Raw genomic sequence first — 54,949 nt, 5'->3', positions numbered from 1 at the left:
AGTTTCTGATTCGTCGCCAACTCGGTTACGCCCGCTTGAGTCAGCTTGCGTCCCTGAGGGGAGAGATAGATGACTTTCGCCCCGTCTCCCGCCGCTTGCTTGGCTGCATGAATCGCGTCACGCAGCGGCTGAACCATCATTAACATGCCGGGCCCACCACCATAAGGACGATCATCGACCGTACGGTGTTTGTCGTGGGTAAAGTCCCGGGGGTTCCAGCACTCAATCTGCAGCAGGCCACTCTTGACGGCCCGACCCGTTACCCCGTGCTCGGTAATGGCTCGGAACATTTCAGGGAAGAGGCTAATCACCCCAATCCACATAAGAAACCTCCGGCACTCGTGTTACCGCGGGAAACTAGAAACCAGGATCCCAATCAACTTCGATTGTTCGAGCAGTCAGATCAATATTCTTGATCACCTGCTCTTCCAGGAACGGAATCAACCGCTCCTTTGCACCAAAGGCATCTTTTACATTGGCCTCAACCACCAACACATCGTTGGAGCCGGTTTCCATCAATTCGGTCACCTTGCCCAGGTCGTATCCCTTGGTGGTCACTACCGAGCAACCAATCAGGTCACGCCAGTAGAACTCGCCCTCGGGCAACGCAGGCAACAGATCGGCGGCTACGCCAATCTCGACATTAGTCAATGCCAGGGCATCCTCGCGCACATCGATACCATCGAGTTTGCAGATCAGACCCTTGTTGTGACGTTTCCAGGATGAAACCCGAATTTCACGCCACGCCCCGTTCTGATTAATCAGCCAGGGGTTGTAATCGAAAATCGCTTCGGCAACATCGGTGAAGGAGTTCACTTTAAGCCACCCCTTGATGCCGTATACGGTACCCAGGGTGCCCAGAACTACAGGTTTTTCCACCTTAACTCCTTACCGTTTGACTGATTAAGCAGCTTTGGCAGCGTCTTTGATCAGCTTGGCAACGCGCTCAGAAACAGCGGCACCAGTAGCAACCCAATGCTCGATACGAGCCAGGTCCAGGTTCAGCTTTTCAGCTTGACCAGCAGCAACCGGGTTGAAGAAACCAACGCGCTCGATGAAACGACCGTCGCGGGCGTTACGGCTGTCAGCAACTACTACCTGGTAGAACGGACGCTTTTTCGCGCCACCACGTTGTAAACGAATGGTTACCATATCGTCCTCATTAACATCTAATGAACAAGGCCCGCAAACACGCGGACCCTAGCTTAAAATAAGCCGCATAATTCTACTTGGATTCGTAATAAATGCAACCAAGCCAGCCATTTTTTGCGCAGAGCAGCAATGAAAAGGGTCTGCCACCGGCAGACCCTCATGCAATACGTCAGCCCGGATAATCAGAACGGGCCGCGACCGCCACCAAATCCCGGTGGCAGCATGTTCTTCATCTGGCTCATCATTTTGCGCATGCCACCCTTGCCGGACATCTTCTTCATCATGCGCTGCATCTCGGTGAACTGCTTGAGCAGCTTGTTCACGTCCTGCACCTGCATGCCGGAGCCTGCGGCGATACGGCGCTTGCGAGAACCTTTGATCAGGTCGGGATGAGCACGTTCCTTCGGCGTCATGGAGCTGATGATGGCCTCCATCCGCACGGTGAGTTTGTCATCCATCTGATCCTTGATGTTGTCCGGCAGACCGGACATGCCGGGCAACTTGTCGAGCATGCCCATCATGCCGCCCATGTTGCGCATCTGGGCCAGCTGCTCGCGGAAATCCTCAAGGTCAAAGCCCTTGCCGCTCTTGACCTTGCTGGCCAGCTTGGCAGCCTTCTCTTTATCGACGTTGCGCTCCACCTCTTCGATCAGAGAGAGCACATCGCCCATGCCGAGGATACGGGAGGCGAGACGATCCGGATGGAACGGCTCCAGCGCGTCGGTCTTTTCACCCATACCGATGAACTTGACCGGCTTGCCGGTGATATGGCGTACCGACAGGGCGGCACCGCCGCGGGCGTCGCCGTCCGCCTTGGTGAGGATCACGCCGGTGAGCGGCAGCGCCTCGTTGAACGCCTTGGCGGTGTTGGCGGCATCCTGACCGGTCATGGCATCGACCACGAACAGGGTCTCGACCGGATTGATGGTGGCGTGCAGATCCTGGATCTCGGCCATCATCTCGCTATCGACGTGCAGACGACCGGCGGTATCGACGATCACCACGTCATAGAATTTCTTGCGCGCCTGATCGATGGCGGCAGTCGCGATGGCGACCGGCTTCTGGCTGGCATCGCTCGGGAAGAAGTCGACGCCGATATCACCCGCCAGGGTCTCCAGCTGCTTGATCGCCGCAGGGCGGTAAACGTCGGCACTGACGACCAGCACCTTCTTCTTGCTGCGCTCTTTGAGCAGCTTGGCCAGTTTGCCGACCGTGGTGGTTTTACCGGCACCCTGCAGACCGGCCATCAGGATGATGGCGGGCGGCTGGGCAGCAAGATTGAGCTGCTCGTTGGCCTCACCCATTACGGTGACCAGTTCGCCGTGCACAATCTTGATGAACGCCTGACCCGGGCTCAGGGATTTGGCCACTTCCTGGCCGACGGCACGCTCTTTGACGCGAGCCACGAAATCACGCACGACCGGCAGGGCGACGTCCGCCTCGAGCAGCGCCATGCGGACTTCGCGCAGGGTTTCCTTGATGTTCTCTTCGGTCAGGCGGCCACGGCCACTGACATTGCGCAAGGTGCGCGAGAGTCGTTCAGTCAAATTCTCAAACATGACGCATTCCGGTTCTTGGCGTTGTAAATGGGGGGCATTATAACCCAGAGCAGCCGCGAGGACGATTATTCGCCGCACTGCCGCTCATCGATGCTTCATACCTATATATGGGCGGATCGGCCATTGCACAACTGGCGAGCATTTCGCGTGCAAGGTATACTGCCCCTCTTACCCTCAAAAGCTTGTGCATCAACGACCTGGTTATGATCGTAATCTCTGTTCTGGCCCTGGCGTTTTATCTGCTGGCCATCATCGCCTCCCTGCATCTGTTACTGAGCGCCAAGCCGGTAGGACAGCGCTCCCTCTTTGCCTGCATCGGACTGGCCCTGATCGCCCACGCTACCGCCCTCGGAACCGAGGTGTTGCAGGGCTCCGGCCAGAACCTGAGCATGCTCAACGTGGCCTCGCTGGTGAGCCTTATCATCAGTACCTTCATGACCTGCATCACCCGCCGCTTCAACGGCTGGATCCTGCTGCCGGTGGTCTACAGCTTCTCGGCGCTGCTGCTGGCGGCCAGTGCCCTCATACCCGGGCGCTATATCACCCATCTTGAGGCCCATCCCCAGCTGTTGCTGCATATCGGTCTGGCACTGATGGCCTACTCGGTATTGATGATCGCCTGCCTTTTTGCCCTTCAGCTCGCCTGTCTGGACAAGCAGCTCAAGTCGAGAAAGATCAGCCAGTTGCCAGCCATGCCCCCCTTGATGACCGTCGAGAAGCGGCTGTTCCAGCTCATCTCCGCCGGCGTGCTGCTGCTGACCCTCTCCATCGCCTCGGGCCTCTTCTTCCTCGAAGACATGTTCGCCCAGGGCAAATCCCACAAGGCCGTGCTCTCCATCATCGCATGGTGCATCTACGTACTGCTCTTGTGGGGCCATCACACCTATGGCTGGCGTGGCCGCAAGGTGGTCACCCTGAGCCTGATCGGCAGCGTCATCCTGACCCTGGCCTATTTCGGCAGCCGCTTCGTCAAAGAAGTGCTGCTGAGCTGATAACCGTTAGTCACACCATCTACAGGAGCCCTTTTTGGACAGCATCTCAACGAGCACACTACTGATTGTTCTCGTTATCTTGATCCTTCTATCCGCCTTCTTCTCCAGTTCCGAAACCGGTCTGATGTCCATCAACCGCTACAAGCTGCGGCATCTGGCACAGACCAAACACAAGGCGGCCCGTCGGGTAGAGAAGCTGCTGTCACGCCCGGATCGGCTGCTCGGCCTGATCCTTATCGGCAACAACCTGGTCAATATCCTCGCCTCCGCCATTGCCACCATCGTCTGTATCAGGCTGTTCGGCGATCTCGGTGTCGCGGTGGCCACTTTTGGCCTGACCCTGGTGGTGCTGGTATTTGGTGAAGTGACTCCCAAGACGCTGGCAGCCATGTTCCCCGAGAAGATTGCCTACCCCGCCTCCTGGATCCTCAAGGGGCTGATGGTGCCGCTCTCCCCGCTGGTCTGGCTGATCAACGGTATCACCAGCGGTCTGCTCAAGATGCTGAAGATCACGCCAAACAAGGATGACTCCCTCAACACCGAGGAGCTGCGTACCATAGTCAACGAGGCGGGCAGCCTGATCCCCCAGCGCCATCAGGAGATGCTGCTGAGCATCCTGGATCTCGACAAGATGCTGGTCGAGGACATCATGGTGCCCCGCAGCGACATCTACGCCATCGATATCAATGACGACTGGAAGAGCATCCAGCGCCAGCTGGCCCACTGCGCCCATACCAAGATCCTGCTCTATCGCGACAGCATCGACGACGTGGTGGGCTTTCTCCACGCCCGCGACGCTCTGCGGTTGATGGCCCGGGATCAGTTCAACAAGTCGAGCCTGCTGCGGGAAGTGGACGAGATCTACTTCATTCCGGAAGGTACGCCGCTCAACGTGCAGCTGGCCAAATTCCAGCGCAACAAGGAGCGAATTGGCCTGATCGTCGACGAATATGGCGACATTCAGGGGCTGATCACCCTGGACGACATTCTGGAAGAGATAGTGGGTGACTTCACCACCTCCATGACGCCGACCCCGAGCGATGAGATCCATCCCCAGCCGGACGGTTCGTTTCTGGTGGAAGGCTCGGCCAGCGTGCGCGAACTGAACAAGGAGATGAACTGGCATCTGCCCATCGACGGGCCGCGCACCCTCAACGGCCTGATCCTCGAATATCTGGAGGAGATCCCCCAGCCCAATATCGGGATCCGGCTGGCGGGCTACCCCATCGAGATCCTCGAAGTCGAGAACAACATGGTCAAAATGGCGCGGATCATGCCGGCTTCCTACCGAGCTGAAACTGCACCGCAGAATTGAAAAAGGGCTGCCACTGGCAGCCCTTTTTCATTGTCTCTCTTCACTGTTCATCTTCGTCATCCGGCTCCAGCACCAGCGTCGGGATCAACTCGCCAAACACCCTCTGCAGCTCGTCGCGATTGGCCAGCAAGTCCTGCAGGGTGTAGCTGTCCATCACCGCCAGAAACGCATCCATCGCCTCTTTCAGCGCATTCTTGAGCAGACAGACAGAGACGATGTGACAGGCGGGCGAGCCGCAATCAATCCCGTCCAGATTTCCTTCCAGCGCCCGGATCACCTGCCCGATGTTGATGGTGGCGGGATCGCATGCCATGCGGATCCCACCATTCTTGCCACGCTGGGATTGCAGATAGCCCAGCTTCACCAGCTGATTGACCACCTTCACCATGTGGTTGCGAGAAACGTCGTACAAGGCAGAGACCTTGGCTACGCTCGAGAGCTCCCCTTCCGGCAGGGTGGCAAGGTAGAGCAGGGCTCTCAATCCGAAATCTGTATAACTGGTTAGTCTCATAAAGCCTGATTAGCGCGATGCGAAAAGTGGAGTATTGATTCAAATCAAATAAACATCTAGGATGCCACTTATTAAATGGCATTTTAGATGTTCAATTAACGACGAGGCTCCCTATGCTAGACCAAACCACCATTGCCGTCATCAAAAGCACTATTCCTCTGCTCGAATCAGCCGGCCCGGCGCTGACGCAGCACTTCTACCAGCGGATGTTCAGCCATAACCCGGAGCTGAAAGATATCTTCAATCTGGCCCATCAGCGCAGCGGTGGTCAGCCACTGGCGCTGTTCAACGCCGTCGCCGCCTATGCCAAAAATATCGACAATCTGGGGGCGCTGGCTGGCGCGGTCGAGCGGATTGCCCACAAGCATACCGGATTCCTGATCCAGCCAGAACAATATCACATTGTAGGTAGTCATCTCTTGGCCACGCTCAAAGAATTGGGCGGAAGTGCGGTCACCGACGAGGTGCTGGAGGCATGGGGCAAGGCATATGGCGTGCTGGCCGACATCTTCATCGGCCGCGAGCGGGAGATCTATCAGGAGAAGGCGAGCCAGAGCGGCGGCTGGCAAGGGACCCGCTCCTTCATCATCAAGGAGAAGCGAGCCGAGAGCGAGCTTATCACCTCCTTCCAGCTGACACCGGAAGATGGCAAGCCGGTGCTGACCTTCCAGCCGGGCCAATACCTCAGCATCAAGCTGGTTCACCCCGAGCTCGAGCATCACGAAATCCGCCAGTATTCGCTCTCGGATGCACCGAACGGCCGCGACTATCGCATCAGCGTCAAGCGCGAGCCGCAGGGTCAGGTCTCCAACCTGCTGCACGACCGCCTGCAAGCGGGCGACAAGATTGAAGTGATGCCACCCACCGGCGATTTCTACCTGAAAGCGGATAGCCAGACGCCGGTTGTGCTGCTCTCGGCCGGGGTCGGCCTCACCCCCATGATGAGCATGCTCAACCAGCTGCTGACGAGCGACCATCAGGCCAGCATCACCTGGCTGCACGCCTGCGAGCATGGTCGTGTCCACGCCTTCCGGGAAGATATCCGCAGCAAAATCAGCCAGCACACCAATCTGGTCAGTCGGGTCTGGTATCGGGAGCCCGCAGAGAACGACAAGCAGGGAGAGAATTACGACTTCAGCGGCACCATGGAGCTGAACGCGGTGAAGGAGCGTATCACACCAGAGGCCCACTACTACTTCTGCGGCCCGCTCGGTTTCATGCAAGAGGTGAAGCGACAGCTGACTGAGGCCGGGATCCCCGCAAGCCAGCTCCATTACGAAGTTTTTGGCCCCCACCAAGATCTATAACCGCCGGGTAGCCATATAACGAAAGGAGGTTCCTGCCTGTCATGGCACGGCGGCAGGAACCGGACCCACAGGTGCAGACCTGTGGGTCATTTTTTTTGGATCAGTGCATCGCCTTGGCGCGGGCCACCACGTTGGCCGGCATCCGGTTGCCAAGCCGACTCAGCAGACTGGCCGCCTTCTGGTGCAGGGCTTTGTCACCGATAACGGAGCCGTGCAGCCAACGGTAGGCATCTTCGTAATCGAGCGGGCTCCCCATCCCCTGCAGTAACATCTCGACCCACTCCATGCGAGCCCGCAGAAAACCGAGGCTGGCCGCTTCACGCATCAGCGTCTCGGCACGAACCAGATCCTTCTGCACCAGCGTCCCTTTCCAGTAGTAGCGGCCCAGCTGCTCCAGCGCGGGAGCCAGCCCCTGATTGGCCGCCTCCCACATATACTGTACCCCCAGCTCGGCGTTGGACTTGGTACAGACGCCCCAAGCCAGCATATCTCCCCAGAGGAACTGGTAGGCAGGGATCTTCATCACCGACGCTCGCGCCTCTATATCCTGAGTCAACTGGCAGCGATCCTGTTTCACCTGAGTGAGGTGGCGTCCCTGCTCGATCCAGTTGAGCAGCTCGTCCTGACGATAGATGGCCACCGCCTGCAGATCGCCGGCATTCAGCGGTGCCACCGAAGGCGCTGGTTCCGCAGGTGGCGCGGCTGGCACGGGGGCTGAAGCGGGCTCTGCGGCCGGAGCAGGCGCTACCGGATCAGCCGGCAACAGCACAGGCGCAGGGGCCGCAGTCACCGCTGCCGACGGAGCCGCCTCTCCGGTAGCCGCGGGAGCAGGTGCCGCAGCTTCAGCTGGCAACAACACGGGAGCCGGAGTAGCTATCGCCGCTGATGCGGGCGCCGTTTCGCCAGCGGTGGCGGAAGCAGCCGAGGCAGCTGGCACCGGCTCGGCGGCATAAAGGGGCGCGCCAGCCAGACAGATAAGGGAGAGAAGGGTAAGGGGTTTCATCATAAGGGATCTCCTGCTGCTCTCTGTTATCGGCCACAACCCCCATCTTCTTAAGCTGGCGGGAGCCCAACAACGCAAAAGGGAGCCGAAGCTCCCTTTTCATGCGGTCATGCCGCTTATTTGACGAAGTCGACACCCAGCTGGATATCGGCTTTCAGGGTGGCCAGCATCCCTTCCATCGCTTCCAGCTCGAAGGCACTCAGCTTGCCGTAGTCCAGCACGGTTTCGACACCGTTCTTGCCCAGCAGGATCGGCTGTGCAAAGAAGGTAGCGTGTTCGCCGTTGCCTTCAACGTAGGCACACTCGATGACGTTGGCTTCGCCCTGCAGGCCCTTGATGAGCGACAGACCGAAACGGCAGGCAGCCTGACCCATGGAGAGAGTGGCGGAACCGCCACCGGCCTTGGCTTCTACCACTTCGGTACCGGCGTTCTGGATACGCTTGGTCATGGCAGCCACTTCTTCGGCACTGAAGGAGGCACCTTCAATCTGGGAGAGCAGCGGCAGAATAGTCACGCCACTGTGGCCACCGATCACGTTGACGCGAACCTTGTCCACGTTCAGCCCTTTGGCGGCGGCGACGAAGGTCTCGGCGCGGATCACGTCCAGAGTGGTGACACCGAACAGGCGACGCTTGTCATAGACACCTGCTTTCTTCAGCACTTCGGCGGCGATGGCGACGGTGGTGTTGACCGGGTTGGTGATGATGCCGATCAGCGCTTTCGGGCAGGCTGCCGCGCACTTCTCGACCAGATTCTTGACGATACCGGCGTTGATGTTGAACAGGTCGGAGCGATCCATACCCGGTTTGCGCGCCACACCGGCGGAGATCAGCACCACGTCGGCACCAACCAGTGCAGGAGTCGGATCTTCACCGCAGAAACCCTTGATGGCGACATCGGTAGGAATATGGCTGAGGTCTACGGCTACGCCCGGAGTGACCGGGGCAATGTCATACAGGCTCAGCTCGGAGCCGGCCGGCAGACGGTTTTTCAACAGCAGAGCAAGGGCTTGACCGATGCCACCAGCGGCACCCAGAACGGCAACTTTCATGATCAACTCCATGTTTAAGCGTAGGTTTAAGGTTATTTGTTCTTGTGCGCCCAACCTTAATGGATCCCCCCATAAAAAACAATCTGATAACAGTTGCAGTCACGGGTTCTGTGAGCCAAGAAACAGGCAGCGAATAAAAATGGGGAAAAATCCAAAAAATTGGAGGGGAAGCACAGTTTTTCTGCACTTCACCCTCCCATAAAGAGGTAGTTATGCCGACTCAAGCCTGGAATGCCAACGCCCGCTTTTCACACCAACGAAAACCAATTGTTAACAATCCGTTCATGGTGAGGTAAAGGGCCCCCGCAACGCCGAAGACGGCAAGGGTGTCATAGGTCTGGGCATTGAGTCCCTGTGCAAGCCCCATGATGTCCATGATGGTGATGGTACTGGCGAGGGAGCTTCCCTTTAGCACCAGGATCACCTCGTTGGAGTAGGCTGGCACCAGATGACGGGCGGCGTGGCGCACCTTCATCCAGAGGGTCTGACGACCGTTAAAACCGAGCGCACGGCACGCCTCCACCTCACCGGCAGGAATAGCGTCGAGCGCCCCCTTGAACAGCCGGGTGGAGTAAGCCGCGGTGTTGAGGCCCAGCGCCAGCACGGCGCAGAACCAGGGCTGCTTGAGCAGCGGCCAGAGCGGGCTGGCTTTCAGCCACTCGAACTGACCCGGCCCGTAGTAGATGAGGAAGATCTGGATCAGCAGCGGCGTGCCGGTAAAGAGCAAGACCCACAGCTGCACCAGCTGGGTCGCCACCGGCAGCCGCAACTCCAGCACCCAGGTCATCAGGGCCGCCAGCACGAAGCCGAGCAGCAGGCTGAACAGGGTCAGCTCCAGCGTGGTGAGCAAGCCCCCCAGCAGGGTCACAAGATACTCTTGCATCGATTAGCCTCCGTAGCGACGGGTGTAGCGGGCCGCGAGGCCGAGGCCATACTCGCTCACCAGGCTGATGGCCAGATAGATGAGGGCTGCGGCGGCATACCAGGTGAAGGGCTGATAGGTACTGGCCGAGGCCATCTGCGCCTGACGCATCATCTCGTTCACCCCGATAAGCGACACCAGCGCGGTATCTTTCAGCAGCACCAGCCACTGGTTGCCGAGGCCCGGCAGGGCGTGCCGCCACGCCTGCGGCAACACGATGCGAAAGAAGATATGGCTCTTGCTCAACCCCAACGCCAGCGCCGCCAGCCGCTGCCCTGCGGGCACCGCATTGAGCGCTGCCCGCAGGGTCTGGGTCGCATAGCTGGCGAACAGCAGAGAGAGCGCCAGCACGCCGCAAGCGAACGGGCTGAACTCCACATACTCGCCGGTGATGAGAAACAGCACCTGGGTCGAGCCAAAGTAGATGAACAGCACCACCTGCAGCTCGGGCAACCCGCGGATCAGGGTGGTGAGGGTGGCCACCGGCCACACCAGAGCGCGCTGCTTGCTCAGCTCAGCCGCACTGAACGCCAGTGCCAGCACCATGCCCCCGACCAGGGATGCCAGGGCCAGCCAGAGGGTCATCCAGGCTGCATCCAACAACAGGCTCAACATGGCTTAGTGCGCGAAGTATTTGTCGAAGATCTTCTGATAGGTGCCGTTGGCCTTGATATCGGCCAGCCCCTTGTTCAGCTGGGTCAGCAACTCCTGATTGCCCTTGGCCACCGCGATGCCAAAGCCGGTACCGAAGTACTTGGCATCGGTCACCGGCGCACCCACCACGGCGTACTCCTTGTGCTGCTTCAGCCAGTCGGCGGCGACGGCGGTATCGGCAAACACGCCGTCGGTGCGGCCGTTCATCATGTCGAGGAAGGCGCTCTGGTAGCTGGCGTAAGGCACGGTCAGCAGCCCCTTGCTCACCCAGTTATCCACCAGATAGGACTGGTGAGAGGTGCCGTTCTGCACGCCGACCGTCTTGTCTACCAGCCCTTCCGGCCCCTTGAAGGCGCCTTTTTTGGCCACGAACACGGCAGAGTTCTCGTAGTAGATGTCGGAGAAGTCGACCTGCGCAGCCCGCTCCGGGGTCACGTCCATGGCGGCGATGGCAGCGTCATAGCGACGGAATTTCAGGCTGGGGATCAGGCTGTCAAAGGCCTGGTTGTGGAAGCTGCACTCCAGCTTGGCCTGCTCGCAGATGGCGCGCGCCAGATCGATGTCAAAACCCTGAAACTCGTTCTTGTCGTCCAGATATTCGAACGGTGCGTAGGTGGCCTCGGTGGCGAACTTGATCTCTTTGGCCAGTACGGAGGTACTCAGCAACCCCATGGCTGCGACCAGCAACAGACTCTTTTTCATGACAGCTTCCTTATCGATTCAGTATCAATGCATCAAGAATTCGGCAAACCGGCTGGTTTGCGGGGATTGGAAAATGGCGGCGGAGCCGGACTCGATGATCCGCCCTTTCTCCAGATAGATCACCTGACTGGCGACCTTGCGGGCGAAGTCGACCTCGTGGGTCACCACCACCTGGGTGATGCCGGTCTGGCTCAGGGTACGGATGATCTCGGCCACCTCCTTGGTGATCTCGGGATCGAGGGCGGCGGTCGGCTCGTCAAACAGCAGCACTTCCGGATCCATCATCAGGGTGCGGGCAATGGCCACCCGCTGCTGCTGACCGCCGGAGAGGCGTGCCGGCCAGGCATCGCGCTTGTCGGCCAGTTGCAGCTGGGCCAGCAGATAGGCGCCCTTCTCGATGGCCGCCTCCTTGCTCATGCCCAGCACCTTGACCGGCGCTTCAATCAGATTCTCCATCACGGTGAGGTGTGGCCAGAGATTGTACTGCTGGAACACCATGCCCACCTTGCGGCGCAGCAGTTGGGACTGGCGATTGAATTCGGCAGTGGAGAGGGGGCTCGGGAAAGAAAATTCATTTTCCCCTATGCGCAGAACACCGGCATCCGGGGTGTCCAGCAGGTTCATCATGCGTAGCAGCGAGCTCTTGCCTGCACCGCTCGGGCCCAGCAGTACCAAGGTCTCACCGGGGGATGTCCGAAAGCTCACCTGTTGCAGTACCGGCACCTTGTGCCAGGACTTCTCGATACCTATTAATTCAATACCCATACAGCCCAATTGAATAAGTTTTCAAAATTTCGTCCCGATTCTATCCCTTATAAAGGTTGATGCAAGCCATTTTTGAATCAATATGCAGAACAAGCGCCGCTTCCTTGCAAAAAACGGCATATGAATGCAAAATAGCCACGCTGTTCGTATCTGCCGCCTGGCTCTGAAACAGGCCGCCACACCTCCTCATTCGTGAGACCAAGATGAAACATAACGACAAGCAAGAAAAACTGGCTAAGGCCTTTAAAGCCTTGCTGAAAGAAGAGCGCTTTGGCTCCCAGGCAGAGATCGTCACTGCCCTGCAAGAACTGGGCTTCGAGAACATCAACCAGTCCAAGGTATCGCGCATGCTGAGCCGCTTCGGCGCCGTTCGCACCCGCAATGCCAAGATGGAGATGGTCTACTGCCTGCCGGTAGAACTGGGCGTACCCACCACCTCCAGCCCGCTCAAGAATCTGGTGCTGGATGTCGACCACAACGGCGCACTGGTGGTGATCCACACCAGCCCGGGCGCAGCCCAGCTGATCGCCCGCCTGCTCGACTCCCTCGGCAAGGCAGAGGGGATCCTCGGTACCATCGCCGGTGACGACACCATCTTCATCACCCCGACCAGCGATACCGATATCGAAGAGCTCTACCTCTCCGCCCTCGAGCTGTTCGAACAGACTCCGTAATCGTTGCCGCCGCGTCATCGCGGTCACGCCAGAACGAAAAATCCCGGCCAAGGCCGGGATTTTTGTTTGGTGAGCCAGCAGATCGGGAGTCTGTTCTGCCCCCTCTCGCTGCGCCCATCCTCGCGATGCTGATCGAGATTGTTGCACCTATTACTGGCATAAATTGATTTTCGTTGCACCAGCGAAACAATCTAGCCAGCAGCGTCAGCAGCTCTCGGAGCATGACAGGCCACCCCCACCGCCCGATCTCTTGGCAACCAGGCGCTCTCTGCGCACTTGGCGGCACGAGGGGGAAGGTGGCGCAGTCACATCCGCTATTACTTGCCCTGCGCCATCAGAAAACCTTCCGATGGGGCGAAGAAGGCGGCGCCAGTCACTGCCCTGGTGAAGCGCAGCAGGTGGTCGAAGTGGCTGCCCTCCCCCTTGTACATGCTGGCCAGCATGGCGTTGAAGTGCTGCTGAGTTCGGCAGCAGGAGATGAAGTAGAGCCCCTGCTCGGTCATGGTGCCCCAGGGCATGCTCTGGCGCAGGATCTCCATGGACTCCCCTTTCGGGGTCTTGAGGTTGACCCGCTTGATGTGGGCGGTCAGCGGCTTGGCGGCAGACTCATACTCGATGTTGTCGGGCTTGGTGCGACCGATGATGTCTTCCTGCTCTTTCTGCGCCAGCTTCTCCCAGTCGCTCATGGCGTGGACCCAGCGCTGAACGTGGATGTAGGAGCCACCGGCAAACTCGCCCTCGGCCAGCAGCGCCACTTCGGCGCGGTGCTCATCCTGCGGGTTCTCGGTGCCATCGACGAAACCGGTCAGGTCACGGCAATCCAGATTGCGGAAACCGCGCACCTCTTCGGCCAGCTCTACCAGTCCGGCCAGCAACGCCATCACTCGATGACCGGCGTGGTGCAGCACGTCCACCCGATCGGCACGCAGCTGAATGAAGAGATCAAACGGAGTGTTGGGGGCTTCCTGACCGTTGGCGGATTGCGCCATAAAGCTGCGGAACTGGGGCGGACGTGCGGCAGGGTAGAGACCATCCCAGGCATCGGCGCCGACGGCAACCAGACCGCTGAAACCGGCCTCGGGGAAATCGGCAGCGACCGCCTGCCACAGGGCGGGCAGTTTGGCCAGACGGCCGACCAGTTCGGCGGCATCGCCGGTGCGATTGAACATCAGATAGAGGGCGTGCAGATTCGGCTCTGCGCAGATCCCGGCTTGGGCTTTCATATATCTCTCCCCTGAGTAGGCGTTAGCGTTATGGGCTATTAGCGTTGCGCGATTATAAACCAGAGCAGCTCCAGTTCTTTGATTTCACGACGATATCACGCGTTCAGGGTAAAGGGTCAAACAACACCAGCGTATGAGGCGCCACCCGGATTCGGGCCCGCATCCCCTCAAGAGGCTCGCCAATGCTCGCCTCCAGCTGCAGATCGCCACACTCGAACAGCACCCGGCAGTGATGGCCGAGGAACTGCTGCTCCACCACCTTGAGCTCCCCATCTGCGGCGCTCTCCAGCAGCAGTTGCTGGGGTCTGAGCATCAGCTGCAACTGCTCGCCCACCGCCCGGCCATGGGGTTCGCTGCCACAGATAACCCCGAGCACCGTCTGGACGCAGTGGCTGTCCACCACCTCGGCGGCCAGATAGTTGACCCCGCCGAGAAACTCCGCCACGAAGCGGTTTTGCGGGCGGCGATAGAGCTGCTCCGGCTGGCCCACCTGTTCGATATGACCTGCGCGAAACAGCGCCAGCCGATCAGCGAAGGCGAACGCCTCCTCCTTGCTGTGGCTGACGAAGATGGCGCCGATCCCCTGCTGCTTGAGCAGGGCTCGGATCTCGAGGATCAGCTTCATCCTCACCTGGGTATCGATGTTGGAGAAGGGTTCATCCAGCAGCATCAGCCGCGGCTTGCACACCAGCGCCCGGGCGATGGCCACCCGCTGCTGCTGGCCGCCGGAGAGCTGGTGCTGATAACGATCCCCCAGCCCCTGCAGATTGACCAGCGCCAGCGCCTCGTCCACCCGCTGCTGGCGGGCGCGGCGATCGAGTTTGGTCAGACCGAAGCCGACGTTGTCGGCCACCGTCAGGTGGGGAAAGAGGGCGTAATCCTGAAAGATCAGGCCAATGTTGCGCGCCTCGGGCGGCACGCTGGCACCCGGCCCGTCGAGCAGGGTATCGCCGAGGCGGATCGTCCCCTCTGCCAACGGCAGCAGCCCTGCGATGGCCTTGAGCAGCGTGGTTTTGCCGCAGCCACTGGCTCCCAGCAGGCAGACGATCTCGTTGTCTGCCACCGTCAGGGAGAGCTGCTCCAGCACATTGCGGCCGTTGTAACGGCAGCTGACATTTTCAACCTGCAAACAGGACAAGGCTGACTTCCTCTCGTTTCTGGCGGCGCACTGCCTTTCGGTTCAGCACACCGCATGCAATTTCATTGGTCGACGTGGCGACTCAGTGGCCCGGAGTGTCCAGAGTGCGGTTGACCCAGATCAGCGGCAACAGCCCCACCAGCACGATGACGATGGCCCCCAGCGCGCCGCGCTCCAGCATCTCGTCCGATACGAACTGGTAGACGTGGGTCGCCAGGGTATCGAAGTTGAACGGCCGCAGCAGCAGAGCGGCGGGCAGCTCCTTCATGGATTCGATGAACACCAGCATGGCGCCGGCAAACAGACCGCGGCGTACCAGCGGCAGATGGACCCGCCGCAGCATGGCCCCATCTCCCTGCCCCAGAGAGCGGGCCGCCATATCGAGGCTGGGGGAGATCTTGCCCATGCTGCTCTCCACCGAGCCGATGGCGATGGCCACGAAGCGCACCAGATAACCGAACACGATGGCGGTGATGGTACCGGTCAGCAACAAGCCCGGCCCCTGACGCCCCAACCACTCGGCGAGATCGTTGATGGCAAAATCGAGGGCGGTGAGCGGCACCAGCACCCCGATGGCGAGCACGGTACCCGGCATGGCGTAACCCATGGCGGCGATGCGCAGGGGCAGCAGACTCTTGATCCCGCCATCGAGGCGGCGGCAGAAGCCGAGCAGCAGGGCAATCCCCATCGCCAGCAGGGCGGTCAGCGCCGAGATAAGCAGGCTGTTGCCAGCGAAGAGGACGAACTCCGGCGTCCATGACAGCTCGAAGTAGCGCACTCCGTAGTCCAGCAAGATGACGAACGGCAGGCCGAAACCGGCCAACACCAGCCCCCAGCACCAGAGAGCGGCCAGAGCGCGACTCATCCTCTTGAGCGGATAGCGCAGCGGCTGCTCATGGCCCATGGACTTCTGGAACACCTGCTGCCGACTGCGCGAGCGGCGCTCCAGCGCGATCAGCAGCACCACCGCCAACAGCATCAGGCAGGAGAGTTTGGCCGCAGTGGCCAGACTGCCATAGCCGAGCCAGGTGTCGTAGACCGCCGTGGTCAGGGTGTTGATGGCAAAGAAGTGGACAGTGGCAAAGTCAGCCAACGTCTCCATCGCCACCAGCGATACCGCCACCATGATGGCCGGGCGCGCCAGCGGCAGACTGAGGCGGCGAAAGCTCTGCCACGGGGTACAGCCGAGCAGGCGGCTGGAGTGGATCAGGCTGACCGACTGCTCGAGAAAAGAGGCGCGGGTCAGCAGATAGACGTAAGGGAACAGCACCAGTGCCAGCACCCAGGCAGCGCCGCCAAGGGAGCGAATGGCAGGAAACCAGTAATCGGCCGGACCGTTCCAGCCAAAGAGTGCTCTCAACCCGGCCTGTAGCGGGCCCGAGTAATCGAGCAAGTCGGTATAGACGTAGGCGACGATATAGGAGGGCATCGCCATCGGCAGCATCAAGGCCCACTGCAGGGCTCGCCGCCCCGGTACCTGACACATGGCCACCAGCCAGGCGGTGGGCACACCAAACAGCAGGCTGAGCAGCACCACGCCAACCACCAGCCCAAGGGTATTGGCCAGATAGTCGAGCAGCACAGTATCGGCGAGGTGGCGAAACAGCTCCCCCTCAGCCGAGAAGGCAGAGAAAAGCAGGGCTATAACCGGTAAACCCAGCAGCAGGGCGATGGCCCAGCTGCCGGTCATCCATCCAAAATTTTTCATGAGACCACAGATGTTGATGGGGCCGTTGGCCCCATCTGATTACAAGTCGAACTTCACTTCATCCAGCAACTGCAAGGCGTCCTTGCGGTGCTTGGCGTAATCGCTGACCGGTAGTGCGTCAGACTTGAAACTGCCCCAGGACTTGACCATGGCGGAAGGCTCGACTCCGGCCTTGACCGGATATTCGGCGTTCACATCCGCATACATGTGCTGGGCGGTGTCACCAGCCAGAAACTCCATCAGCTTCTGGGCCTCGGCCTTGTTCTTGGCATATTTGGTCATGGCCACGCCGCTCACGTTGACGTGGGCACCGCGGTCAGCCTGGTTCGGGAAGTTGATATAGACCGCATCCGCCCAGGACTTCTGCGCCGGATCTTTCAACATGGCGCCCAGATAGTAGCTGTTGCCGAGCGACAGGTCACAGATGCCATCCTTGATCGCCTTGACCTGATCCCGGTCGTTGCCCTGCGGTTTGCGCGCCAGGTTGGCCTTGACCCCTTCCAGCCAGGTTTTGGTCTCGGCCATGCCGTGATGGACGATCATCGAGGAGACCAGCGCCACATTGTACTCATGCTTGCCGCTGCGGGTGCAGATTTTCCCTTTGAATTCCGGCTTGGCCAGATCTTCGTAGCTGATGGTATCGAGCTTGCCGAGGCGATCCTTGCTGGAGTAGATGGCACGCACCCGGGTGGTCAGGGCGAACCAGCGGTTCTCCGGATCGCGATAGCTGGCGGGGATGTTCTCCTGCAGGATCTTGCTCTCCACCGGCTGCACCAGCCCCTTGTCTACCAGATCGGTCAGACGGCTGATATCGGTTGTCAGCATCAGGTCGGCCGGAGAGAGCTTGCCTTCCCGCTCCAGACGCTCGTTCAGCCCCTCTTTGGCGAACACCACGTTCACCTTGATGCCCGATTCCTTCTCGAACTGCTGGATGATGGGCTTGATCAGCTCATCCTGCCGGTTGGAGTAGACATTCACCTCTCCTGCCGCCAACGCAGACTGGGCTGCCAATGCAGAGAAAGCCAGTGCCAGCATCTTCATTTTCATCATCCATTCCTTGAGTTGCTAAATCGAGTGAGAACAATTGCCGTTTGCATTCTGCATATTCCAATTGCGAGATCAAGGAGGAGTGGCGGGGGAAGTTCACATATTTAAACGAGGCATAAATAAAAGGGCCGGATAGAATCCCATCCAGCCCCAATCGGGTTTTGCCATGGCAAGTGAGGTGACAAACCGGCGATCAGAGCGCCTCTTCGTCGTTCTCGCCAGTACGAATCCGCACCGCCTGCAACAGGTCATACACGAAGATCTTGCCGTCACCGATCTTGCCGGTATAGGCCGCCTTGCAGATCGCTTCTATCACCCCTTCGACGTTGTCATCCGTGGTGGCGATCTCCAGCTTCACCTTGGGTAAAAAGTCGACCTGATACTCGGCCCCCCGGTATAATTCGGTGTGTCCCTTCTGGCGGCCAAATCCCTTGACCTCGGACACGGTCAACCCCTCCACCCCCAGGTTGGCAATGGCCTCGCGGACATCGTCCAGCTTGAACGGTTTGATAATCGCACTAATCAGCTTCATCTGGTTGCTCCCAATCCATGGTGTGTCATAAACCGGGAATCAATTCTTGTGCCAAGTATTTTTATTATTAAATTTCATGAAGATAGCGTCTAATTACGGAGCAACACCCAAAGCGAGCCAGGATCGACCAGCCACGCGCCCCATAATGAGGCACCACGCTGTGGCGGCCAGCGCCTCTGCACCAAACAAGAGCACAGCAGTATGTTAGTCATCTCCAACAGCGTTACCCTCCCCTGGCATGAGCTGCAGTTCCAGACCATGCGGGCCCAGGGCAACGGTGGCCAGCACGTCAACAAGACCGACTCCGCCGTCTGGTTGCGCTTCGATTACCGCAACTCCCCAAGCCTGACCCCGCTCTACAAGGAGGGGCTCGACAAGCTGAGCGACAGCCGGGTGCATGACGGTTTTATCCTGATCCGGGTCGAGAGCCACCGCAGTCAGGACATGAACCGCAAGGAGGCGATGAGCCGTCTGGTGGAACTGCTGAAAAAGGCGGCGTGGCGTCCCAAGGCCCGCCATGCCACCAAGCCGACCCGCAGCTCCCAGCGCAAACGGGTTGATGCCAAGAAGCGCAAGGGGGAGATCAAATCGACCCGCGGCAAGCTGGTACTGGACTAACCCTGGCCCGAGGATCACAGCATGAAATACAGTTTTTGCGACAGCGCCCACGGCCCTCTGCTCATCGCCATCGATCGGGACGGGCTGCGTTATGTGGAGTTCGTGCGGGGGGAGCAGCCGGTAACGCCGACCGCAGAGTGGCAACGGGATGATCTGGCTCTTGCTCCCTTCGTCGAGCAGTTCGCCGCCTACTTCGCCGGAAAGTTGCAGCAATTCGACCTGCCGCTGGCCGCCCGTGGCACGCCATTCCAGCAGGCGGTATGGCGCGCCCTCTGTGACATCCCCTACGGTGAAACCGTCAGCTATCTCGAGATTGCCCAAGCCATCGGCAATCCCAAATCGGTCAGAGCCGTGGGAGCCGCCAACGGGCGCAATCCGCTCAGCATCATAGTGCCCTGCCACCGGGTGATCGGCCGCAGCGGCGAGCTGACAGGTTATGCCGGCGGCATTCCCATCAAACGCTGGCTACTGGAGCTGGAGCAGCGTCACGCGCCGTTTGTCCTGACCTCATAAACGCGGAGTTCTGAAGAATCATCGCAGCAGAGGAGAGCCTCGGTCACCTTGCTGAAAACGTGTCGAGAAGATGAACAGAGGATGAAGAATTGTCTCAGAACTACTTCAGATAGCAGCTGGCATGATGGCTCCATACTTGAGTGGCACGGCTCATTCACCACTCCAAGTAGCACCCATGTGACGCTTCCAATCTGTCTTTTTTCCCCAGCGCCTCCCTTGAGGCGCTTTTTTTGTGTCCGGAAGAATTCGTCTGCAAAGAGAAGGGGGAAGGCTGAAACGGCCTTCCCCCTTGTTGCTACCAGACGATGACCGGATCAGGATTCTCGCGGGGCGACAAACTGCAGCTCCGGAGCCGAAGAGGTGAGTACGTCGGCGCAGTAATCCCAGGTCGAGATGCGGTAGTGCTGCAAATCTTCGTCCAGATGCAGGCCATCAGACTCCTGATGGAACCAGCTGGCGAAACGGGAGGGGGTGATGAGCTGGATCTGCTCTTCGATGGCGTGGCTATCCTTCCCCTCCGCCAGATCGCAATCTTCGATCACCCGCAGGGCGTAGATATGGCGGAAATAGACCCGGCAGAGGATTTGCGGAGGCAGATCGATGCTGCGCGCCCGACCCAGCATGATGGTCAGGGAGTCGCTCCAGAGATCCTGATGCAGCTCGGCAACGACCAGTCCGGGCGGGAGCTGGCGGGACGGAGCCCAAGGTACGGCAACCTGCCGAATGGCATTTTTCTGTTCCATATAAACCTCGCGACGACTCACTCCCTGTCTTGAGTCTATCTGAACCACATAGTCCCCGCGAAGGCAATCGATGGACAATAAAAACGGCAATAAAAAAGCCGACGTATCAAACGTCGGCGAATAAAAAGTGCTTACAACAGAGGATTCACATATTCAGACCCGCGGGTCGAAAGATTGGTTCCCTCTTTTTGTAATTAATTTTCGGCGCGTTTAAACATCAGGGTATTGGCGTCCGACTCCTCCGGCACGAAGTAGTAGCCATCGGCGTTGAAACCGGTCAGCTGCTCCACCTCGGTCAGACGGTGCTTGATGATGTGGCGAGCCATCATGCCGCGCGCCTTCTTGGCGTAGAAGCTGATGATCTTGAACTGGCCGTTCTTCTCATCCTTGAACACCGGGGTAACGATCCGCCCTTTCAGGCTCTTGGGTCGTACCGACTTGAAATACTCGTCGGAGGCCAGATTGATCAGCACCTCATCACCTTGGGCTGCCAGCGCCTCATTGAGGTGGTGAGTGATCACCTCGCCCCAGAACTGGTAGAGATCCTTGCCGCGACCGTTGTCGAGCCTGGTTCCCATCTCAAGCCGGTAGGGCATCATCAGATCGAGGGGGCGCAGCACACCGTAGAGACCGGAGAGCATTCGCAGATGCGCCTGAGCGAAGTCAAAATCGGCCTCGCTGAAATCCTCCACCGCCAATCCGGTGTAGACATCCCCCTTGAAGGCCAGCAGCGCCTGACGGGCGTTGGCCGGAGTAAAGTCGGGTTGCCACTCGGCAAAACGGGCGGCGTTGAGACCCGCCAGCTTGTCGCTGATCTTCATCAGGGTGGCAATTTGATCCGGGCTCAGTTGGCGAGCCCGCTTGATGAGTTCTGCAGAGTGATCCAGCAGCTCGGGTTGGGTGAATCGGGTTGTCACCAGCGGTGACTCGTAATCCAGCGTCTTGGCCGGGGAGACAACAATCAGCATAAGGTTCCTTTATTGCGTGGGGCCAAGCCGCGGCCCGACCCCATTGTTCATTCATCCAGCGTCACATTGTCCAGCGTACCGGTTCCAAGCTGATCACGGCCGGAAAGCTTGATCAGCAGCCGCAGGTCGTTGGCCGAGTCGGCATGGGCAAGGGCCTCACTGTAGCCAATCTGGCCGGAGCAGAACAGGTTGAAAAGCGATTGATCGAAGGTTTGCATGCCAAGCTCGGTCGATTTGGTCATCACCTCCTTGAGCCGGTGCATCTCCCCTTTGCGAATGATGTCGGTGATAAGCGGGGTGTTGAGCAGGATCTCGAATGCGGCGCAGCGCCGCTTGCCATCCACACTCGGCACCAGCTGCTGGGCGACAATGGCCTTGAGGTTGAAGGAGAGATCGAACAGGAACTGACGATGCTTCTCCTGCGGCACCAGATGCAGAATGCGATCCAGCGCCTGGTTGGCGTTGTTGGCGTGCAGGGTCGCGAGGCAGAGGTGACCGGTCTCGGCGAATTGCAGGGCAAACTCCATGGTCTCAGAGCTTCTGATCTCGCCGATCAAAATGACGTCAGGTGCCTGACGCAGCGAGCTTTTCAACGCCACATCGAACGACTCGGTATCGATCCCCACCTCCCGCTGGGTTATCAGGCTGCGGCCATGCTGATGGACAAACTCCACCGGATCCTCCACCGTCAGAATATGGCCGTCGGCATGCTGGTTGCGATAACCAATCATGGTCGCCTGGGTGGTCGATTTGCCCGCCCCGGTGGCGCCAACAAACAGCACCAGTCCGCGCTTGGCCAATGCGACCTCCTGCAGGATCACGGGCAGTTGCAGGTCATCGAAGGTCGGGATGCGGGTCTCGATACGCCTAACCACCATGCCGGGCAGCTCCTGCTGCCAGAAAGCGCTGACCCGAAACCGGCCCAAAGTTTCGCGGTGAATGGCGTAGTTGGCCTCCCTGGTGCGGATATAGCGCTCGAAATGCTCGGGGCTCAGGGTCTCCCTCACCAGCGTCAACGCCGCCTTTTTATCGAGCGCTTCGCCTCCCAAAGAGAGCAGATGGCCGTTCACCTTGAGGGTGGGGGGCGTCCCCACCGTCACAAAGAGATCCGACCCTTTTTTCTCTACCAGCTGGCCCAGCAGTTCATCCAGATTCATCATCGATCCCTCCCTGGATCCGGCATCATCAGATGCTGTTGGGGTCAACCGCCTTGGCCTTGGCGTCGAGAGACGCCACCATGCCACGGCTGACCAGCTGCTTGAGACTCTGATCCATGGTCTGCATGCCGTGGGTCATCCCGGTCTGTATCACCGAGTAGAGCTGGGCGATCTTGTCCTCCCGGATGAGATTACGCACCGCCGGGATCCCCATCATGATCTCGTGAGCAGCCACCCGGCCGCCGCCAATGCGCTTGAGCAGGGTCTGGGAGATAACCGCCCGCAGGGATTCGGAGAGCATGGAGCGCACCATGTCCTTTTCAGCGCCGGGAAAGACGTCGATGATACGGTCGATGGTTTTGGCCGCCGACGAGGTGTGCAGGGTGCCAAATACAAGGTGGCCGGTTTCGGCTGCGGTCATGGCGAGGCGAATGGTTTCAAGATCGCGCATCTCACCTACCAGAATGATGTCAGGGTCTTCCCGCAGTGCCGAGCGCAGGGCATTGCTGAAGCTCTTGGTATCGCGGTGCACTTCCCGCTGGTTCACCAGACAGCGCTTGTTCTCGTGCACAAATTCGATGGGGTCTTCGATGGTGAGGATATGGTGATGGAAGTTCTCGTTGATGTAGTTGACCATGGCCGCCAGCGTGGTCGACTTACCGGAACCGGTCGGCCCGGTCACCAGCACCAGACCGCGCGGGAACTCGGCGATCTTGCGAAAGATCTCCGGCGCATCGAGATCTTCGAGGCTCAGCACTGTGCTGGGGATGGTACGAAATACCGCGCCGGAACCGCGCGCTTGCTGGAAAGCGTTGACCCGGAAACGGGCCAGATTGGGCACCTCGAACGAGAAGTCGACCTCGAAGTTCTCCTCCAGCTCCTTGCGCTGGTGATCGTTCATGATGTCGTAAATGAGGGCGTGCACTTCCCGATGTTCCAGGGCGGGCAAATTGATCTTGCGAACCTCGCCATCAACCCTGATCATCGGGGGAACCCCGGCGGACAGGTGTAGATCCGACGCTTTATGCTTTACACTGAAAGCCAATAACTCTGTGATATCCATAGATTTGTCATTCTCCCATCACAAGATCACTAACGAAACATGAACCAGATTGCCCAGCACCTGCTTCAGGTAAAAGAACGTATTGCCCAGGCAGCCAGAGGGGCGAGCCGCGATCCGGAGCAGGTCCGGTTGCTTGCGGTCAGCAAAACCAAACCCCTTGAGGCCCTGATGGCCGCTCACGCTGCCGGCCAGCGCTGCTTTGGCGAATCCTACGCTCAGGAAGCGGCCACCAAGATCGACACCCTGCGCCAGCAACCCGAATATAACGACTTAGAGTGGCACTTTATCGGCCCTTTGCAATCGAACAAATCCAGGCTGGTTGCCGAACGGTTCGACTGGGTGCAAAGCGTGGACAGAGAGAAGCTGATCGAACGTCTGAACAATCAGCGCCCTGCCAGCATGGCACCGCTAAATGTTTGTCTGCAAATCAATATTAGCGGAGAGAGCAGCAAATCCGGAACGTCGGAACAAGAGATTTTCCGCCTCGCCGAACTGGTTTCTCACAGTGAGCGGCTGGTGCTGCGCGGGCTGATGGCCATTCCCGAACACACCAGTGACGAGACCATATTGGCCGCCCAAATGGCCCGTATGCAGACTCTGTTCACCGAGCTTGCGCGACAATACCCGAGCGTCGATACCCTCTCCATGGGGATGACCGAGGATCTTGAACTGGCGATCGCCCACGGCAGCACCATGGTGCGGGTCGGCACTGCTATCTTCGGCGCCCGCGACTACTCATAAGCAGGTGCGCGAGCGCATGTAACGCACGCCGCGTGCCAGCGCCCCACCAAGCAACAGGAGCCTTTAATGCAACAGCACAGGACGCTCGCCTTCATCGGCGCTGGCAACATGAGCCGCAGCATCATCGCCGGTCTGGTCAAGGCGGGTTATCCGGCAACGCTTATCACTGCCGCCAACCCGAGCCAGCCCAAACTGGATGCGCTGGCCAGCGACTACGGCATTCGCACCACCCGCTCCAATGCCGAGGCGGCCCGCCATGCAGAGGTGATCGTGCTGGCGGTCAAACCGCAGCTGATGGCCGGCATGCTGGCAGCGCTGGTTGCCGAGCTGGGCTCCCTTGCGGGCAAGCTGCTCGTCTCCATCGCCGCCGGCATCAAGGTTGCTCGCCTTGCCGAGATGGCCGGTGGTCACGACCGTATCATCCGTACCATGCCCAATACCCCGGCCCTGTTGGGTCTGGGTATGACTGGCCTCTACGCCCCCGAGCATATTGCCGCCAGCGATCGCGACTTTGCCGAGCAGATGATGCAGGCGGTCGGCAAGACCCTCTGGGTGGAGCAGGAGTCCGGCATCAACAGCGTCATCGCCGCAGCCGGCAGCGCCCCGGCCTACTTCTTCCTCTTTATGCAGGCGATCGCCGAAGAGGCAGAAGCGATGGGCTTCTCACCCGATCAGGCACGCCAGCTGGTGCAGCAGACCGCCCTCGGCGCAGCTGCCATGGTGGAGCAAAATCCCGAACTGTCGCTGCAAACCCTGCGTGAGCAGGTCACCAGCAAGGGCGGCACAACCGCCGAAGCCATCAAGACATTCCAGCAGCAGGGGCTGATGCCGCTGACTGCCAACGCCATGCAGGCAGCCGTAGCTCGCGCCGCCGAAATGGAAACTCTTTTCTGACAGGAGCCCCGATGAACACCGCTTACTTTCTGATCAACACCGTTTTCGATCTCTACCTGATGGTGGTGCTGCTGCGCGTCTGGCTGCAGTGGGCGCGTGCCGACTTCTATAACCCCATGAGCCAGATGGTGGTCAAGCTGACCAACCCGCTGGTGGTGCCGCTGCGCCGGGTTATCCCGGGTCTGGGGGGGCTGGATCTCGCCTCCGTGGTGCTGGCACTGGCTGTCGCCTTCCTCAAGCTGGCCCTGCTCAAGAGCATGAACGTGCTGCTGGCCGACTGGCTCAGTCTCAGCCTGTTTGCCGCGCTGACCGTGCTGAAAAAGGCCGGTTCGATGATCTTCTGGGTACTGCTGATCCGCGCCATCCTGAGCTGGGTCAGCCAGGGTCGCAACCCCATCGAATATGTGATGTACCAGCTGACCGAGCCCTTCCTCTCTCCGATCCGCCGCGTGCTGCCGGCACTGGGCGGACTGGATCTCTCGGTGCTGGTTGCCTTTATCGGGCTGCAGGCCATCAACTATCTGCTGGGCGACCTGTTCGGCCAGCTGTGGTGGATGATTTGATGCCTGCCGTCCTGCTACAGGGGGATGAGCTGGTACTGCATCTGATGATCCAGCCCAAGGCGAGCCGGGATCAGATCGTCGGATTGCACGGAGAGGAGTTGAAAGTGGCCATCACGGCACCGCCCGTCGATGGCCAGGCCAACAGCTATTTGATCAAGTTTCTGGCCAAGCAGTTCAAGGTGGCCAAGGGGCAGGTCACCATAGTGCGGGGCGAGCTGGGGCGACACAAGACGGTCGCCATCGACAGCCCCAAACAGTTGCCGCCGGAAGTGAGCGCTCTGCTGGACAATCCGGCCTGAGCCAACATTGATACGAGAGGGATGACACCATGAAAACAGCCTGGATGAGCTGCCTGTTGGCACTGCTGATGACCCTGCCCCTGCGGGCCGAACAGATGAAGGAGCTGGGCCCCTGGCAGGTGCACTACAACGCCTTCAACTCCAGCTTCCTCACTCCCGAGGTGGCCAAAACCTACGGTCTGGAGCGCAGCCGCTACAACGGCATCATCAACATTGCGGTGCAGGACAAGCAGGGCAAGGCCCAAGCGGTCTCCGTCACCGGCGAGGCCAAAAACCTCACCGGCACCATCCGCAACCTCAGCTTCCAGGAGGTCAAGGAGGGGGATGCCATCTACTATCTGGCAACCCTCCCCTACCGCAATGAAGATACCTACCAGTTCACCTTGAAGATCATGGGGGGTGGTCAGCAGCAGATCCTCACCTTCCAGCAAACCTTCTACGTTGACTGAATAGCGCAACAAAAAGCCCCGACTCAGGTCGGGGCTTTTTATTCGGGAAAAACAGCAAGGGCGCCATGATGGCGCCCCTGTTTTATAAATTATCCAGGCCTGTTACAGGGCGAGGAAGATGCTCGCGAGGGAGGCGCTCATCAGGTTGGCCAGCACGCCGGAGAGGATGGCACGCATGCCGTAGCGGGCGATAAAGCCTTTGCGCTCCGGCACCATGGCGCCCAGACCGCCGATCAGGATGGCCATGGAGGAGATATTGGCGAAACCGCACAGGGCGAAGGTGACGATGGCCTTGCTCGACTCGCTCAGGGTCTGATCCTGCACCAGGGCGATGAAGGCGACGAACTCGTTGACCACGATCTTGGTACCGATCAGAGCACCGGCAGCCTGTGCCTGCTCCCAGGGTACACCGATCAACCAGGATACCGGGGCAAACAGCCAGCCCAGAATGATCTGGAAGCTCAGATCAAGACCCACCAGGCCACCAGCCCAGCCGAGCAGACCGTTGAGCATGGCGATCACGCCGACGAAGGCCAACAGGGTTGCACCGACCGCCACGGCGATATTGAGGCCGGACATGGCACCATCAGCCGCTGCTTCAATCACGTTGGTGGCACGGGGGATCTCGACATCCTGATGGTGATCCACCTCTTCAACACTCGGCGGCACCAGGATCTTGGCCATCGCCAGACCGGCTGGCGCGGACATGAAGGCAGCCGCAATCAGGTATTTCAGCTCGACCCCGATGCTGGCGTAACCGACCAGAGTACCACCCGCGACGGAGGCGAGACCACAGCTCATCACCGCGAAGAACTGGGAGTCGGACATCTTGGAGAGGTAGGGTTTGACCACCAGCGGCGCTTCCACCATGCCGACGAAGATGTTGGCGGTGGCGGAGAGGCTTTCGGCACGGCCGGTGCCCAGCAGCTTCTGCAGACCGCCGCCCAGCAGGGAGATCACCCGCGGCATCAGGCCGATGTGGTAAAGAATGGCGATCACCGCAGAGAAGAAGATGATGACCGGCAGCACGTTGAAGGCAAAGATGAAGCCCAGCTTGAACTTGGCCAGATCGCCGAACAGGAAGGCGATCCCCTCCTGACCGTAGCCAATCACGCTGCTGACACTCTCGCTCACCCCATTCAGCACGTGCTGACCAGCAGGCAGCCAGAGCACCAGCGCGGCAAACATGACCTGCAGGCAGAGGGCAAGGCCAACTGTTCGCAACGGGATACGACGACGATTATCAGAGCAGATCACGGCAAGCGCCAGGATACTCAGGATGCCGAGCAGGGCAATCATAGGGACTCCATCAGGTGGGGAAAAAGATGGGCGCGGATTCTGCGCCTCTCCCCCCGTCACTGCAAGTCCACTTGGTTACGGGCCTGTTAGAAAAAACGTTTGCACGATACCGGTTGCGCCAACTGGCTGATTTGGCTCGATTTTAGTATCAGAAGAAATCAAATGTTTCCATTTAAAAACAATTATTCCTCGCTGCCGGACAATCGACCACCGAGCCAGGGGGCCAGCCGCTGCTCCCAGTAGGGTTCCGGGCCAAAGCGAGCCTTGAGGAAATCGATGAAGAGACGGATCTTGGGATCCAGATGTTCGCGCCGGGCATAGACGGCGTGTACCGCCATCTGCTGGTTCGGCCGCCACTCCGGCAGCAGCGGGATCAGCTTGCCGCTTTGCAACTCCTTGTCCAGCAAGTAGTTGGCGATGTAGGCGATGCCAAGCCCGGCCAGCGCCGCATCGCGCACCGCCTCAGCCATGTCGACCCGATAGTTGCCAGCAACCTGCACCGTCTGGCGCTCCTTGCCCTGACGGAACGACCACTGGTGATAGCGCCGCTCCCGGCTCTGATAGGTGATGCAGTTGTGCTGGGCCAGCTCTTTCGGATGGAGTGGCGTACCGTGGCTCAACAGGTAATCCGGCGAAGCAGCCAGCACGAAGCCGATATCGGCCAGCCGCTGACCGACCAGCCCTTCCGGTTTGTCCTCATAGGTGGTCAGCCAGAGATCCAGCCCTTCGTCCACCAGATTGGTTTTGTGATCGAACAGGGAGACCTCCAGCTCAAGCTCGGGATAACGATCCTGAAACGCCTTGAGATGGGGAATGACATGCAGACGGCCGAAAGATTGGCCCACTCCGAGATGGAGCACGCCACTCACCTTGCCGCGCCGCTCGGCGATCATCGAGTTCGCCTCCTGCGCCACCGCCACCAGCGCATGGCAGTGGCGGGCATACTCCTGACCCAGCTCGGTCAGAGCGAAGCGACGGGTAGTACGCTGTACCAGCTGGGCGCCAAGGGCTGTCTCCAGCAGCGCCAGCTGCTTGCTGATGTGAGATTTGGAGACACCGAGACGGCGAGCGGCAGCAGAGATCCCCTGCTCGCGCACCAGCGCATCGAAGATCACCATTTGCGGAAGACGTTGCAGCACAGGATAACCGGGTTGAAAGGGCGGGAGCCCATTATTCCAGAGCTCCTCGCCAAGGGGTAGGGTCAGCGCGCCAGCGCTCGGGTGATCTGCAGCTTGAGGGGATCATCGGACGGATTCTGGTTGGCGCCATAGCTGGCAATCAGCTTGCCATCGCGCCCCACCAGATACTTGTGGAAGTTCCAGTTCGGTTCATCGCCATCTGCGGCCACCGCCAGCCCCTTGAACAGCGGTACGGCATCAGAACCACGCACAGCCACCCGGTTGAACATGGGGAAAGTCACGCCATAGTCGCGACGGCACACCTCGGCGGTCTTGTTCTCGTTGCCCGCCTCCTGCCAAAAGTCGTTGGAGGGGAAACCGAGAATAATCAGCCCCTTGTCCTTGTAGCTCTGATAAAGCTTCTCCAGATCGCGAAACTGGCCGCTATAACCGCAGTAGGAGGCGGTATTGACCACCAGCACCACCTTGCCCTCGGTCAGCTGACAGAGATTGTGGCGCTGGGTGCTGTTGAGCTCGCGCATCTCCACATTGAAATAGTCGGGACAGGTGGCAGATGCCATGCCGCTGCCAAGCAGCAACAACAGCGCGAACCATTTCATCGGCAACACTCCTTGTGGTTTTCTCTCTGATACGTCCCTTGCACCGGGGCGGTTCACTCTCAATGAAGAGGAATGCCGGTCAGCCAGCCGTGGCCCCAGAAGATGAGCAGCGCCGTGGCCGCCAGTCCGGCCCCGACACTGATGCAGGTACCGGTCCAGTTGGCCTCGGGGCGTGGATACTTCTGCCAGTCCCGCACCGAAATCCAGACGATGCTCACCAGCGCCCACAGCCCGATACCGCCAAACAGCACCAGTGAACGCGCCTCGCTGTTGACCAGCAGGTGGGCAATGGCCCAGAGCAGGGTGCCGAGCAGCTGCGGATGAACCAGCCAGCGCCGCAAATGGTTGGGGCCCTGCCCCGAAAAAAAGAGAATGAGGGAGATGGGCATCATCCCCATCATGGCCAGCGGCCCCCAATCCGGCAGGAAATAGAGCGGAAATGGCCGGACAGTGCGCCAGCCGGCAATGATGCAGGCGATGGCAACGAAAACCAGCAGGGAGAAGAGCCCCTTGTAGCGATTTTCCCCGAGCCGCTCGCGCAGCTGTGCCCGATGCGCCGCTGCAAAACAGGGGTAGAGGTGGATCAGGGTAAATAGCGCGACGCCCAGAGTCAGCAGGATCATGGGTCTCTCCTTGTTCGTGTGGCTACCACTATGCCGGAAAGGGCGGAATGCGCCTATAGAAACCGCGCGACCCCATGGCATCGAACATGGAGCCGGAGGATGTAACAAGAAAAAAGCCGATCACGGAGGATCGGCAAAGAAGTGCTAGGGCAGCCAGACATCTCGCGGGATGAGAGATGCCCCATACGGGAATATTGGGTGGCCGATGGCGCCCATCGGCCGAACCGGATCAACCCTTGAGTTGATAGAGTGCCGCGACGTTGCGCGCAGTCAGCTGAATGTTGGTGCTGGCGGTCTCCAGCGCTTCCGGCAGGGACATGGCGCGGTTGACCACGGCGAACACCGCATCCAGTCCGTGCTCGTGCACCACGCCGCAATCATCGGTCAGACAGCCGGAGATACCGATCACCGGCTTGCCAAACTGCTTGGCACAGCGTGCGACACCGATTGGCGTCTTGCCGTGGATGGTCTGGCTATCGATACGACCTTCACCGGTGATGACCAGATCCGCATCGGCCACTTCATCAGCCAGTTTCAGGGCTTCGATGACGATCTGGATACCGGGCTTGAGCTCGGCACCAAGCAGACCGACCAGCGCGGCCCCCATACCACCGGCAGCGCCCGCCCCCGGAATATCCTTCACCTGCTTGCCAAGGGCCTGCTCGATGCAGTCGGCATAACGGGAAAGGTTGGCATCGAGCTGCTGCACCATCTCCGGGGTCGCCCCCTTCTGCGGGCCAAACACCGCGGAGGCGCCTTTCGGGCCGCACAGCGGGTTGTTCACATCACACGCCACCTCGATAACCAGCTCGCCCAGACGCGGGTCCAGACCGCTCAGGTCGATGGTCGCGAGTTCGGCAAGACCGGCGCCACCCAGCTCGATGGCTGAGCCATCGGCTTTGAGCAACTTGCCGCCGAGCGCCTGGATCATACCGGCACCGCCGTCATTGGTGGCACTGCCGCCGATACCGAGGATGAGGTGCTTCACTCCCATCTCCAGCGCGGCCAGGATCAGCTCGCCGGTACCGAAGCTGGAGGTGAGCAGCGGATTGCGCTGCTCGGGAGCGACCAGATGGATACCGGAGGCGGCGGCCATCTCGATAACGGCGCGCTGGCCATCGCCCAGCAGGCCGACAAAACCCTGTACCTTGTTGCCAAGGGGGGCGGTCACTTCGACCGGCAGAATGCGGCCACCGGTGGCATCGACCAGCGACTGCACCGTGCCCTCGCCGCCATCGGCCATCGGCAATTTGACGTAGGTGGCGTTTGGCAACACCTGCTTGAAACCGGCCTCGATGGCATCAGCCACCGCCATGGCGCTCAGGCTCTCCTTGAATGAATCGGGGGCAATAACAATTTTCATATCAATTCCTTAGGCGAGGCCAAACACGCCAAACATCAGGGTAGAGACAGCTGCAATGGTCAGACCGACCGCGGTTTCGTAGGGGATGAGCTTGAGTCGCTCACCCACGCCCATGTGGACGCTGCCGCCAGTAGCATGGAAGAAGGAGCCATGGGGCATATGGTCAAACACGGTGGCACCGGCATGGATCATGGCGGCACCCGCCAGCGCACTAACACCCAGTTCAAGCAGGGTGGAGCTGAATACGTTGGAAGCCACTACAGTACCGGCGGTGGTCGAGGCAGTTGCCAGCGACATCAGAGCACCGGAGATGGGGGCCAGCAGGTAAGAGGGCAGACCCGAGGCGGTCAGGCCGCTGATCAGCACATCTTTCAGGCCTGAGTTGGCAATGATGCCCGCCAGAGTACCGGTACCCAGCAGCATGATGGCCACCGGCGCCATGCGGGAGAGACCGGAAACCGCAAACTGGTTCACTTTGCTGAACTTGCCCATCATCAGGGCACCGACCAGACCACCGAGCGGCAGCGCAATCAGCGGATCCACCACGATACCGGCGACCGGGCGCAGGGCCAGCAGCAGGATGGCAACCAGCGGCGCACTGATGGCGGCGGCAAAGCCCGGCAGTTTGGTACCCTCGAAGCTCACCACCTCGTCAGCGGCAACCTTGCTGCCCTTGTTGTTCAGACGCTTGGCCAGCCAGTAGGCCATCACCAGACCAAACAGGCCCGGGATGATGCCGGCCGCCATGACCGAGGTCAGCGGCAGGTGGAAGGCATCCGCAGCCGCGATGGCGTTGGGGTTGGGTGACATGACGTTGCCCGCCTTGCCGCCACCGATCATCGCCAGCAGGATGGCCGCCTTGGAGAGATCGGCACGGCGGGCGATGGCCAGCGCAATGGGCGCCACAGTGATAACTGCCACGTCCACAAATACACCTACCGCGGTCAGGATCATGGTCGCCAGCGCCAGCGCCAGCAGGGCGCGGGTCTCACCCAGTTTTTTGACGATGGTCTCGGCGATGGTGGTAGCCGCACCCGATTCAATCAGCACGCCGGCCAGTACACCGGCCGCCAGGATCCGCATCACCGCAGTGGTGATCCCCTGGGCGCCGCCGATCATCAGGGCGACGGTCTGGCTGAGATCGGAGCCGCCGATCAGGCCGCCAGCGAGCGCGCCGACGATCATGCCGTAAGCGGGCGGTACCTTCTTCAGAATGAGGAAGATGGCGATGGAGAGCGCCGCGATGGCGCCAAGGGCAGTAACCGGGATCATGACGGACACCTTCAATGGGAGTGAATGGCCGCCATTATGGAGATCTGCAATCAGAATGCTTTGGCCAAATGGCCAAATATTGCATCATCGAACAGGGTTTATTTGTCTATTTGAACAATCACAAATCGAGATTAAGGCCGAGATAGAGCAAAAATTTGTCGTCTAACTTGTTGAAATTCAATCCGGTTATCTGCTCGATCCGGCTTAGCCGGTAACGCAGGGTATTGGGGTGAATGAACAAGGCCTCGGCACAGCGATGCAGATCACAATCCTGCAAGAAATATTGGCGCAGGGTCTTCTGCAGCGCCCCCTTGCCATCTTCCCGGGCCAGTTTCTGCAGCGGTGCGCGCAGCTGATCCGCCTGCCAGGAGTCCGCCAGACTGCCGAGCAGCACCGGCAAGCGGTAATCCTCGAAGAAGTAGACCTGCTTGCGCGGCGCTTGGCGCATGCCACGGCGCAATGTATCGCGCGCCGTCTGGTAGGAGCGTGCCAGCCCGTTGATCCCGGCGAAGTAATCTCCCACCCCGATCCGCACCTTGAAGTGGGGGATGCGCGCCAGCAGCTGCCTGATGCGGCTGCGCTCCTGCGCCGATTGCCAGAGGCCGTCGCTGAGCTGGGCCGGTTTTAGCACCACTATCTCGTCAAGACCGTTGATGGCCACCAGATTGTCCCGCTCCGGGTTCTCCAGCAGATGTACCAGCTCTCGCAGCCGGGCCGGGTCGCTCTCCTCCAGTGCCAGCACCGCCACCACTCGTGGCTGGCCGAGATCGAGCCCGAGGAAACGGGCCGCCTGCTGCAGCTGATCGACCCGCCCCTCGCCGCGGATCAGCTGCAGCACCAGTTCCTCCTTGTGGCGCTTGTCCCACTGCAACTGCTCGGTGAGCGCCGCCTGCTCCAGGATCAGCTCGGCAGTCATTCGCACCAGCTCGGCGTAAGCTCGAACGATGTCCGGATCGCCGGAGATACCGATGACCCCCAGCAACTCCCCCTGATAGGCGATGGGCAGGTTGATGCCGGGACGCACCCCCTTGAGCTCGCGGGCGGTCGCTTCGCTGATCTCCACCACCCGGTTCTCGGTCAGTGCCAGCACGGCCCCCTCGTGACGCTGATGGAGCCGCTCCGGATTGCCGGACGCAATGATGAGACCGTGTTCATCCATCACGTTGACCGAGAACGACAGGATCTTCATCGCCCGGCTCACAATCTGACGCGCCAGGGTATCGTTTAGCTGCATAACATCTCCAAAGAAGGGACTCGGCAACCCGCAGGAAAGCGCCTGCTGCGGGGCAAAGATGCCACATCATCAAGACAAGCGAGAGGGGGATCGCTAGAATAGGCCACTTTACCCGATGTGAGCCCGCCATGGAGCAGGATTTGGTGCTGCCACCACGGCTTCGTGCAGGCCCATCCCCCCGATTTGGAGTGCGCTATGGATTATGAATTTCGCCGCGACCCGTTCGGTGGTTATCGCGCCCGCTTCTCCATGGGCCATGAAGCCATCGGCCAGTGGCTGATCGACGAAGTGGGCAAAGATGAGGAGAAGATCGACGATCTCTTCGCCATCATCGACCAGCTATCCAGTCGGAGTCGCACCGAATACCGGCTTACCGGCGGGGATTACTCCCTGCTGCTGACCCACGAAGAGGCGGAGGTGAAAGCCAACGTCCTCAATATCGAACTGGGCGAGGATCTCGACGATCTCGCCTACTACGATGATGAACAGCTGGCCATGTGCGGGCTGGAAGACTTTGCCCAGGTGCTCACCTCCTGGCGCGCCTTTATCCGCAACGAGGATATGGGCTGATTGACCCCGTTTCGCTTATTCTGGTCGGCCACTGCGGTCGACCATCCAAACCAACAGGATTGACTATGTCTATTTACGATTTTGATGACGAGCTGCCGGAAGACGAGCAGGATCAACCGAAGAAACCCGCCCAACCCAAGAAGAAGGGCAAGCAGGTGCTGAACACTCAGGTCAACCTGAGCCCGCGCGATGCCAGCCGTCTGAACGGCATGCACGTTGAAGCAATCACCACCCTGGATGATGTCAGCCTGCCGAAGAACGTCATCTTCAAGGCTGGCCTGATCGCATTGGGTGAGCTGGATGCCAACCAGCGCGCCGACATCATTGCCCGCGTCATCGCCGAATCAGGCCGCTAATCGCGCCCCTGAATGAACAAAGCCGGAGCCACTGCTCCGGCTTTGTTTTTTCTGACCCCCTTACTTGCAGCGAGGTGAGCGGGGCATGCTTCTTGGCACCAGCTTGTCGTAATGACCGCTGGCCCGACTCGCCGCCAGAGCCTCGTTGAACCGCTCGATCAGCTCCCGGCCACCGGGCGCCTTGCGCGAGACCATTAGATAGAAGCTGTCGGTCTGGCGAAAATAGGGGAGCGGCTGCAGATAGTTGGGATCGCCGAAGATCTGCATGCTGGCATCGGCGGTGACTGCATCGTTCATCGGCATCAGCTCCACCCGCTTGAGTGCCACCATCTGCAGGCACTGCGCCAGAGAGGCAGGACGGATCAGCTGCAGCGAAAAGCGGGCGATCACCTCGTCGGCATGACTGGTGCTCCAGCCCGCCGGAATGCAGACCCGCAGCCCCTGCCACTTGCCGTCCAGCACCGCATCGCTGCCCTGATAGGTGAACCAGGAGAGGTGATCGATATGGAGCGGGGCGCTGTAGTAGAAGAGCTTGGCCCGTTCGCTCGTCCAGGCGTAGGGGTAGGTGGCCGTCATCAGGCCATTGCGGGTCAGTTCATAACCCCGGTTCCAGGGCAGATAATCTACCTTCACCTCGTCATAACCGGCCTGGCGCAGCAGCGTTGTCACCAGCCGGGTGCTCTCCCCGCCATCCGCCAGCTCCTTGCCGCTATAGGGAGCAAACTCCCCGGTCGCCAGCAGCACGGGGGCTGCCTGCAACCAGGTGCACCAACAACAGAACAACCACAGATAGTGCTTCATCACCAACTCCCCCTTCACCCTGTGATGAGTATAGAGAAGGGGCCCGACCACCTGCTGCGCGGTTGTTCTCGCGGCGGCCCCTTGTTAAGGTGGCCGTTTGCCTCGACCAAGGAGATCCAATGTTACCCCTGCCCGATTCGCTTATCTGGGGCGCGCTGGCGCTGGCCGTGCTGTTTGCCCTGCTGCGCCAGCGCCTTCCCGCGTTTGGCCTGCTGGGCCTATCTCTGCTGCTGGCCCTCTGGCTTGGCCGCATCACACCGCCTGCGCTGGTCATCACGCTGGCGGGATTGCTGCTGGCGTGGCGCACGCCCGCCCTGCCACCCCGCTGGGCGACCACGGCCAGAGTTGCACTGATTGTCTGGTCGCTTGCGCTGACCCTGCACTTCATCCCCGGCTTCAGCAATCTCAAGGTGCTGGACAAGGTGCTCGCCGGCCCCGGCAGCGTGCCGTTCAACATGTACCTCAATCTGGACAAGCCACTGCTGATCTTCGCCCTGCTGCTCGCCTTCCCGACCCTGCTCGGCAAAGGAGGGATCATTCGCTGGCGTCCTCTGGCTCTGCTGATCCTGCCGCTGGCGGCGCTGTTCGGCATTGCCTGGCAACTGGGAGCACTGCGCCCCGAGGTGGGACTGCCCCACTGGTGGTGGCTGTTTGCCCTCAACAATCTGCTGTTCACCTGTGTGGCGGAAGAGGCGCTGTTTCGCGGCGCGATCCAGCAGGAGCTGGCAAGCCGCAGCAAACCCTGGTTTGCCATTGTGGCCAGCGCCCTGCTGTTTGGCGCCATCCACCTGCCGGGCGGCCCCCTGCTGGCGCTCTTCGCTACCCTTGCGGGCTGCTGTTATGGTCTGGCCTTCCAGCTAAGCGGCCGCCTCAGCATCGCCATCGCAGTGCACTTCGCCTTCAACTTCGCCCATCTGGCGCTCTTCACCTATCCGCTGGCCCACCACTAACGCCTGCAGGCGCCCGACACGGGCGCCTTCTCTCGAAACGCCCTCTCTTCAAGCGTGCTGCCTTGCTCGCTTTACACCTCCACAAAGCTCCAAACAAAACCAATTCATTTACTTGTAACCAAAATGTAAACAAACTGACCTCTGCATTCGCCATAACAGTCACTTTCCATTGCCCTGCCACCAAAAGGATCCTGTGATGCAGAAAACCCTCAGTTATGCCGCCCTGCTGCTGGTCAGCCAGTTCCCGCAACTGGCACTGGCCGATACCGATGTCTATCTCACCAACAACAGCCCTGAACCGCTCCAGATCGACATCCGCCAAAGCGGTACCGGCCAGCTGCAACCCGGCAGTCAGTGGCTTCAGCACCGCACCGAGCTGGGCCCATGGGAGAGTGCCATGGTGCTCAGCTTCAATCGCTATGAGGGGGTCAAGGCGGGCAAGAGCTATCTGTTCGAAACCCGCGTGACTACAGCGAGTGGCGACGTCTATCGGCTCAACCAGCTGATGGAGGGAACCTGGTGGAACACCACCTTGCAGCACGGTGGCGAGACGCCGACCAGCGCATCCGGCTGGCAAAACGACAGGGAGATCCATCGCGTGGCGGGGCCACAAGAGCTGGCCTTTGCCGCCAAATTCACCGGCCGCTACGACGATCTGCACTATATGATCACGCCCCCCCAAAAACGGGAACAGCCGGAACCGGCAGAAAACAGGCTCAAGGTGGCCAGCTACAACGTCTGGGCGCTGCCGGTGATCGCCTCCAGCATCGGTGAGCGGCTGGCACTGCTGCCAGAGCATCTCAAGGGCTATGACGCCCTGCTGCTGCAAGAGGTGTTCGATGGCCGCCGCGAGGGCTTTTTGCAGGCGCTGGCGAAAGAGTATCCCTACCAGACCAAAGTGCTCAACAAGCCCGGGGTCAACGTCCACGACGGCGGCGTGGTGATCGTCAGCCGCTATCCCATAGTGCGGGAGGCACAACTGGTCTATCCCCAATGCACCGGCACCGACTGCTTCGCCGACAAGGGGGTGATGTACGCCGAGGTGATCAAGGGGGGCAAGGCGTGGCACCTGTTCGCTACCCACACCGCCAGCTTCGACACTGACGAGGCGCGCAAGCTGCGCCAGATCCAGTTCGGCCAGATCCGCGCGCTGGCTGCCAGCCTGAAGATCCCTGCCACGGACACCGTCATCTATGGCGGTGACTTCAACGTCAACAAGCGCAAGTTTGCCGACGATTACGCCGGCATGCTGGCCAACCTCAATGCCGATGAGCCGACCTACGGCGGCTATACCGAAGCGACCTTCGATCCCAGGATCAACCCCTATGCCGGTGGGCCGCTCTCGGGCGGAGCCAACGTCGAGTATCTGGACTATCTGGTGGTGAGCCGTGAGTACGGCGCCGTACGCCACAACCTCAACACGGTCTGGATCCCGCGCAGCAGCGATGGCAGCCTCTGGCCCGCCAGCAACCTCTCCGATCACTTCCCGGTCAAGGGAGAGATAAGCCGATGAAACGTTACCACGGCTTGCTGGCGTTGACTGTGCCGGCACTGTTGCTGTTCAACCTGTTCGGCGAACAAACAACACCAGAGCAGCGGGCTCCGGCCAGCCAGCCGATCCGACCAGCCAACGTGGCTGCTCAGGTGCCGCTTTCTACGGTCGCCAGCTCGCAGGCCACCACAGCATCGTCTGCTCGCCGCGAACCACTGCCCGCCAGCTGGCGGGCTATGCCGGATGAGCTGAGCCAGCAGCTCGCCAGCGAGGTAAGCGACAGCGATCTGCCGCTGGCCGAGCGGCTTGCCAATCTGGAAGGGGCAGAGGCCCGCTGGCTTGGCGAGGGAGAGAGCCTGTATCGGCTGCAGGGGGGCTATGCGCTGGCGCTGGAGGAGCTGGCTCAGGAGAGCGAGCAGTTACCGCTGGCCGAGCGACTGGACGTCCTCAGTCGCTTGCAGGATCAGTGGGCAGCAGATCACCCGGATCTGGCGGGCGAGCTGTTCAACCCGGATGCCCGCTTGCAGCAGGCTCGCCAGCTGTGGGGGGATGAGGAGCTGGCGACGTTGGCTCGCCACTTCCTGTCAGCAGAGCAAGCAGAGGCGACCGTGCAGTTTGCCGCCAACCGCCAGCAACAGCTGGATCAGCGCAGCCGCTATCAGCAGCAGCTCGCAGCGTTGGAACAGCAGCTGGCCGCCGCGCAGGGGGCTATGGCGCCTACCGCGTGGCAGCAGTACCGCGAAGAGCAGCTAAGCCGGTTCAGGCGCGATTTTTTCGCCAACGAACAGAGAGTTAGCGCCGTCCCTTGAACTGCTTGACGCTGCGTTTGGCTTGGGTGCGGCGATTGGCCTGCTTGTCGCGGGGTGGGCGCTTGCCCTCCCCGCTGGCTGGCTGGTCGGTGACCGGGAAGCCGGCCAGCTCACTCACCGGCAACTCACGTCCGGTAAGGGTGCGGATCGCAGTCAGCATATCGGCTTCACCATGACAGGTGAGCGAGATGGCGAGCCCGCTGCGCCCGGCCCGGGCGGTACGACCGATGCGGTGCACATAGATGGGGGCGCTGGCGGGCAGATCCAGATTGATCACCACCGGCAGAGCCTCCACATGGATGCCGCGCGCCATCAGATCGGTGGCCACCAGCACCCGAACCTTGCCCGCCTTGAAATCGGCGAGAGCCTGCTCGCGCACCGCCTGCTCCTTCTCGCCATGGAGTGCCGCCACCGCGATACCCGCCTTGGCCAGCTTTCTGGCGACGCCATCGGCATCATCCCGCGCACTGATAAAGACCAGTACCTGCGACCACGCCTGCTCCTTGAGCAGACTGACGAGCGCCGGCACCTTGCTGCTCTTGTTGACCAGATAGAGCCGCTCTTCGATATCGTCGGCCACGCTGTTGCGGGGATCCGCTTCCACCCGCTCCGGCGCCTTCAGCAGGCCGGTCGCCAACTCCTCAAGCTCGCCCGGCAGGGTGGCAGAGAAGAGCAGGGTCTGGCGCCCGACCGGCATGCCATTCATCAGCCACTGGATGTCGGGCCAGAAGCCCATCTCCAGCAGGCGATCAGCCTCATCCAGTACCAGAATGCGCAACCCGGCCAGATTCAGCAGTTGCTGACCCAGCAGATCCCGCAATCGCCCCGGCGTCGCCACCAGCAGTTGTGGCCCCTGCGCCAGCTCGGCCTGTTGCAGCTCCTGCGCCACCCCGCCACACAGGGTCACCAGCCGCACGCCCAGCTCATCGGCAAAGCCTTGCAGCGCACCGCTCACCTGTGCGGCCAGCTCGCGGGTCGGCACCAGCACCACCCCCTGCACCTCGGATATGGCGGGATCCAGCCGCTGCAGCAGCGGCAGACCGAACGCCAGCGTCTTGCCACTGCCGGTTCGAGCCAGCGCCAGCAGATCCCGTCCCGCCAGCACGGCAGGGATGGCCAGTTGTTGCACCCGGGTCGGGTGCTTGAGGTCGGTTGGCAGGGCTGCCAGCAGAGCGGGGGCGAGGGCGAGTTCGTTAAAGGTCATGGCGTTACGCAGATATCGGCTGAATGAAGAGGTGGAGGCGAAGTCTAGTGAGCGGGGAGAGATAAGTAAAACCCAATCCGTTATGGCACGGCAGGGATAGGGGGATGGCTACACTTGTCCTGACCCTATGCAAAGAGTGAGAAGCCATGATCAGACACATCCCCCTCCTGCTGTTGGCTGCAGCCCTGACCGGCAGCGTCACCCTCGGCCTCTCCCGCAGCACGGCGAGCGACACTGCCACCACTCAGGCCAAACCGGTTCGCATCATCAATGCCCACCTTGGCGAGCTACCGGGGCTGATCAATGCCGACAAGACGGGCCCTTTCGTCGATCTGGTGCACGCCATCGACGATCTCTACCCCGATGTGACCATCAAGATCACTATCTATCCCATTGCGCGAGCCATGGTCGGGGTAATCGCCGGCAAAGCCGATCTCGGCCTACCCGCCATCCGCAATCTCAAGGATGTCGACATGCTGCCCTACCGCTTCAGCACCCGCAGCTTTGGCAAGGTGACCCATGTGATTTACAGCAATACTGCCAATCCGGTCACCACTGACATGGCTTATGGCATAGTTCCCACCAAACGGGATCTGCTGATCGAAGCCGTGCCCGACTATATGCCCTTCCCGGTACAGCGTTCGATGAGTATCGAGCAGTCACTGCGCAAGCTCTCTCGGGGTCGCATCGACGCCTTTATCTGGGCTCAGGAAGAGGCGGACCTCATGCTGAAAAATCTGAAACTGACCAATATTCACCGTGAATTCTTTGGCGATTTCGAGGATGTTTTCATCATCCAGAAAGGGGGAAACGGGGATGAAATGGACGAATTTATAAGTCGCGCCATCGAGCAACTCGCCGCCTCCGGCAAACTGGCCGAGATTTACGAGAAAATCCACCGACCCTATGTGGATTGGCAACCATCCCCGCTTGCCAGGGCTGAATCGGTAACCACCAAGTCCACCAAGCCCTGAACAGGTTCTCTCCCCATAAAAAAATCCCGCCAAGGCGGGATTTTTTACGCTCTGCCTCTTACAGCACGGCCAGCGCGGCGGCGTAGTTTGGCTCGTCGGCCACTTCGGCCACCAGCTCGCTGTGCAGCACCTTGTTCTCTTCATCCAGCACCACGATGGCACGGGCAGCCAGACCTACCAGCGGGCCGGAGGAGAAGGCTACGCCGTAATCCTGCAGGAAGGCGGCGCCACGCAGAGTGGAGAGGGTCACCACCTTGTCCAGCCCTTCGGCACCGCAGAAGCGGGACTGGGCGAACGGCAGATCGGCGGAGATGCAGAGCACGACTGTGTTATTCAGAGCGCTGGCCTGCTCGTTGAACTTGCGCACCGAGGTGGCGCAGGTCGGGGTATCGACGCTCGGGAAGATGTTCAGGATCTTGCGCTGACCGGCGAAGCTCGCCAGGGTCAGGTCGGAAAGATCCTTGGCCACCAGAGCGAAAGGCTTGGCCTGCTCACCGGAAAGCGGGAAGTGGCCAGCGACAGAAACCGGGTTGCCTTGCAAAGTGACTGAGTTGCTCATGTGTCATGTCCTTTATTGGTGTTGTAAAAATCAGGCCTCCCAGTATAGGCGTGCCGGGGGTACACAAACACCCGTCAACCACAGGGATATAACGGGAAAATGGCGCCTCCCCTGCTGAATCATCAGCGTGATAAAAAGGGGGTTGACCTTGGATATAACACCAAGGTTTACACTTGCCTCAGTTATTCAGGATCCCGCAGGGGCGGGATCCAGCCAAGAGGAACACACCATGAGCAAATCCTGCTGCTCCACCCAGCATGCTGCGGCCCCCATCAAGGCTGTCAGCAAGGCCAGCTCCACCGAGCACCAGCATAACAGTCACTGCTGTGACAATGCCGCGCCGGTCAGCTGCTGTGGCGGCGCCACCTCTCATGATCATCAGGATCTCGAGAAGTGCGACTCACCGGGAGATGAAGAGCCCCCCCTAGGCGGCGCGCACTCCCGGAGCTGCTGCACAGCGAACTCATCCCATGACCATGACCATGACCATGACCATCATGATCATGACCACGATGCGCAGGCTCCTGTCGAGCCGCTGACCGCACCGGCGCAAGGCAACAGTCGCCACAGCTGGCAGGTGTTGGGGATGGATTGCCCCAGCTGCGCTCGCAAGATCGAGACAGCCGTCAGCCGTGTCAACGGTGTCCAGCAGGCTCGCGTGTTGTTTGCCACCGAGAAGCTGGTGGTGGATCTGGCCCCCGGCCTCTCCCCTGATCCCGTCACTGCCGCCGTGCTGGCCGCCGGTTTTCAGCTCAAGGGCGAGAGCAGCGGCAAGCAGGAGCCCGGCCGTGAGCGCGGCCCGCTGCAGACCCTGCTCGCCAAATATTGGCAGCCGCTGTCGCTGGCCGGCCTGATGCTGGTGGCGGCCCTGCTGCCGGGTAACATCGGCCAACCGCTCTTTACCCTGGCCACCCTCTGGGGGCTGTGGCCCATCTCTCGCAAGGCGTGGGCGCTGACCAAGAGCGGCTCCCCCTTCGCCATCGAGACCCTGATGACGGTCGCCGCCGTGGGGGCCCTGTTCCTTGGCGAAACCGCCGAAGCCGCCATGGTGCTGCTGCTGTTCATGCTGGGTGAGCATCTGGAGGCCTACGCCGCCGGTCGCGCCCGTGCCGGGGTCACCGCATTGATGGCGCTGGTGCCTGACAAGGCGTTACGGATCCGTACCACTGCCGAGGGCGAGGTGCGCGAAGAGGTCGGCGCCGATGAGCTGCGTCCCGGCGACATTATCGAAATCGCCCCGGGCGCCCGTCTCCCGGCCGATGCCCGCCTGCTCGACGCCCTCGGTGCGTTTGACGAAAGTGCCCTGACCGGTGAATCCATCCCGGTGGAACGCCGCCAGGGTGACAAGGTGCCGGCCGGCAGTCTGGCTGCCGATCGAGTGCTGCGTCTTGAAGTGGTATCGGAACCGGGCAACAACGCCATCGACCGCATCCTGCACCTCATCGAGGAAGCCGAGAGTCAGCGCGCACCTATCGAGCGCTTTATCGACCGCTTCAGCCGCTGGTATACCCCGGCCATGATGCTGGTTGCCCTGCTGGTGGTGCTGGTGCCGCCCCTTGCCTTCGGCCAGAGCTGGGACGAGTGGATCTATCGCGGGCTGGCGCTGCTGCTCATCGGTTGCCCTTGTGCGTTGGTCATCTCCACCCCGGCAGCGGTTACCTCCGCACTGGCGGCGGCAACCCGGCAGGGGGCCCTGATCAAGGGTGGTGCCGCACTGGAGCGATTGGCCCATATCGATACCGTGGCGTTTGACAAGACCGGCACCCTGACCCTGGGCAAGCCGCAGCTGACCGAGCTGGTGAGCCTCAATGGTCAGAGCAATGGCGAACTGCTGGCACTGGCTGCCGCCATCGAGCAGGGCTCCCACCACCCGCTGGCCCGTGCCGTGGTGGCCGCCGCCAACGAGCAGGGGCTGGCACAGGCAGAAGCCCGCGATCTGCGAGCCCTGCCGGGCATGGGTGTTGAAGGGCGCATCAACGGCGAGCTGTGGCAACTGCTGGCACCGAGCCGGATAGCTACGCTGAGCAAAGATCAACAGGCCCAAATTGCCATGCTGGAGCAACAGGGCAAGACGGTGGTCGTGCTCTGCCAGAGCAGCAGCGAACAGGCTCTGCCGGTGGCCCTGCTGGCCCTGCGGGATCAGATCCGGCCGGAAGCGGCAGAGGCGCTGCAAGAGCTCAACCGGCTCGGCCTGCAGAGCATCATGCTGACCGGGGACAACCCCCGCGCCGCCGAGGCCATCGCCGGTGAACTTGGGATGGGCTGGCGCGCCGGCCTGTTGCCGGAGGGTAAGGTCGATGAAATTGCCAAGCTCGCCAGCTCGCAGAAAGTCGCGATGATCGGCGATGGCATCAACGATGCCCCGGCCATGAAGCGGGCCAGTATCGGCATCGCCATGGGGGGGGGCACCGACGTGGCACTGGAGACCGCCGATGCGGCGCTGACTCACAACCAGCTCGGCGGCATCGCCGCGATGATCCGCCTCTCCCGCTCTGCACTGGCCAATATTCACCAGAATATCGCGCTGGCTCTGGGACTGAAGGCCATCTTCCTGGTCACCAGTCTGCTCGGCATCACCGGCCTGTGGATTGCGGTGCTGGCCGATACCGGCGCCACCGCGCTGGTCACCGCCAACGCCCTGCGCCTGCTGCGCAAGCGTTAAGCCAGCCGATAGCATCCCAACCAAAAGCCGTCCCCCAACCGGGACGGCTTTTCTTTTTCCTCTCATTTCTCTCACTGCTCCCCGTAAAAGAAAAAGCGCGCCTGCCGGTCGGCAGTCGCGCTTTGCTTACTCTCTCGGATTATCCCACCCTTGGCGAGGTGGAATTCAACCCGGGGACGCCGAGCCATCCCCCGGGCTCAATGGGTTTGCCTAGGGTGTTGCATCCACCACGCTGACGCTCAGGGTCGGTTTCTCCTTGTCCATGGCGGTAAAGACAAACTTGTAGTTGCCTGCCTTGCTCAGGGTCATACCGACGTCACTCCCCCCTTTGCACAGGGTAAGAGGGGCTGAAACGGTCAGCACATCGCTCGGCGCACACTTGCCGTAGTTGGCGATATTCCAGCTGGCATCGGCGATCTTCAGAGTGGTCTGACCCAATTGGCCATCGGTGACCGGCACGGTCAGCCCGTACATGTAGTTGCCATCAAAGCTCATCTGGTTGACCGCATCCCACTGCCCCAGGAAACCACGCACAAAGATGCCCGTGTTGCCAAACGGTGGCAGGGTGCTCAGGTCGGTTTTCTTGCCAAGCGGCAGACCCGCCCCCTGCGCACCGGACTGCGGCTTGACGAACACCGCGGCCGACCAGGCCCCCAGGGTCAGGGTGCCGCCACTGACAGTGGCATCGCGGGCGATGCTGTTGCCAGCGTGGTGAGCAGAGCTCAGTTGCAGACCGCTCAGGTCGATCGGCTGATCGTTGCCATCACGGAAATCGCCGATGCTCTGGCTCTGGTTGGTGGCGTTGATCATCACCACCAGACCGTCGATGGCCGGATCCAGATCCGCTCCCGCATTGACGCCGTCATCCACCGTCATCACGATGAGGCCGGGCACCTGAGCCGGGCCGGTATTGCGGAAATCGACCCGCTTGATCACCTCGGCACCACTGCCAAGACGCAGCAGACGCGATGATTTGCGCAGCTCCGCCAGCTCCTGATAGAAGCCAACCATGGTCTCCATGTCAGTGCCGTTTGGCTTGCCGTTGAGCGTCAGCACCTTCTCGATCAGCGGATAGTTGTCGCCATCCTTATCCTTGCGCGGCAACCCCTTGTCGAAGTTGTTGTCGGCCAGGGTGTAGTCGACCTTGTTGTACCAGTCGCCCGAGTCGTAGCTGTCCCGCTCCATGGATTTGGATCGCAGCAGCTCGACACCGGCGTGGGTGAAGGGAATCCCCTGACCCAGCATGGCAGTCGCCAGCGAGACCCCTTGCATCCGCACCAGATCGGCGCTGGCAGGCGCCTTGTAGCTCAGGTTGTCGAACAGCGTCTGGTTGTCGTGCTTGTCGACATAGTTCTGCACCTCCCCCGGATCCTTGGCATAACCGGCGCTCTGGCCGTTGTAGTCGATCTCGGAGCCCTTCTTCGGCACCCCGTCCTTGTCGGTCAGGACGAAATCCCTGAGGTTGCCCGCCATGCCAAGACGCACCAGATCCGCCAGATGGAGTGCCTGATCCCTGGTCACCTTGCTCGCTTCATTGGGGTAGACAAAGGCTCCGTTGCCAAAGCCCTGAGTCTCGCGAATGGTATCGCCACCGTCGAACGGACTGCCGCCGCGCACCGCATCCCGCAAGCGGTCGGAGAAGGAGCCGATGCCGGTGCCGGCCAGATGCTTCTGGGTCGCCTGCACGAAGCGCTTGTCATCCTGTACCTCGCCGAAGTTCCACCCCTCGCCGTAGAAATACATATCGGGGTTGACCTTCTTCACCGCGGCCAGCGCCTGCACCATCTGATCTTTCGGGTGGTGGCCCATCAGGTCGAAGCGGAAGGCATCGATCTTGTAGTCGCGCGCCCAGATCACCAGCGAGTCATCCATCAGCTTGGCGAACATGGCGTGCTCCGGCGCCGTGTTGGAGCAGCAGGTTGAGTTCTCCACCGAGCCGGTCTCCGGATTGAGGCGCTGATAGTACCAAGGCACTATCTTGTCGAGCACCGACTTGGGACCCAGCCCGGATTCGTTGGTGTGGTTGTAGACCACGTCCATCACCACGTTCATGCCGATATTCTGCTTGATGGCCTTGACCATCTCGCGGAACTCAAGGATACGCTGGGTGCCCTCGGCATTGGTGGCGTAGGAGCCTTCCGGCGTAGTGTAGTGGTAAGGATCATAACCCCAGTTGAAGGAGTCGACACCGCGCAGATAGCCGGAGAGCTCCTGCACCTGCGGGTTATCCTTGGTGTCGCCCGACTTGAGCGTATCCAGCACCTGGCCGACAGTCTGGCCACCGCCGCAGTAAGTGCCAAACTTGGATGTTTTCACCTCCGGATTGACCTGACAGAGCTTGCTGAAGTCATCGCCGATATTGGCCACCTTGGCCGGATCCTCGTTGACGGTAGCTATGTCGAACACCGGCAGCAGATGCAGGTGGCTGACGCCGCTCTTGGCCAGCGCCTGCAGGTGGGCGACCGGCTTGGTGCCATTATCGGTCAGGCCGAGGAACTTGCCGCGATGCTCCACCGGGGTGGAATCATCGTTGCCGGTGAGATCGCGGACATGGGCTTCATAGATGGTAATATCGGCTGGATTCTGCTGGCTGTGGGGCGCCTTCAGGCTGTCCCACCCTTCCGGCTTGAGGGCCGGATCGTTGAGATCCACCACCTGACTGAACTCGGAGTTCATCGCCAGACTCAGGGAGTAGGGATCGGTCACCTCGTAGTGCTCGACCTTGCGGCTCAGCGGGTGGTAAACCTCCATGTCGTAGCGGTAGAACTTACCGATCATCTCGCTGCCCCCTTCGTAACTCCAGCTGCCACTGGCGCTGTCAAAGGTCATAGCTACCTCGCCACTCTTCTGGTGGCTGGCGTTGTAGAGCGCCAGTTTGACCGACTTGGCGGTCGGCGCCCAGAGACGGAAGGTCACCCGGTTGCCATCTACCACGGCACCATAGCTGAGCTTGGTTGCTTCGGTCGCATAAAGGGCATCGAGCGCACCGGCGCTCTGTACCAGGGTCGCCCCCTGCAAAATGCCGTCAGCATCGGTACCAATAGCCACCAGCTCCCCCTTGAGCAGAGGCTTGAGATCCTTGCCAGCTGGCAGGGCAAAGGCTGCAGCATCCTTGAGGTGAGGATATTTGGCCTGCTGCTCGGCGGTGAGGCTGGTCGGGGTCAGGGTGATATAGGGGAAATCAAATACCCCAGCAGCATTGGCCTTGATGGATCCCGTGTCGGTGTAATAGAGACGAACATGGGGCTTGTCCTTGCCACCTTGCCAGATCAGAGTGTTGCCATCGATCAGATGAGCGCTGGCCCCCGCCACGCCGAACGCAGCGGTAAAGGCGTCGGCGCGGCTGCCAAACACCTCCTTCTTGCCCGCCACTATGGCCACGGTGCGATCCGGATGCTCACTGAAGATCACCTTCATATCGCTGCCGGTCAGGTTAGCCAGATCGCCGTTGCGGGCGATAAAGTTGATGCACCCTTCCACTTTTTTGAGCGGAACGACCCAGGCCGGACCAAAGCTGTCAACCGCAGCAGGAGTCTTGCTCTTGTCATCCCAACCGCTGTTCAGGCCGCTGTCAGCCGTTGCCTTGCAGGCGTCGTTGTTCCAAAGATGCAGGCTGTGGCTGTCAAACGGTGCCTTGGCGCCTTTGGCTGCCGACTGGGTATCCACCAGCGCAATGACCACCTCATTGGGGCCCGCTTGTCGAAGCTCCTTGGGAGGATCCATCTTGGGCAGACGAGCGACAGGGCCATCAGAAGGTTCAGGTGTTGAGGGAGATGTGCTGTTGTCATTACAGCCAGACAAAAGCATGAGCAGTGAGGCTGTTGCCAGCGCCACTTTGGTCTTTTTCATATCCATGATTTTTATAATTCCCGCTGTGTAGTTAGTCTCGATAATCGAGCACCCGGTCATTGCCAGGTGGTGCCATCTTAATCAGCGAAAATCGTTGCAAATGTGAGCAAGCAGGCAGAAAAGCCAAACTTTTTCAACAAGATAACGTTTTCAGATGGAAACTTGGATCCGGCTCACAGACCCCGCGGCAATTTGGCCTCATATCTGACTAACGGTGGTCACCGGGTCGGGAAAAGCAATTTTCGATCAAGTGGATAGAGAAGGAGCAGGTGATGAAAAGGATTGAGGAACAGGCGCAACGACTGGATCTGGAGTACCAGGCGATCGGTCTGCTGTTCGACCAGTTTTGCCAGCAGGCTGGCACCTTGGCCGAACAGTATCACTTCTTCAACTGGCCCGACTATGAGGACTCACCTCCCCTGAGCCGTGCCTTCACTCTGCTGGGAGAGCCCCGCGAACTGCGACTGCGCTGCCAGCCCGGCGAGCGCGGCGCCCTCAACGGTCTGCTCCAGGTGGTAGCCGAAGATGGCACTGTCGATGCGAGCCTTGGCTTTGGTGCCGACGGACAGCTGCTGCTGGAGTCCGGCAAACTGCTCGACAACCCGCCGCAACTGCTGCTCAAGCTGCTGCTGGGCGCGGTCTGGCAACACAAGCCGCAGGAGGAGAGCACCGGGCAGCCGCACTGACATCAGAGCGCCAACGGCACTGAAACAGGGTGGCCCACGGCCCCCTGTTTGCTCTTATTCGGTCGCAATCTCGATGGTCACGTGCACCAGCTCTTCATGGATGGCGAGCCGCTCGCGGATCTGGTTGGCCGACAGGGGCGCCATCATCAGCAGGGAGAGCACGCAGGCATACTGCTGCTGCCCCACTCGCCAGACGTGGAGGTCGCGGATCTCGGTCTGTGGCAGTTCGGCAATCACCTCGCGGATCTCCGCCACCAGCGGGGCATCCATCTCGGCATCCAGCAGCACCCGGCCGGAGTCGCGCAGCAGCCCCCATGCCCATACAGCGACCAGTCCGGCACCCACTATGCCCATCAGCGGATCGAGCCAATCAGCACCCCACAGCATGCCACCCACCAGCGCCAGAATCGCCAACACCGAAGTAGCCGCATCCGCCAGCACGTGGATGTAGGCGGCACGCAGGTTGAGATCCTGATGGCCGTGGTGATGATCGTGCGAGTGATCGTGGTCGTGATGATCATCATGGTGACCATGCCCATGGCCGTGATGATGGTGGTGACCGTGATCATCCTTGAGCAGCCAGGCACAGGCCAGATTCACCAGCAGGCCGACGATGGCGATGGCGATAGCCTGCTGGTAGTGGATCGGGCTGGGATCCAGCAGCCGGAACACTGATTCGAACAGCATCATGCCGGCCACCCCCACCAGCAAGAGAGCGCTGGTGAAGCCACCCAGCACCTCGATCTTCCAGGTGCCGAAGCTGAATCTATGGTCGCGGGCAAAGTGGCGGGCGGCGCGGTAGGCAAGCACCGAGAGACCGAGCGCCAGGGCGTGGGAGCTCATGTGCCAACCGTCGGCCAACAGCGCCATGGAGTTGTAGAACCAGCCGCCGCCGATCTCCGCCACCATCATGATGACAGTGAGCAGCACGGCCCAGCGAGTCTTCTGTTCGGCCAGCGGATTGCCTTCGTGCACGACGGGTTGGTGGCAGTGGGATGAGGCGAGGGATGACATGAATTTCTCCTGAGAACTACAATGCAATATACTATACCCCAGTATAGTTTTATTGATCGAGAGAATCCTGCATGTCACACACCATCCACGACAAGAAGAAGCTGCTGGCACGGGTGCGCCGCATCAAGGGACAGGCCGGGGCGCTGGAGAGTGCGCTGGAGCAGGAGAGCGAGTGCGCCGCCATCTTGCAGCAGATCGCGGCTATTCGCGGCGCCGTCAACGGCCTGATGCTGGAGGTGCTGGAGGGCCACATGCGTGAACATCTCGGCGCCGAAGAGGCGACCCCGGCCGAGCGGCTGGAGGATCTGGATCAGGTAGTGCGGGTCTTGCGATCCTATCTGAAATAAGGCCTGAGAATGGGGCTGCGGGCGACTCGCATCATCCCGTTTACACCAGACCAGTGTCAGCCCGCCAGCCCTGCCCCTTTCTGACTTGAGCCCTCGCCGGCTTTACGCCATGATGAGCGCCGATCATTGATCGCCATACCCTGGATTCCATTTCGCAAGGACCCCCCATGTTTGAACACGTCGATGCCTATGCTGGCGACCCCATCCTGACCCTGGTCGAGACCTTCCACAAAGACACCCGCGAGCAGAAGGTGAACCTGGGGATCGGCCTCTATTACGATGAGCAGGGCCGCATTCCGCTGTTGCCGTCGGTGCAGCAGGCCGAAGCCCAGCGCGCCGCCGCCCCGGCCCCGCGCCCCTACCAGCCGATGGAAGGCGCCGCCAACTACCGCACCGCGGTGCAGCACCTGCTGTTCGGTGCCGACCATGAAGCGGTCAAGGCGGGACGTATCGCCACCATCCAGACTATCGGTGGCTCAGGCGCGCTCAAGATCGGCGCCGACCTGCTCAAGCGCTACTTCCCGACCTCCGAGGTATGGGTCAGCAATCCGACCTGGGACAACCACAAGGCGATGTTCGAGGGAGCTGGCATCAAGGTGCACGACTACCCCTACTACGATGCGGCCAACGGCGGCGTGCAGTTCGATGCGATGATCGACTGCCTGAGCACCCTGCCGGCCAAGAGCATCGTGCTGCTGCACCCCTGCTGCCACAACCCGACCGGAGTGGATCTCTCCCGCGCCCAGTGGGATCGGGTGATTGCGCTGGTGGTCGAGAAGAACCTGATCCCCTTTATGGACATCGCCTATCAGGGCTTCGGTGATGGACTGGAAGAGGACGCCTACGCCATCCGCGCCATGGTGGCCGCCGGTGTCAGCTTCTTCGTCAGCAACTCCTTCTCCAAGAACCTCTCCTTCTACGGCGAGCGCTGTGGTGGCCTGTCGGTCATCTGCAAGGATGCCGAAGAGGCGAGCCGGGTGCTGGGCCAGATGAAGGCCACCGTGCGTCGCAACTACTCCAGCCCTCCCACCCACGGTGGCCAGATCACCGCGGCTGTGATGAGCCAGCCCGAGCTGCACGCCATGTGGGTCGATGAAGTGACCGAGATGCGCACCCGCATCAAGGCAATGCGCCAGAAGCTGTTCGAGGTGCTGAGCACCAAGGTACCGGGCCGTGATTTCAGCTACTTCATCAACCAGCGCGGCATGTTCAGCTACACCGGCTTCACCCCGGAGCAGGTAGATCGCCTGCGCGAGGAGTTCGCCGTCTATCTGGTGCGCTCCGGCCGCATGTGCGTGGCGGGCCTCAACAGCCGCAACGTCGACTACGTAGCCGACGCCATGGCCGCGGTGCTCAAGGGCTAATCCGCATCAGCCCCGCTTTGGCGGGGCTTTTGGTCTGTTTCATTCGCTTGTGGAATCTTTATGGATCTGATCGCACTCTCGAGATTGGGCGGTCGCCATCTGGTCACCCTGCACCTGCTGCTCGATAACCAGAGCGTCACCCGCACCGCCGAGCGGCTCTGCACCACCCCCTCTACCGTCAGCAAGACCCTCAACCAGCTGCGTGAACAGCTCGGCGATCAGCTGCTCTACCGCCAGGGCAACCAGCTGCTGCTGACCCCCTTTGCCGAACGGCTGGCCCCGACCCTGCACCGACTGGTGAGCGAGCTGAGCGGACTGACCCGCCAGAACGCCTTCGACCCCCAGCAGTGGCAAGGCACCTTGCGGCTGGGATTGCGCGAGAGTGTGATGAGCTGGCCGGTGGGGCCGATTTTGGGGCAGCTGATGAGAGAGGTGCCCGGCATGGTGCCGGAGATTTGGAACAAGGATGAGCAGGGGCTGGAGGCGCTGGCGGCGGGCAAGCTCGACTTCGTCATTCTGCCTCACGATCAGAGCCAGCCACTGCCGCGCCAGCAAGGACTGGTGTGGGAGACACTCCGGGAGGAGCAGCTGGTTTGCCTGCTGCGTAAGGATCATCCTGCGCTGGCACAGCCATGGGATCTCGATGCTTACCTGAGCTGGCGCCACATCGCCATCCGCGACAGCGAGCTGGCCAACCCCTTCTTCGAGCAGAGCCTGGCCCAGCAGCAGGTACGCCGCCAGATTGGCGCCACCCTGCCCGATTTTGCCAGCGCCGCGGCCCTGCTACCTCACTGCGATCTCATTCTCACTGCCATCAGTGGCTGGGCGACACGCATGGCCAGCCAGCAGGATCTGGCGATCCGGCCGGTTCCGTTCGATTACGGCAAGGTAAGCCACAGTCTGGTCTGGTATGGCCCGGCCGGCGATGGTTCGGCCCGCCACTGGTTCCGCCAGCGGATCCTGCAGCTGGGCTGGGAGTTGACGCCGCCCTGAACCGGGCGGCCCTGCCATCAGGGGCGTTTGGTGTAGATAGGGCTGGGGAAGTGGGAGACATTGTTGCCCAGCTCGGTAATGCGGGCCGCCCCCTGTTTTTGCACCTGATCGATGCGCAGCACCTGATGCATGGGGATCATGGTGTGGCGGACATCGGCAAATTCGTTTTTGAGCTTCTCGTGGCTGGGGTCGACGATAAGCGCCGTGTGGTTGTCCCACACGAAGTCGGCGATCTCGATAAAGCCGAACAGCTGACCCTGATTCACCTCGCGCACATACACTTCGTAGCGCTCGCTGTGGCAAATAAACTGAACCCGATATAACGCCTTGCTTTCACTCATGATTCTTTGTCATCGCGGGGAAGAGGATGGCCGATATTCTAGCCGCCCCAATCGCCCCCTCCAATAGACAGAAATCACAGTTGTCCGCTTTGGCGGCGCAGCCTGTCGTATTGTGGCATGACTCCGAAATCAGATTAGCGGCGGCAGCGTCACTGGCCCCAGCCCTGCCTCACGCAAGCGGCTTGCCAGCAGTTCCAGCTCGTCACGGGTTGCCTCGGGCCAGCGGGTTGCGTCTCCTCTCACCCCGTGATGGCGAAAACCGTTGAGCCGGATCGGCACAGCGCCGAGCTGGCACAGAAAATCGGCAAGACCGCGATCGAGCAGCCCCTCTGCATCCAGAAAATCGCTCCTGCCCGGCACATGGAGCAGCCGCAACTCGGCCAGCTTGCCGTGACTTGCCAGCAACCTGAGCGAAGCCAGCACCCGCTCGCGGCCATAGCCGGTCAGGGAGAGGTGTACCGAGTCACGCCACCCCTTGAGGTCGATCATGGCACCGTCGAGCTGCGGCAGCAGCCGCTGCCAGCCAGTCTCGGCCAGCGAGCCATTGCTGTCGAGCAGACAGCTGAGATGGGCCAGATCAGGCGCCTCCTTGATGGCGCGAAACAGAGCCGCAACGAAAGGCAGCCGGGTTGTCGCCTCACCGCCCGAGACGGTAATGCCGCTCAGCAGCGGGCCGTAGCGGCGCAGCAGGGCCAGCACGTCGGCCACCGTCATGGTGGTCGTCTTGGGGTTGGCGCTGCGCGGGCAGGCCTCCAGACAGGCGTCGCAATCTGTGCAGAGCGCCTCCTGCCAATGAACCTTGCCCTCGCTCATGGTGAGGGCGCCACTCGGGCATACCGCAAGGCAGTCGCCGCAATCGTCGCACAGCCCGATAGTGTGGGGATTGTGACAACCGGGGCAGCTGAAGTTGCACCCTTGCAGGAAGAGCACCAGCCGATTGCCCGGCCCATCAACACAGGAAAAAGGCAGCACCCTGCTCACCAGGGCGCTGCGCGTCAGCAGAGCTTCATCCATCGGACTCGGCTCAGTATTGGCAGATGGTCGACTCATTGGCGACCACTCGCGGTGCCCGCTGGCGAATGGCGGTCACTTCACTCGCCTCGGCACCAAGACAGGTGGTTTGCAGCCGCGAGCCCTCCTCTGCAAAGCGGGCCACGTCGCTCTTGCGGATCATGTAACCGGTCACCCGCACCAGATCGCTGTCGGCCACGTTGGCGGTGAACTCGCGCATGCCGATGGCGAGCGCCCCCTTGCAGAGCTGCAGCAGCGCCTGCGGATTCTGGCGGATGGTGGGATCCAGGGTCAGGATCTCGCTGATCCCCGAGTGGTAGTAGCCGTGGTGCGGCGCCAGCGCCAGCACATGGCTGGCAGGATCCGGCTCCTGCCCGTAGGGAATCCGTACCCCCGGGGTCACCGCCACATCGATGCTGAGGCCGCCCTGTGAGTGCAGCAGAGCGTGCCCACCCCAGGCATGGGCCTGCGGCGTCGTAGTGACATATTCCGAAAGCTGGGCCGAGATGCGATAGCCAAGCTGGTTCGCCTCTTCGTCGTGGCCGTAGCGGCCCGGCAGATTCTCTTTATTCATCAGGATGTTGACCGCTTCCGCCATGCCGTAGATGCCGAACATGGGGACGAAGCGATCCTCATCCAGCAGCCCCTCCTTGATCAGGAAGCTGTCGAAGAAACCGGACTCCTCGTGCAGGAAGGCGGCGCGCACCGCGATCAGCTGGGACGTGAGACGGCAGTAATGGGGTAGCAGGCAACCGAGGAAGTCATCGATCCCCTGTGCCTGCTCGGCGACCCGCTTGAGGGAGATGCGCACCAGGGTGTTGGCACCACCGGCCTGCGGCAGGGAGTTGTAGCAGCTGACGATGCCAAACCCACGCTGGTCGAAGGTATCGCGATGGATCGGGTAGTTGGCGATGTGCGGCTTGCTGCACTCGGCGATGTTCTTCACCGCCAGCAGCAGCAGATCGTCGGGAGTCTGCTCCGGATCGTGGAAGAAGGTGAGGTTGGGGGCCACCTGCTTGAGCTCGTTGTCGATGCTCAGGATCAGGCGGCAAATACGGTTGTCATCGGGGCCGATGTTGACGTGCATGAAGGCGTCCGGCAGCACCCGATCCAGATAGATCCAGAACCCTTTCAGCTTGCGGTAGAGAGTCTCGTCATCCAGCTCGCCGACAAA

The 54,949-nt window shown here is 60.7% G+C and carries 57 protein-coding genes (2 of these 57 only partly in view); 22 read left to right on the top strand and 35 right to left on the bottom strand.

The window, feature by feature from the left end; translation table 11 throughout:
* From trmD to ffh, 4 genes are all read right to left on the bottom strand, one after another.
* Positions 1–323: the 5' end (the start) of a tRNA (guanosine(37)-N1)-methyltransferase TrmD gene (gene trmD / locus I6L40_RS05505; protein WP_005308699.1), read on the bottom strand. It extends 427 nt beyond the left edge of the window; 323 of the gene's 750 nt are visible here — the first part of the coding sequence; it begins with the start codon at positions 321–323; its stop codon lies off the left edge, out of view.
* 34 nt (positions 324–357) lie between these two features.
* Positions 358–879, bottom strand: a complete 522-nt coding sequence (gene rimM, locus I6L40_RS05500; protein ID WP_033114063.1) for a ribosome maturation factor RimM — start codon at positions 877–879, stop codon at positions 358–360.
* A 24-nt stretch (positions 880–903) separates the two neighbouring features.
* Complete coding sequence (gene rpsP / locus I6L40_RS05495; protein ID WP_033114062.1) at positions 904–1,152, bottom strand: 30S ribosomal protein S16; 249 nt, start codon at positions 1,150–1,152, stop codon at positions 904–906.
* Between the two features lie 182 nt (positions 1,153–1,334).
* Positions 1,335–2,711: a signal recognition particle protein gene (gene ffh / locus I6L40_RS05490; protein ID WP_216995100.1), complete on the bottom strand. Its 1,377-nt coding sequence runs from the start codon at positions 2,709–2,711 to the stop codon at positions 1,335–1,337.
* Positions 2,712–2,914: 203 nt separating this feature from the next.
* Between ffh and ccsA the strand changes: the two genes are divergently transcribed.
* Positions 2,915–3,703 (top strand): inner membrane protein YpjD, encoded by a 789-nt coding sequence (gene ccsA / locus I6L40_RS05485; protein WP_033114091.1) that lies wholly within the window; start codon positions 2,915–2,917, stop codon positions 3,701–3,703.
* 34 nt (positions 3,704–3,737) lie between these two features.
* Positions 3,738–5,018 (top strand): HlyC/CorC family transporter, encoded by a 1,281-nt coding sequence (locus I6L40_RS05480; RefSeq protein ID WP_041209085.1) that lies wholly within the window; start codon positions 3,738–3,740, stop codon positions 5,016–5,018.
* Positions 5,019–5,058: 40 nt separating this feature from the next.
* Here I6L40_RS05480 and I6L40_RS05475 read toward each other — a convergent pair whose 3' ends face one another.
* Positions 5,059–5,529 carry an Rrf2 family transcriptional regulator gene (locus I6L40_RS05475; protein WP_033114060.1) on the bottom strand — a complete coding sequence of 157 codons (471 nt, stop codon included), beginning with the start codon at positions 5,527–5,529 and terminating at the stop codon, positions 5,059–5,061.
* 113 nt (positions 5,530–5,642) lie between these two features.
* Between I6L40_RS05475 and hmpA the strand changes: the two genes are divergently transcribed.
* A complete protein-coding gene (gene hmpA, locus I6L40_RS05470) occupies positions 5,643–6,836 on the top strand; it encodes an NO-inducible flavohemoprotein (RefSeq protein WP_071913562.1) in 1,194 nt (397 codons plus the stop codon).
* A gap of 100 nt (positions 6,837–6,936) precedes the next feature.
* On the opposite strand, the gene I6L40_RS05465 is transcribed toward hmpA, so the two are convergent.
* From I6L40_RS05465 to I6L40_RS05440, 6 genes are all read right to left on the bottom strand, one after another.
* Complete coding sequence (locus I6L40_RS05465; protein WP_043851198.1) at positions 6,937–7,545, bottom strand: tetratricopeptide repeat protein; 609 nt, start codon at positions 7,543–7,545, stop codon at positions 6,937–6,939.
* A 410-nt stretch (positions 7,546–7,955) separates the two neighbouring features.
* Complete coding sequence (gene mdh, locus I6L40_RS05460; protein WP_071913560.1) at positions 7,956–8,891, bottom strand: malate dehydrogenase; 936 nt, start codon at positions 8,889–8,891, stop codon at positions 7,956–7,958.
* A gap of 220 nt (positions 8,892–9,111) precedes the next feature.
* The gene (gene artM, locus I6L40_RS05455) at positions 9,112–9,774 is read right to left on the bottom strand and encodes an arginine ABC transporter permease ArtM (RefSeq protein WP_042030756.1); all 663 of its coding nucleotides are present in this window, start codon (positions 9,772–9,774) and stop codon (positions 9,112–9,114) included.
* A gap of 3 nt (positions 9,775–9,777) precedes the next feature.
* Positions 9,778–10,428: an arginine ABC transporter permease ArtQ gene (gene artQ / locus I6L40_RS05450; protein ID WP_216995099.1), complete on the bottom strand. Its 651-nt coding sequence runs from the start codon at positions 10,426–10,428 to the stop codon at positions 9,778–9,780.
* 3 nt (positions 10,429–10,431) lie between these two features.
* A complete protein-coding gene (locus I6L40_RS05445) occupies positions 10,432–11,169 on the bottom strand; it encodes a transporter substrate-binding domain-containing protein (RefSeq protein ID WP_042030758.1) in 738 nt (245 codons plus the stop codon).
* 24 nt (positions 11,170–11,193) lie between these two features.
* On the bottom strand, positions 11,194–11,934 hold the full coding sequence (locus I6L40_RS05440) for an ATP-binding cassette domain-containing protein (protein ID WP_071913666.1): 741 nt from the start codon (positions 11,932–11,934) through the stop codon (positions 11,194–11,196).
* Between the two features lie 203 nt (positions 11,935–12,137).
* Between I6L40_RS05440 and argR the strand changes: the two genes are divergently transcribed.
* Positions 12,138–12,608: a transcriptional regulator ArgR gene (argR, locus tag I6L40_RS05435; RefSeq protein WP_005340378.1), complete on the top strand. Its 471-nt coding sequence runs from the start codon at positions 12,138–12,140 to the stop codon at positions 12,606–12,608.
* 317 nt (positions 12,609–12,925) lie between these two features.
* Here argR and I6L40_RS05430 read toward each other — a convergent pair whose 3' ends face one another.
* The 5 genes from I6L40_RS05430 to glnK all read right to left on the bottom strand — a co-directional run bounded on the left by I6L40_RS05430 (position 12,926) and on the right by glnK (position 18,256).
* Complete coding sequence (locus I6L40_RS05430; protein ID WP_005341402.1) at positions 12,926–13,831, bottom strand: Dyp-type peroxidase; 906 nt, start codon at positions 13,829–13,831, stop codon at positions 12,926–12,928.
* A gap of 103 nt (positions 13,832–13,934) precedes the next feature.
* Positions 13,935–14,969, bottom strand: a complete 1,035-nt coding sequence (locus I6L40_RS05425) for an ABC transporter ATP-binding protein (protein WP_216995098.1) — start codon at positions 14,967–14,969, stop codon at positions 13,935–13,937.
* 82 nt (positions 14,970–15,051) lie between these two features.
* Complete coding sequence (locus tag I6L40_RS05420) at positions 15,052–16,677, bottom strand: iron ABC transporter permease (RefSeq protein WP_216995097.1); 1,626 nt, start codon at positions 16,675–16,677, stop codon at positions 15,052–15,054.
* A gap of 39 nt (positions 16,678–16,716) precedes the next feature.
* On the bottom strand, positions 16,717–17,724 hold the full coding sequence (locus I6L40_RS05415) for a Fe(3+) ABC transporter substrate-binding protein (protein WP_216995096.1): 1,008 nt from the start codon (positions 17,722–17,724) through the stop codon (positions 16,717–16,719).
* A gap of 193 nt (positions 17,725–17,917) precedes the next feature.
* Positions 17,918–18,256, bottom strand: coding sequence for a P-II family nitrogen regulator (gene glnK / locus I6L40_RS05410; RefSeq protein ID WP_033114048.1), 339 nt, complete (start codon positions 18,254–18,256; stop codon positions 17,918–17,920).
* A gap of 201 nt (positions 18,257–18,457) precedes the next feature.
* On the opposite strand from glnK, the gene arfB reads away from it, so the two are divergent.
* Complete coding sequence (gene arfB, locus I6L40_RS05405) at positions 18,458–18,874, top strand: alternative ribosome rescue aminoacyl-tRNA hydrolase ArfB (protein WP_033114047.1); 417 nt, start codon at positions 18,458–18,460, stop codon at positions 18,872–18,874.
* A gap of 21 nt (positions 18,875–18,895) precedes the next feature.
* Positions 18,896–19,387: a methylated-DNA--[protein]-cysteine S-methyltransferase gene (locus tag I6L40_RS05400; RefSeq protein WP_071913553.1), complete on the top strand. Its 492-nt coding sequence runs from the start codon at positions 18,896–18,898 to the stop codon at positions 19,385–19,387.
* A 314-nt stretch (positions 19,388–19,701) separates the two neighbouring features.
* On the opposite strand, the gene I6L40_RS05395 is transcribed toward I6L40_RS05400, so the two are convergent.
* The 4 genes from I6L40_RS05395 to tapT form a co-directional block, all read right to left on the bottom strand.
* Entirely contained in the window at positions 19,702–20,130 is a 429-nt protein-coding gene (locus tag I6L40_RS05395; protein WP_033114045.1) for a hypothetical protein, read from the bottom strand.
* A 194-nt stretch (positions 20,131–20,324) separates the two neighbouring features.
* Positions 20,325–21,098: a peroxide stress protein YaaA gene (yaaA, locus tag I6L40_RS05390; protein ID WP_071913551.1), complete on the bottom strand. Its 774-nt coding sequence runs from the start codon at positions 21,096–21,098 to the stop codon at positions 20,325–20,327.
* A 47-nt stretch (positions 21,099–21,145) separates the two neighbouring features.
* Entirely contained in the window at positions 21,146–22,255 is a 1,110-nt protein-coding gene (tapU, locus tag I6L40_RS05385; RefSeq protein WP_071913663.1) for a type IVa pilus ATPase TapU, read from the bottom strand.
* A 28-nt stretch (positions 22,256–22,283) separates the two neighbouring features.
* The gene (tapT, locus tag I6L40_RS05380) at positions 22,284–23,318 is read right to left on the bottom strand and encodes a type IVa pilus ATPase TapT (protein ID WP_033114043.1); all 1,035 of its coding nucleotides are present in this window, start codon (positions 23,316–23,318) and stop codon (positions 22,284–22,286) included.
* A gap of 39 nt (positions 23,319–23,357) precedes the next feature.
* On the opposite strand from tapT, the gene I6L40_RS05375 reads away from it, so the two are divergent.
* The 5 genes from I6L40_RS05375 to I6L40_RS05355 all read left to right on the top strand — a co-directional run bounded on the left by I6L40_RS05375 (position 23,358) and on the right by I6L40_RS05355 (position 26,264).
* Positions 23,358–24,059: a YggS family pyridoxal phosphate-dependent enzyme gene (locus I6L40_RS05375; RefSeq protein ID WP_071913549.1), complete on the top strand. Its 702-nt coding sequence runs from the start codon at positions 23,358–23,360 to the stop codon at positions 24,057–24,059.
* Between the two features lie 66 nt (positions 24,060–24,125).
* Entirely contained in the window at positions 24,126–24,953 is an 828-nt protein-coding gene (proC, locus tag I6L40_RS05370; protein WP_216995095.1) for a pyrroline-5-carboxylate reductase, read from the top strand.
* Positions 24,954–24,964: 11 nt separating this feature from the next.
* Entirely contained in the window at positions 24,965–25,516 is a 552-nt protein-coding gene (locus I6L40_RS05365) for a YggT family protein (RefSeq protein WP_041209071.1), read from the top strand.
* Positions 25,516–25,815: a DUF167 family protein YggU gene (yggU, locus tag I6L40_RS05360; protein WP_216995094.1), complete on the top strand. Its 300-nt coding sequence runs from the start codon at positions 25,516–25,518 to the stop codon at positions 25,813–25,815. The genes I6L40_RS05365 and yggU overlap by 1 nt, the downstream gene beginning before the upstream one ends.
* A gap of 29 nt (positions 25,816–25,844) precedes the next feature.
* Entirely contained in the window at positions 25,845–26,264 is a 420-nt protein-coding gene (locus tag I6L40_RS05355; RefSeq protein ID WP_041209070.1) for a DUF4426 domain-containing protein, read from the top strand.
* Positions 26,265–26,366: 102 nt separating this feature from the next.
* Here the strand turns inward: I6L40_RS05355 and I6L40_RS05350 are convergent, their stop codons facing one another.
* The 7 genes from I6L40_RS05350 to I6L40_RS05320 form a co-directional block, all read right to left on the bottom strand.
* The gene (locus tag I6L40_RS05350) at positions 26,367–27,563 is read right to left on the bottom strand and encodes a NupC/NupG family nucleoside CNT transporter (protein WP_071913545.1); all 1,197 of its coding nucleotides are present in this window, start codon (positions 27,561–27,563) and stop codon (positions 26,367–26,369) included.
* 182 nt (positions 27,564–27,745) lie between these two features.
* Entirely contained in the window at positions 27,746–28,681 is a 936-nt protein-coding gene (locus tag I6L40_RS05345) for a LysR family transcriptional regulator (RefSeq protein ID WP_033114036.1), read from the bottom strand.
* A gap of 83 nt (positions 28,682–28,764) precedes the next feature.
* The gene (locus tag I6L40_RS05340) at positions 28,765–29,301 is read right to left on the bottom strand and encodes a glutathione peroxidase (protein WP_071913543.1); all 537 of its coding nucleotides are present in this window, start codon (positions 29,299–29,301) and stop codon (positions 28,765–28,767) included.
* A gap of 59 nt (positions 29,302–29,360) precedes the next feature.
* Positions 29,361–29,924 carry an NnrU family protein gene (locus tag I6L40_RS05335; protein WP_071913541.1) on the bottom strand — a complete coding sequence of 188 codons (564 nt, stop codon included), beginning with the start codon at positions 29,922–29,924 and terminating at the stop codon, positions 29,361–29,363.
* 229 nt (positions 29,925–30,153) lie between these two features.
* Positions 30,154–31,287, bottom strand: coding sequence for a glycerate kinase (locus I6L40_RS05330; RefSeq protein WP_043850000.1), 1,134 nt, complete (start codon positions 31,285–31,287; stop codon positions 30,154–30,156).
* Positions 31,288–31,296: 9 nt separating this feature from the next.
* Positions 31,297–32,559 (bottom strand): GntP family permease, encoded by a 1,263-nt coding sequence (locus I6L40_RS05325; RefSeq protein WP_071913539.1) that lies wholly within the window; start codon positions 32,557–32,559, stop codon positions 31,297–31,299.
* Between the two features lie 118 nt (positions 32,560–32,677).
* Complete coding sequence (locus I6L40_RS05320) at positions 32,678–33,793, bottom strand: sugar diacid recognition domain-containing protein (protein WP_071913537.1); 1,116 nt, start codon at positions 33,791–33,793, stop codon at positions 32,678–32,680.
* A gap of 195 nt (positions 33,794–33,988) precedes the next feature.
* Here I6L40_RS05320 and I6L40_RS05315 point away from each other — a divergent pair, with 195 nt between their 5' ends.
* Together I6L40_RS05315 and I6L40_RS05310 are read left to right on the top strand one after the other, a co-directional pair.
* Positions 33,989–34,363, top strand: coding sequence for a YacL family protein (locus I6L40_RS05315; RefSeq protein WP_041209063.1), 375 nt, complete (start codon positions 33,989–33,991; stop codon positions 34,361–34,363).
* A gap of 65 nt (positions 34,364–34,428) precedes the next feature.
* Entirely contained in the window at positions 34,429–34,719 is a 291-nt protein-coding gene (locus I6L40_RS05310; RefSeq protein WP_041209062.1) for a hypothetical protein, read from the top strand.
* 60 nt (positions 34,720–34,779) lie between these two features.
* Here I6L40_RS05310 and I6L40_RS05305 read toward each other — a convergent pair whose 3' ends face one another.
* Positions 34,780–35,520, bottom strand: coding sequence for an ABC transporter substrate-binding protein (locus tag I6L40_RS05305; RefSeq protein WP_071913535.1), 741 nt, complete (start codon positions 35,518–35,520; stop codon positions 34,780–34,782).
* Positions 35,521–35,639: 119 nt separating this feature from the next.
* Here I6L40_RS05305 and I6L40_RS05300 point away from each other — a divergent pair, with 119 nt between their 5' ends.
* The 3 genes from I6L40_RS05300 to I6L40_RS05290 all read left to right on the top strand — a co-directional run bounded on the left by I6L40_RS05300 (position 35,640) and on the right by I6L40_RS05290 (position 38,771).
* Positions 35,640–36,470 carry a CPBP family intramembrane glutamic endopeptidase gene (locus tag I6L40_RS05300; RefSeq protein ID WP_071913533.1) on the top strand — a complete coding sequence of 277 codons (831 nt, stop codon included), beginning with the start codon at positions 35,640–35,642 and terminating at the stop codon, positions 36,468–36,470.
* A 196-nt stretch (positions 36,471–36,666) separates the two neighbouring features.
* Positions 36,667–37,983 carry a sphingomyelin phosphodiesterase gene (locus I6L40_RS05295; RefSeq protein WP_071913531.1) on the top strand — a complete coding sequence of 439 codons (1,317 nt, stop codon included), beginning with the start codon at positions 36,667–36,669 and terminating at the stop codon, positions 37,981–37,983.
* Positions 37,980–38,771 carry a hypothetical protein gene (locus tag I6L40_RS05290; RefSeq protein ID WP_216995093.1) on the top strand — a complete coding sequence of 264 codons (792 nt, stop codon included), beginning with the start codon at positions 37,980–37,982 and terminating at the stop codon, positions 38,769–38,771. The genes I6L40_RS05295 and I6L40_RS05290 overlap by 4 nt, the downstream gene beginning before the upstream one ends.
* Here the strand turns inward: I6L40_RS05290 and I6L40_RS05285 are convergent.
* Positions 38,755–39,975 (bottom strand): DEAD/DEAH box helicase, encoded by a 1,221-nt coding sequence (locus tag I6L40_RS05285; protein WP_071913527.1) that lies wholly within the window; start codon positions 39,973–39,975, stop codon positions 38,755–38,757. The genes I6L40_RS05290 and I6L40_RS05285 overlap by 17 nt on opposite strands.
* 146 nt (positions 39,976–40,121) lie before the next feature.
* Between I6L40_RS05285 and I6L40_RS05280 the strand changes: the two genes are divergently transcribed.
* Positions 40,122–40,949, top strand: coding sequence for a transporter substrate-binding domain-containing protein (locus tag I6L40_RS05280; protein ID WP_041209056.1), 828 nt, complete (start codon positions 40,122–40,124; stop codon positions 40,947–40,949).
* A 58-nt stretch (positions 40,950–41,007) separates the two neighbouring features.
* Here I6L40_RS05280 and tpx read toward each other — a convergent pair whose 3' ends face one another.
* Positions 41,008–41,508, bottom strand: coding sequence for a thiol peroxidase (tpx, locus tag I6L40_RS05275; protein WP_071913525.1), 501 nt, complete (start codon positions 41,506–41,508; stop codon positions 41,008–41,010).
* A gap of 229 nt (positions 41,509–41,737) precedes the next feature.
* Here tpx and I6L40_RS05270 point away from each other — a divergent pair, with 229 nt between their 5' ends.
* A complete protein-coding gene (locus I6L40_RS05270; protein ID WP_071913523.1) occupies positions 41,738–44,170 on the top strand; it encodes a zinc/cadmium/mercury/lead-transporting ATPase in 2,433 nt (810 codons plus the stop codon).
* A 210-nt stretch (positions 44,171–44,380) separates the two neighbouring features.
* On the opposite strand, the gene pulA is transcribed toward I6L40_RS05270, so the two are convergent.
* Positions 44,381–48,025: a pullulanase-type alpha-1,6-glucosidase gene (gene pulA / locus I6L40_RS05265; protein WP_254204078.1), complete on the bottom strand. Its 3,645-nt coding sequence runs from the start codon at positions 48,023–48,025 to the stop codon at positions 44,381–44,383.
* Between the two features lie 266 nt (positions 48,026–48,291).
* Here pulA and I6L40_RS05260 point away from each other — a divergent pair, with 266 nt between their 5' ends.
* Complete coding sequence (locus tag I6L40_RS05260) at positions 48,292–48,705, top strand: hypothetical protein (RefSeq protein WP_182927129.1); 414 nt, start codon at positions 48,292–48,294, stop codon at positions 48,703–48,705.
* 54 nt (positions 48,706–48,759) lie between these two features.
* Here the strand turns inward: I6L40_RS05260 and dmeF are convergent, their stop codons facing one another.
* Positions 48,760–49,719 carry a CDF family Co(II)/Ni(II) efflux transporter DmeF gene (dmeF, locus tag I6L40_RS05255; RefSeq protein ID WP_033114019.1) on the bottom strand — a complete coding sequence of 320 codons (960 nt, stop codon included), beginning with the start codon at positions 49,717–49,719 and terminating at the stop codon, positions 48,760–48,762.
* A gap of 71 nt (positions 49,720–49,790) precedes the next feature.
* Here dmeF and I6L40_RS05250 point away from each other — a divergent pair, with 71 nt between their 5' ends.
* The 3 genes from I6L40_RS05250 to I6L40_RS05240 all read left to right on the top strand — a co-directional run bounded on the left by I6L40_RS05250 (position 49,791) and on the right by I6L40_RS05240 (position 52,423).
* Positions 49,791–50,066: a metal/formaldehyde-sensitive transcriptional repressor gene (locus I6L40_RS05250; RefSeq protein ID WP_071913519.1), complete on the top strand. Its 276-nt coding sequence runs from the start codon at positions 49,791–49,793 to the stop codon at positions 50,064–50,066.
* 167 nt (positions 50,067–50,233) lie between these two features.
* Positions 50,234–51,430, top strand: coding sequence for an amino acid aminotransferase (locus I6L40_RS05245; protein WP_071913516.1), 1,197 nt, complete (start codon positions 50,234–50,236; stop codon positions 51,428–51,430).
* Positions 51,431–51,490: 60 nt separating this feature from the next.
* Complete coding sequence (locus I6L40_RS05240; protein ID WP_216995091.1) at positions 51,491–52,423, top strand: LysR family transcriptional regulator; 933 nt, start codon at positions 51,491–51,493, stop codon at positions 52,421–52,423.
* 17 nt (positions 52,424–52,440) lie between these two features.
* On the opposite strand, the gene I6L40_RS05235 is transcribed toward I6L40_RS05240, so the two are convergent.
* From I6L40_RS05235 to I6L40_RS05225, 3 genes are all read right to left on the bottom strand, one after another.
* Positions 52,441–52,764, bottom strand: a complete 324-nt coding sequence (locus I6L40_RS05235) for a DUF1820 family protein (RefSeq protein WP_033114015.1) — start codon at positions 52,762–52,764, stop codon at positions 52,441–52,443.
* Positions 52,765–52,893: 129 nt separating this feature from the next.
* Positions 52,894–53,778, bottom strand: a complete 885-nt coding sequence (locus I6L40_RS05230; RefSeq protein ID WP_216995090.1) for a YjjW family glycine radical enzyme activase — start codon at positions 53,776–53,778, stop codon at positions 52,894–52,896.
* A 10-nt stretch (positions 53,779–53,788) separates the two neighbouring features.
* Positions 53,789–54,949, bottom strand: the 3' portion of a protein-coding gene (locus I6L40_RS05225) for a YjjI family glycine radical enzyme (RefSeq protein WP_216995089.1). It continues 366 nt past the right edge of the window; 1,161 of the gene's 1,527 nt are visible here — the last part of the coding sequence; its start codon lies off the right edge, out of view — the gene reads right to left on this strand; the stop codon is at positions 53,789–53,791.

It is taken from the genome of Aeromonas sp. FDAARGOS 1410 (assembly GCF_019048745.1).
In the GTDB taxonomy this organism is placed as follows: Bacteria; Pseudomonadota; Gammaproteobacteria; order Enterobacterales; family Aeromonadaceae; genus Aeromonas; species Aeromonas jandaei.
Note: the sequence above shows the minus strand (reverse complement) of the source record. Positions and strands in the feature narration are given on the sequence as shown.

Bases quoted from the DNA above. Each gene is read 5' to 3' on its own strand.
- I6L40_RS05320 (WP_071913537.1), bottom strand. From the start codon at position 33,793: ATGCAGCTAAACGATACCCTGGCGCGTCAGATTGTGAGCCGGGCGATG.
- I6L40_RS05365 (WP_041209071.1), top strand. From the start codon at position 24,965: ATGAACACCGCTTACTTTCTGATCAACACCGTTTTCGATCTCTACCTG.
- I6L40_RS05335 (WP_071913541.1), bottom strand. From the start codon at position 29,924: ATGATCCTGCTGACTCTGGGCGTCGCGCTATTTACCCTGATCCACCTC.
- I6L40_RS05415 (WP_216995096.1), bottom strand. From the start codon at position 17,724: ATGAAAATGAAGATGCTGGCACTGGCTTTCTCTGCATTGGCAGCCCAG.
- I6L40_RS05340 (WP_071913543.1), bottom strand. From the start codon at position 29,301: ATGAAATGGTTCGCGCTGTTGTTGCTGCTTGGCAGCGGCATGGCATCT.
- I6L40_RS05375 (WP_071913549.1), top strand. From the start codon at position 23,358: ATGAACCAGATTGCCCAGCACCTGCTTCAGGTAAAAGAACGTATTGCC.
- I6L40_RS05350 (WP_071913545.1), bottom strand. From the start codon at position 27,563: ATGATTGCCCTGCTCGGCATCCTGAGTATCCTGGCGCTTGCCGTGATC.
- I6L40_RS05285 (WP_071913527.1), bottom strand. From the start codon at position 39,975: ATGACCTTTAACGAACTCGCCCTCGCCCCCGCTCTGCTGGCAGCCCTG.
- I6L40_RS05475 (WP_033114060.1), bottom strand. From the start codon at position 5,529: ATGAGACTAACCAGTTATACAGATTTCGGATTGAGAGCCCTGCTCTAC.
- I6L40_RS05310 (WP_041209062.1), top strand. From the start codon at position 34,429: ATGTCTATTTACGATTTTGATGACGAGCTGCCGGAAGACGAGCAGGAT.
- proC (WP_216995095.1), top strand. From the start codon at position 24,126: ATGCAACAGCACAGGACGCTCGCCTTCATCGGCGCTGGCAACATGAGC.
- pulA (WP_254204078.1), bottom strand. From the start codon at position 48,025: ATGGATATGAAAAAGACCAAAGTGGCGCTGGCAACAGCCTCACTGCTC.
- I6L40_RS05240 (WP_216995091.1), top strand. From the start codon at position 51,491: ATGGATCTGATCGCACTCTCGAGATTGGGCGGTCGCCATCTGGTCACC.
- ccsA (WP_033114091.1), top strand. From the start codon at position 2,915: ATGATCGTAATCTCTGTTCTGGCCCTGGCGTTTTATCTGCTGGCCATC.
- yggU (WP_216995094.1), top strand. From the start codon at position 25,516: ATGCCTGCCGTCCTGCTACAGGGGGATGAGCTGGTACTGCATCTGATG.
- I6L40_RS05305 (WP_071913535.1), bottom strand. From the start codon at position 35,520: ATGAAGCACTATCTGTGGTTGTTCTGTTGTTGGTGCACCTGGTTGCAG.
- I6L40_RS05420 (WP_216995097.1), bottom strand. From the start codon at position 16,677: ATGAAAAATTTTGGATGGATGACCGGCAGCTGGGCCATCGCCCTGCTG.
- tapT (WP_033114043.1), bottom strand. From the start codon at position 23,318: ATGGATATCACAGAGTTATTGGCTTTCAGTGTAAAGCATAAAGCGTCG.
- I6L40_RS05295 (WP_071913531.1), top strand. From the start codon at position 36,667: ATGCAGAAAACCCTCAGTTATGCCGCCCTGCTGCTGGTCAGCCAGTTC.
- I6L40_RS05400 (WP_071913553.1), top strand. From the start codon at position 18,896: ATGAAATACAGTTTTTGCGACAGCGCCCACGGCCCTCTGCTCATCGCC.
- I6L40_RS05245 (WP_071913516.1), top strand. From the start codon at position 50,234: ATGTTTGAACACGTCGATGCCTATGCTGGCGACCCCATCCTGACCCTG.
- I6L40_RS05325 (WP_071913539.1), bottom strand. From the start codon at position 32,559: ATGATCCCGGTTACTGCCCTTGGCGCCATCGCGGCGCTCTCCATCGCC.
- I6L40_RS05290 (WP_216995093.1), top strand. From the start codon at position 37,980: ATGAAACGTTACCACGGCTTGCTGGCGTTGACTGTGCCGGCACTGTTG.
- I6L40_RS05330 (WP_043850000.1), bottom strand. From the start codon at position 31,287: ATGAAAATTGTTATTGCCCCCGATTCATTCAAGGAGAGCCTGAGCGCC.
- I6L40_RS05430 (WP_005341402.1), bottom strand. From the start codon at position 13,831: ATGAAAGCCCAAGCCGGGATCTGCGCAGAGCCGAATCTGCACGCCCTC.
- glnK (WP_033114048.1), bottom strand. From the start codon at position 18,256: ATGAAGCTGATTAGTGCGATTATCAAACCGTTCAAGCTGGACGATGTC.
- arfB (WP_033114047.1), top strand. From the start codon at position 18,458: ATGTTAGTCATCTCCAACAGCGTTACCCTCCCCTGGCATGAGCTGCAG.
- artM (WP_042030756.1), bottom strand. From the start codon at position 9,774: ATGCAAGAGTATCTTGTGACCCTGCTGGGGGGCTTGCTCACCACGCTG.
- I6L40_RS05345 (WP_033114036.1), bottom strand. From the start codon at position 28,681: ATGGTGATCTTCGATGCGCTGGTGCGCGAGCAGGGGATCTCTGCTGCC.
- argR (WP_005340378.1), top strand. From the start codon at position 12,138: ATGAAACATAACGACAAGCAAGAAAAACTGGCTAAGGCCTTTAAAGCC.
- I6L40_RS05260 (WP_182927129.1), top strand. From the start codon at position 48,292: ATGAAAAGGATTGAGGAACAGGCGCAACGACTGGATCTGGAGTACCAG.
- mdh (WP_071913560.1), bottom strand. From the start codon at position 8,891: ATGAAAGTTGCCGTTCTGGGTGCCGCTGGTGGCATCGGTCAAGCCCTT.
- I6L40_RS05315 (WP_041209063.1), top strand. From the start codon at position 33,989: ATGGATTATGAATTTCGCCGCGACCCGTTCGGTGGTTATCGCGCCCGC.
- ffh (WP_216995100.1), bottom strand. From the start codon at position 2,711: ATGTTTGAGAATTTGACTGAACGACTCTCGCGCACCTTGCGCAATGTC.
- I6L40_RS05235 (WP_033114015.1), bottom strand. From the start codon at position 52,764: ATGAGTGAAAGCAAGGCGTTATATCGGGTTCAGTTTATTTGCCACAGC.
- tapU (WP_071913663.1), bottom strand. From the start codon at position 22,255: ATGAATCTGGATGAACTGCTGGGCCAGCTGGTAGAGAAAAAAGGGTCG.
- I6L40_RS05440 (WP_071913666.1), bottom strand. From the start codon at position 11,934: ATGGGTATTGAATTAATAGGTATCGAGAAGTCCTGGCACAAGGTGCCG.
- I6L40_RS05445 (WP_042030758.1), bottom strand. From the start codon at position 11,169: ATGAAAAAGAGTCTGTTGCTGGTCGCAGCCATGGGGTTGCTGAGTACC.
- tpx (WP_071913525.1), bottom strand. From the start codon at position 41,508: ATGAGCAACTCAGTCACTTTGCAAGGCAACCCGGTTTCTGTCGCTGGC.
- hmpA (WP_071913562.1), top strand. From the start codon at position 5,643: ATGCTAGACCAAACCACCATTGCCGTCATCAAAAGCACTATTCCTCTG.
- dmeF (WP_033114019.1), bottom strand. From the start codon at position 49,719: ATGTCATCCCTCGCCTCATCCCACTGCCACCAACCCGTCGTGCACGAA.
- I6L40_RS05270 (WP_071913523.1), top strand. From the start codon at position 41,738: ATGAGCAAATCCTGCTGCTCCACCCAGCATGCTGCGGCCCCCATCAAG.
- yaaA (WP_071913551.1), bottom strand. From the start codon at position 21,098: ATGCTGATTGTTGTCTCCCCGGCCAAGACGCTGGATTACGAGTCACCG.
- I6L40_RS05230 (WP_216995090.1), bottom strand. From the start codon at position 53,778: ATGGATGAAGCTCTGCTGACGCGCAGCGCCCTGGTGAGCAGGGTGCTG.
- I6L40_RS05395 (WP_033114045.1), bottom strand. From the start codon at position 20,130: ATGGAACAGAAAAATGCCATTCGGCAGGTTGCCGTACCTTGGGCTCCG.
- I6L40_RS05250 (WP_071913519.1), top strand. From the start codon at position 49,791: ATGTCACACACCATCCACGACAAGAAGAAGCTGCTGGCACGGGTGCGC.
- I6L40_RS05280 (WP_041209056.1), top strand. From the start codon at position 40,122: ATGATCAGACACATCCCCCTCCTGCTGTTGGCTGCAGCCCTGACCGGC.
- I6L40_RS05300 (WP_071913533.1), top strand. From the start codon at position 35,640: ATGTTACCCCTGCCCGATTCGCTTATCTGGGGCGCGCTGGCGCTGGCC.
- rpsP (WP_033114062.1), bottom strand. From the start codon at position 1,152: ATGGTAACCATTCGTTTACAACGTGGTGGCGCGAAAAAGCGTCCGTTC.
- I6L40_RS05355 (WP_041209070.1), top strand. From the start codon at position 25,845: ATGAAAACAGCCTGGATGAGCTGCCTGTTGGCACTGCTGATGACCCTG.
- artQ (WP_216995099.1), bottom strand. From the start codon at position 10,428: ATGTTGAGCCTGTTGTTGGATGCAGCCTGGATGACCCTCTGGCTGGCC.